Source organism: Amycolatopsis decaplanina DSM 44594 (assembly GCF_000342005.1).
GTDB classification, from domain to species: Bacteria; Actinomycetota; Actinomycetes; order Mycobacteriales; family Pseudonocardiaceae; genus Amycolatopsis; species Amycolatopsis decaplanina.
The window spans coordinates 1-42,700 of record NZ_AOHO01000062.1 but is presented as its reverse complement, the minus strand read 5'-3'; the positions used below and the strand labels follow the sequence as shown (position 1 = coordinate 42,700).

General features: G+C 67.7%; 31 protein-coding genes and 1 pseudogene. 13 read left to right on the top strand and 19 right to left on the bottom strand.

Translation table 11 applies throughout. The features are described from left to right. Positions 1 to 81: 81 nt before the first annotated feature. Together hpaB and H074_RS21730 are read right to left on the bottom strand one after the other, a co-directional pair. Positions 82 to 1,536 carry a 4-hydroxyphenylacetate 3-monooxygenase, oxygenase component gene (gene hpaB, locus H074_RS21735; RefSeq protein WP_007032214.1) on the bottom strand — a complete coding sequence of 485 codons (1,455 nt, stop codon included), beginning with the start codon at positions 1,534 to 1,536 and terminating at the stop codon, positions 82 to 84. Positions 1,537 to 1,567: 31 nt separating this feature from the next. Further along, the gene (locus H074_RS21730; protein WP_039923108.1) at positions 1,568 to 2,113 is read right to left on the bottom strand and encodes a flavin reductase family protein; all 546 of its coding nucleotides are present in this window, start codon (positions 2,111 to 2,113) and stop codon (positions 1,568 to 1,570) included. Positions 2,114 to 2,183: 70 nt separating this feature from the next. Here H074_RS21730 and H074_RS21725 point away from each other — a divergent pair, with 70 nt between their 5' ends. Then, a complete protein-coding gene (locus H074_RS21725; protein ID WP_007032212.1) occupies positions 2,184 to 2,873 on the top strand; it encodes an IclR family transcriptional regulator in 690 nt (229 codons plus the stop codon). Positions 2,874 to 2,891: 18 nt separating this feature from the next. Here the strand turns inward: H074_RS21725 and H074_RS21720 are convergent. After that, a pseudogene (locus tag H074_RS21720) lies at positions 2,892 to 4,234 on the bottom strand (MFS transporter). A gap of 149 nt (positions 4,235 to 4,383) precedes the next feature. Between H074_RS21720 and H074_RS21715 the strand changes: the two are divergent. The 6 genes from H074_RS21715 to H074_RS21690 are packed head-to-tail and all read left to right on the top strand — an operon-like array spanning position 4,384 to position 10,734. Next, positions 4,384 to 5,877, top strand: a complete 1,494-nt coding sequence (locus H074_RS21715) for a fumarylacetoacetate hydrolase family protein (protein ID WP_007032211.1) — start codon at positions 4,384 to 4,386, stop codon at positions 5,875 to 5,877. Next, a complete protein-coding gene (locus tag H074_RS21710; protein WP_039923104.1) occupies positions 5,859 to 6,530 on the top strand; it encodes a GntR family transcriptional regulator in 672 nt (223 codons plus the stop codon). The genes H074_RS21715 and H074_RS21710 overlap by 19 nt, the downstream gene beginning before the upstream one ends. A gap of 13 nt (positions 6,531 to 6,543) precedes the next feature. Further along, positions 6,544 to 8,049, top strand: a complete 1,506-nt coding sequence (gene hpaE / locus H074_RS21705) for a 5-carboxymethyl-2-hydroxymuconate semialdehyde dehydrogenase (protein WP_007032209.1) — start codon at positions 6,544 to 6,546, stop codon at positions 8,047 to 8,049. Between the two features lie 31 nt (positions 8,050 to 8,080). After that, positions 8,081 to 9,175, top strand: coding sequence for a 3,4-dihydroxyphenylacetate 2,3-dioxygenase (gene hpaD / locus H074_RS21700; RefSeq protein WP_007032208.1), 1,095 nt, complete (start codon positions 8,081 to 8,083; stop codon positions 9,173 to 9,175). Between the two features lie 9 nt (positions 9,176 to 9,184). Continuing rightward, entirely contained in the window at positions 9,185 to 9,970 is a 786-nt protein-coding gene (hpaH, locus tag H074_RS21695) for a 2-oxo-hept-4-ene-1,7-dioate hydratase (protein ID WP_007032207.1), read from the top strand. Further along, positions 9,955 to 10,734, top strand: coding sequence for an aldolase/citrate lyase family protein (locus H074_RS21690; protein ID WP_007032206.1), 780 nt, complete (start codon positions 9,955 to 9,957; stop codon positions 10,732 to 10,734). Before hpaH ends, H074_RS21690 begins: the two co-directional genes overlap by 16 nt. A 388-nt stretch (positions 10,735 to 11,122) precedes the next feature. Here the strand turns inward: H074_RS21690 and H074_RS21680 are convergent, their stop codons facing one another. The 15 genes from H074_RS21680 to H074_RS21610 form a co-directional block, all read right to left on the bottom strand. Next, a complete protein-coding gene (locus H074_RS21680) occupies positions 11,123 to 13,411 on the bottom strand; it encodes an ATP-binding protein (RefSeq protein WP_063705434.1) in 2,289 nt (762 codons plus the stop codon). Between the two features lie 436 nt (positions 13,412 to 13,847). Further along, positions 13,848 to 14,252 (bottom strand): hypothetical protein, encoded by a 405-nt coding sequence (locus H074_RS21675; RefSeq protein WP_007032203.1) that lies wholly within the window; start codon positions 14,250 to 14,252, stop codon positions 13,848 to 13,850. Between the two features lie 104 nt (positions 14,253 to 14,356). Beyond that, entirely contained in the window at positions 14,357 to 18,106 is a 3,750-nt protein-coding gene (locus tag H074_RS21670) for a glycoside hydrolase family 2 TIM barrel-domain containing protein (RefSeq protein ID WP_007032202.1), read from the bottom strand. 189 nt (positions 18,107 to 18,295) lie between these two features. Then, positions 18,296 to 19,549, bottom strand: a complete 1,254-nt coding sequence (gene mmsB / locus H074_RS21665; RefSeq protein WP_007032201.1) for a multiple monosaccharide ABC transporter permease — start codon at positions 19,547 to 19,549, stop codon at positions 18,296 to 18,298. A 3-nt stretch (positions 19,550 to 19,552) separates the two neighbouring features. Next, positions 19,553 to 21,076, bottom strand: coding sequence for a multiple monosaccharide ABC transporter ATP-binding protein (gene mmsA / locus H074_RS21660; protein WP_007032200.1), 1,524 nt, complete (start codon positions 21,074 to 21,076; stop codon positions 19,553 to 19,555). A 4-nt stretch (positions 21,077 to 21,080) separates the two neighbouring features. Beyond that, positions 21,081 to 22,208, bottom strand: coding sequence for a multiple monosaccharide ABC transporter substrate-binding protein (chvE, locus tag H074_RS21655; protein WP_007032199.1), 1,128 nt, complete (start codon positions 22,206 to 22,208; stop codon positions 21,081 to 21,083). 26 nt (positions 22,209 to 22,234) lie between these two features. Continuing rightward, positions 22,235 to 23,740 carry an L-arabinose isomerase gene (gene araA / locus H074_RS21650; protein ID WP_007032198.1) on the bottom strand — a complete coding sequence of 502 codons (1,506 nt, stop codon included), beginning with the start codon at positions 23,738 to 23,740 and terminating at the stop codon, positions 22,235 to 22,237. Then, positions 23,737 to 24,423 (bottom strand): L-ribulose-5-phosphate 4-epimerase, encoded by a 687-nt coding sequence (locus tag H074_RS21645; RefSeq protein ID WP_007032197.1) that lies wholly within the window; start codon positions 24,421 to 24,423, stop codon positions 23,737 to 23,739. Before H074_RS21645 ends, araA begins: the two co-directional genes overlap by 4 nt. After that, positions 24,420 to 26,093 carry a ribulokinase gene (gene araB, locus H074_RS21640; protein ID WP_007032196.1) on the bottom strand — a complete coding sequence of 558 codons (1,674 nt, stop codon included), beginning with the start codon at positions 26,091 to 26,093 and terminating at the stop codon, positions 24,420 to 24,422. The genes H074_RS21645 and araB overlap by 4 nt, the downstream gene beginning before the upstream one ends. A 158-nt stretch (positions 26,094 to 26,251) precedes the next feature. After that, on the bottom strand, positions 26,252 to 27,235 hold the full coding sequence (gene yjfF / locus H074_RS21635; RefSeq protein WP_007032195.1) for a galactofuranose ABC transporter, permease protein YjfF: 984 nt from the start codon (positions 27,233 to 27,235) through the stop codon (positions 26,252 to 26,254). Next, positions 27,232 to 28,269, bottom strand: coding sequence for an ABC transporter permease (locus tag H074_RS21630; protein WP_007032194.1), 1,038 nt, complete (start codon positions 28,267 to 28,269; stop codon positions 27,232 to 27,234). Before H074_RS21630 ends, yjfF begins: the two co-directional genes overlap by 4 nt. Further along, complete coding sequence (locus tag H074_RS21625) at positions 28,266 to 29,786, bottom strand: sugar ABC transporter ATP-binding protein (protein WP_039923101.1); 1,521 nt, start codon at positions 29,784 to 29,786, stop codon at positions 28,266 to 28,268. The genes H074_RS21630 and H074_RS21625 overlap by 4 nt, the downstream gene beginning before the upstream one ends. A 4-nt stretch (positions 29,787 to 29,790) precedes the next feature. Then, complete coding sequence (locus H074_RS21620; protein WP_051071975.1) at positions 29,791 to 30,807, bottom strand: ABC transporter substrate-binding protein; 1,017 nt, start codon at positions 30,805 to 30,807, stop codon at positions 29,791 to 29,793. 32 nt (positions 30,808 to 30,839) lie between these two features. Beyond that, on the bottom strand, positions 30,840 to 31,853 hold the full coding sequence (locus H074_RS21615; RefSeq protein ID WP_007032191.1) for a LacI family DNA-binding transcriptional regulator: 1,014 nt from the start codon (positions 31,851 to 31,853) through the stop codon (positions 30,840 to 30,842). Between the two features lie 108 nt (positions 31,854 to 31,961). Then, complete coding sequence (locus H074_RS21610; protein ID WP_007032190.1) at positions 31,962 to 33,008, bottom strand: LacI family DNA-binding transcriptional regulator; 1,047 nt, start codon at positions 33,006 to 33,008, stop codon at positions 31,962 to 31,964. Positions 33,009 to 33,191: 183 nt separating this feature from the next. Between H074_RS21610 and H074_RS21605 the strand changes: the two genes are divergently transcribed. Genes H074_RS21605 through H074_RS21590 form a run of 4 tightly spaced genes read left to right on the top strand, consistent with a single transcriptional unit; the run spans position 33,192 to position 37,734 of the window. Next, on the top strand, positions 33,192 to 34,490 hold the full coding sequence (locus H074_RS21605) for an ABC transporter substrate-binding protein (RefSeq protein WP_007032189.1): 1,299 nt from the start codon (positions 33,192 to 33,194) through the stop codon (positions 34,488 to 34,490). Positions 34,491 to 34,493: 3 nt separating this feature from the next. After that, the gene (locus H074_RS21600) at positions 34,494 to 35,474 is read left to right on the top strand and encodes a carbohydrate ABC transporter permease (RefSeq protein WP_007032188.1); all 981 of its coding nucleotides are present in this window, start codon (positions 34,494 to 34,496) and stop codon (positions 35,472 to 35,474) included. Then, positions 35,471 to 36,328, top strand: coding sequence for a carbohydrate ABC transporter permease (locus H074_RS21595; protein WP_007032187.1), 858 nt, complete (start codon positions 35,471 to 35,473; stop codon positions 36,326 to 36,328). The genes H074_RS21600 and H074_RS21595 overlap by 4 nt, the downstream gene beginning before the upstream one ends. After that, complete coding sequence (locus tag H074_RS21590) at positions 36,325 to 37,734, top strand: GH1 family beta-glucosidase (RefSeq protein WP_039923098.1); 1,410 nt, start codon at positions 36,325 to 36,327, stop codon at positions 37,732 to 37,734. The genes H074_RS21595 and H074_RS21590 overlap by 4 nt, the downstream gene beginning before the upstream one ends. A gap of 51 nt (positions 37,735 to 37,785) precedes the next feature. On the opposite strand, the gene H074_RS21585 is transcribed toward H074_RS21590, so the two are convergent. Beyond that, positions 37,786 to 39,087, bottom strand: a complete 1,302-nt coding sequence (locus tag H074_RS21585; protein ID WP_051071974.1) for a hypothetical protein — start codon at positions 39,085 to 39,087, stop codon at positions 37,786 to 37,788. Between the two features lie 393 nt (positions 39,088 to 39,480). On the opposite strand from H074_RS21585, the gene abc-f reads away from it, so the two are divergent. Beyond that, positions 39,481 to 41,100 (top strand): ribosomal protection-like ABC-F family protein, encoded by a 1,620-nt coding sequence (abc-f, locus tag H074_RS21580; protein WP_007032184.1) that lies wholly within the window; start codon positions 39,481 to 39,483, stop codon positions 41,098 to 41,100. 377 nt (positions 41,101 to 41,477) lie between these two features. Beyond that, positions 41,478 to 42,700 (top strand): HNH endonuclease signature motif containing protein (locus tag H074_RS21575; RefSeq protein ID WP_007032183.1); only part of this gene is annotated, 1,223 nt, incomplete at its 3' end.

Below are 42,700 nucleotides of genomic sequence, written 5' to 3'. Positions count from 1 at the left end.
AAACCAGACTCGAACACAACCCATTAGGCCTCCTTGAGGGACCCAGAGTCCCTCAAGGAGGCCTTCACGGACAGACCAGCGCTAGTCCCGTGACAGCAGTTCCCGGACCCGTTCCTGCAGCGCCTCCCGCGGGTACGCGTTCACCTGGGCGCCCGCCATCCGCACCGGGTCGCCGAAGAAGAAGTACTCGTACAGCGACTCCCGCCCGGCGAAGCTCGAGACCGACGCGTCGAACGCCAGCTTGAACAGCCGCGCGCGGTCCTTGGCGGGCAAGGTGGCCGACTGAAGGTACGTGTCGATGTCGGGGCGGCCGTCCGCCGCGAAGTCCGCTTCACCCGGCAGGGCCATGAGGCCGGAGGCGGAGAACTTGCGGATGATCTCGGTCAGCCGCGGCGAGACCTTCGTGGGATACCAGTTCCTGGCGGCGTTGAGGACTTCCCATTTGGGCAGGAAGACCCCGTCCTCGCTCAGCTTCCCGTCGGCCTCCGCCGCGCGCAGCACGGCCTTCTCGATCTCGACGTAGGAGATCAGCTCCGACAGGTCCTGCTGGATGTGCTGGAAGCCGCCGATGCCGATCGCGGCGGCGATCTCACTGGCGAGGCCGAGGTAGAACTCCGTCTTGGCCAGCGTGCGGGTGACGACCTGGTGGGTCATGAGCGCGCCGGCGCCGGTCTCGGAGTACCAGGCGTTGCACAGCTCCGGGTGCCCCAGCAGGAAAACCCGCTCGTTCGGGACGAAGACGTCGTCGAACACCACCACCGCGTCCATTTCCTCGAACCGGGACGCCAGCGGTTCGTCGAAGTGCGAGCGGCCGTGGTCGAGTCCGGCGCGACAGAAGTACTTGAGGCCTGGCGCGTCGTTCGGGACGGCGAAAGCATAGGAATACGGGGCGTCCTCGGGGGTACCGCGCAGGACGGTCGACGGGAAGACTAGGAGTTCGTCGGCGATCGGCGCGATCGTGGCGAGCATACGGGCGCCGCGGACGACGATGCCGTCCTCCCGTTCCTCGACCACCTTCGCCGAAAGGTTGCCGCCGCCCTGCTGGCTGCCCGACACCGAGCGGTTGACCTGCGGCGGGATCAGGGTGTGCGTCGCGAGCAGATCGTTCTCGCGCGCCATCTCGTAGTACTTCTGGATGCGCTCGCCGTAGACGGGATCGGCCTGGGAGAAGAACTTCTTCGCGGTCGAGAGCGCGGTGAGCGACGAGTTCATGTAGTCGCCGGTGCGGCCGAGGAAGCCGTTGGAGTATTCGGCCCACACGGAGAAGGCGGCGCGGCGGCGCTTGAGATCCTCTTCGGTGCGTGGCACCAGGAACGAGGTTCCGACGCGCTCCCCCGTGGTCGGCGATTCATAGGTGAGGACGTCACGGTGCGCCGGATCGTGCTGGAGGTCGAACAGCTTCGCGTAGGTCAGCGCGTTGTTGCGGAACGCCGGGTGCTCGGCGACCTTCGAGGTCACCTTCTCGCCGTCGACGTACAACTCCGGCGTCATCGCGTTGAGCTTGTCGAGGTACTGCTGTCCGGTACGGGCTCCCATGTCGTGCTCCTTCTCGGAATGGACGTCGTTGTCAGAACAGGGATTCGTGGCCTTGCGCGGATTCGTGGATCGTCGAGAACTGCCCGTTGACGAAGCCGAGCGCGTCACCGGAGCGGTAGTCGAACTCCCGCACCTCGCCGAGGAACAGGGTGTGGTCGCCGCCGTCGTAGGCGGCCCACGGCGTGCAGTCCAACCAGCTGAGCACACCACCGAGCCGTGGCGCGTGGCCGCCTTCGACCCACACCGGTGCGCCCTCCGGAGTCGGACGGCCGGCGAAGTTCATCGCGAGCGCCTCCTGTTCGGCGCCGAGGACGTTGACCGCGAACGGGCGGTCCGCGAGCAGGTCGTGGCTCTTCACGGAGCGCTGGATCGAGATGAGCACGAGCGGCGGATCCATCGAGACCGCGGTGAAGGAGTTCACCGTCAAGCCGTGCCGCTTCACCGTCCCGTCGGCCGTGGTGGCATCGAAGGTCACGACGGCCACACCCGTCGCGAACCGGCCGAGACAGCCCCGGAAGAACTGCGAGGGAGGCCGATAGAGGCTCGAACCCGGCGGAAAACTGGTTTCGCGTGACATCGTGACCACCCAGTCGGTTCCTGTTCTATAATCGAACAGCCAGTTCAACTATCGAAATGGATCGTATACGATGGTTTCGGACTCCCGCAAGACCGCGAGCACGTCACAGACACTCAGCCGCGGCATCCGCGTACTCGAAGTCCTTGCCGACGCACAGGAAGCGATCAGCGTCGACCGGATCGCCGAACGGCTCGGCGTGCATCGGTCGATCGCGTATCGGCTCATCCGCACACTCGAAGAGCACGGGCTCCTTACCCGGGAATCTGCCGGGAAATACGAACTCGGCGCGCGACTGGCCGCGCTCGCGGCGGGCATCAAACACGATCTGCAGGCAGCGGCGCTGCCCGAACTGACCGCGGTCGCGAACGAACTCGGCATGACGTGTTTCGTGGCGGTGATGGACCGCGAGGAGTGCGTGACCCTGGTCAGCGTGGAACCCCGGCACGCCGTCGCGTCCGTCGCGCAGCGCCCGGGTTCCAGGCATCCGTTCACCGCGGGCGCGCCCGGCCGCGCGATCCTTTCCCAGCTGCCGTCGGAAGACCGGCCGGAGGAAGTGGCCGAAGTGGCCGCCCGCGGATACGCGGACAGCCATGGTGAGGTGATCGAGAACCTGAGCTCGGTGGCGGTGCCGCTCCCCTTGCGCGGCCACAACCCCGCGGCGCTCGCGGTCGTCTACCTGTCCAGCACGCGAACCCCCGCCGAGCTCGCGGAGCGGCTCAAGGCGGCGGCGAAGGCCGTCCGTGACGCTCTCGGCGGGTGAGCGTCACGGACGGCGGGACTATTTACCGAACCGAAGCGGGCTGATCGCCTGCTCGGCTTCGTGGTCGGGTCCGAGCGGGATTCCCGACCGGTCACGCAGCAGCAAGGTGGCGACGAGACCGATGACGGTCATCCCGGCCAAATAGACGGCCACGGACATCGACGTGCCGGTCGCGTCGACCAGCGCGGTGGCGATGGTCGGCGCGAACGCGCCACCGAGGATCGCGCCCAGCGCGTAGGAGATCGAAACGCCGGAAAACCGGATCGACGCGGGGAACAGTTCCGCGTAGAACGCCGCCTGCTGGCCGTAGGTGAACCCGAGCCCGACGCTGAGAATGATCAGGCCCAGCGCCAGCAACACGATGTTCCCGGTGTCCACCAAGGGAAAGAGCACCGCGACGCCGGCGAGTTGCGCGATCCAGCCGACCACGTACGTGCGCCGCCTGCCGATCCGGTCGGACACCGCGCCCGCCGCCCACGTCGAGATCAGCCAGGTCGCCGCCGACGCGGTCACCGCCCACAGGACTGGACCGCGGTCGAGCCCGATCGGGCCCTTCGGGTTGGTCGCGTAGTTCTGGATGTAGCCACCGGTGGTCATGTAGCCGACGGCGTTGTTGCCCGCGAACACCAGCGCGGCCACCACGACGAGCACGGCGTGCTTGCGGAACAGCTGGATGATCGGGGTCCGGGTCCGCTCACGGCGTTCGGCGATCTCCCGGAAGACCGGGCTCTCCTCGACGCGGCGCCGCACGTAGTGGCCGACCAGGATCAGTCCGACGCTGAGCAGGAAGGGAATCCGCCAGCCCCAGTCGAGGAACGCCTGGCCGGGGACGAGAAGGCTGGTCAGCGCCAGGACGCCGGAAGCGAGCAGCAAGCCGAGCGGAACGCCGATCTGCGGCGAGGCGCCGAAGAGTCCGCGGCGCTGGGACGGCGCGTGCTCGACGGCCATCAGGACGGCGCCGCCCCATTCGCCGCCCGCCGAAACACCCTGCAGGATCCGCAGCAGGATCAGCAGTACCGGAGCGAGGACGCCGATCTGGTCGAACGTCGGGAGCACGCCGATCAGCGTGGTCGCGGCGCCCATCAGGATCAGGGTGAGCACGAGGACCACGCGACGGCCGTACTTGTCGCCGAAGTGCCCTGCGAGAAACGCGCCGAGCGGAAGGAAACGAGGGTGCTGTTGGCACCGAGGCCGGAGAAGAAGAGCTTGCCGAAGACGAGGCCGGCGGCGGACGCGTAAACGAAGAAGTCGTACCACTCGACGGTGGTACCGACGACGGTCGCGAACGCGACCCGGCGCCGGTCGGAGGACGGTGGGGCGGTCCGGCCGGGCGTGCGCTCATCCTGCGTTGGATTCGACACCTTGACTCCTTTGACGTAGGCCTGACGCGAGTGGCGGCCCGCAGGGATTCCCGGGCGAGGCGAAGGCCACTCGGTGACCGCCTTGCCACTGTGGCACGGAATCATATACGTTATTAGATACGAAGCAAGGGTCGAGGATGCAGGGGAACATGGGCACTTACGAGGCAACGTCGCCGTCTGGCCGCGGGTCCGGTCCGCTGGGCACCCGGCCGGGCAAGATCATCGCCGTCCATCTCAGCTACGTGTCACGGGCCGAGCAGCGTGGACGGCGTCCGGCGAACCCGTCGTACTTCTTCAAGCCGTCGAGCTCGATCGGCACGTCCGGCGGCACGGTCGAACGCCCGGCGGGGACCGAGCTGCTGGCCTTCGAAGGCGAGATCGCGCTGGTCATCGGCACCACGGCCCGGTGGGTCGAACCGGACCAGGCGTGGGACCACGTCGCCGCGGTGACCGCCGCGAACGACTTCGGTCTCTACGACCTGCGCTCCGCGGACAAGGGCTCCAACGTCCGGTCCAAGGGCGGTGACGGCTACACCCCGCTCGGCCCCGGCCTCATCGACGCGCGCGGCGTCGATCCCTCGTCGCTGCGCGTCCGCACCTGGGTGAACGGCGACCTGGTACAGGAGGACACCACGGCCGGGCTGCTGTTCCCCCTGCGGCAGTTCGTCGCCGACCTCTCCCAGCACTTCACGCTCGAACCGGGCGACGTCATCCTCACCGGGACCCCGGCCGGGTCGACGGTGGTCTCCCCCGGCGACGTCGTCGTGGTCGAAGTCGACGTTCCCGGCACCTCCGTCAGCAGCGGACGGCTCCACACCACCGTTTCCCAGGGCATCCGGTCCTTTTCGGACGTCGGCAGCCTGCCCGAGGTCGACGACAAGCAGCGCGCCGAGGCTTGGGGCACTCCCGTGGAAGACCCAGTCGAGCCGGCGGAGAAGGATGCTCCCGCGCTCAGCGAAGATCTGCGCGCGAAGCTGTCGCGCGCGCCCGTCGCGGGTTTGTCCGCCCAGCTGCGCAAACGCGGGCTGAACAACGTCGCGATCGACGGTGTGCGTCCCAATCTGCCCGGCTCGAAGATCGTGGGCACGGCCCGGACTTTGCGTTTCGTGCCGAACCGTGAGGATCTGTTCAAATCCCACGGCGGCGGCTACAACGCGCAGAAACGCCTCTTCGACTCGGTCGGCCCTGGCGAGGTGATCGTCATCGAGGCTCGCGGTGACAAGGGTTCCGGAACACTCGGGGACATCCTGGCGCTGCGTGCGCGCCACCTCGGCGCGGCCGGGGTGATCACCGACGGCGGGGTCCGCGACTTCGACGCCGTCGCCGCGACCGGGCTCCCGGTGTTCTCGCAGGGCCCGCATCCGGCGGTCCTCGGCCGCAAGCACGTGCCGTGGGACACCGACGTCGCGGTCGCCTGCGGCGGAGCCACCGTGCTGCCCGGCGACATCATCGTCGGCGATGACGACGGCGTGATCGTCATCCCGCCGGCGCTGGCCGAAGAGGTCGCCGACGCGGCGCTCGTCCAGGAGGACGAGGACGCCTGGATCGCCGAGCAGGTCGGACAGGGCCGCCCGATCGAGGGGCTCTTCCCGCTGAACCCGTTGTGGCGGGAAAGGTATGAGGCATGGCAGAAGAAGCAGTGAAGACGACCAGCAAGTCCGAACTCGCCTACGGATGGCTGCGTGAGCGGATCGCCCGGCACGAGTACGGTCCCGGCTACCGGCTCGTCCTCGCCGAGATCGCCGGCGCGCTCGACATGAGCGTCGTCCCGGTGCGCGAGGCGATCCGGCGGCTGGAGGCCGAACGGCTGGTGACCTTCGAACGCAACGTCGGCGCGCGCGTGGCGATGGTGGACCAGAACGAATACGTCCACGCGATGCAGACCCTCGGCGTGGTCGAAGGTGTCGCCACCGCGTTGTCCGCGCCGGGACTGACCGAAGAGGACATCGCGAAGGCGCGCAGGGTGAACGAACGGATGATCACCCTGCTGGACCACTTCGACGCGCACGAGTTCACCGCGCTGAACCAGCAGTTCCACGCGCTGCTCTTCGAATGTTGCCCCAACCCGCAGATCCTCGACCTCGTGCACCAGGGCTGGACCCGGCTGTCCGGACTGCGCGACTCCACGTTCGCGTTCGTCCCCGACCGCGCGCACCGGTCGGTCGAGGAACACGAAGAGATCCTCCGGCTGATCTCCGAGAAGGCCGACCCGCTCGACATCGAATTCGCCGCGCGCAATCACCGCTGGGCCACCATGCAGGCCTTTCTGGACGCTCGAGAGCGCGCTAAGCGCTGACTGAGGAGGAATCTTGACCAGCACGACTCCCCGGCCGATCCCGGACGGTGTCCCGGAGCGGATCCGGCACTACATCGGCGGCGAACTCACCGATTCGGCCGACGGCGCCGTCTTCGACGTGCTCGACCCGGTGACCAACGAGGTCTACGTCCAGGCGGCCGCGGGCAAGAAGGCCGACATCGACCGCGCCGTCGCCGCCGCGCGGAAGGCGTTCACCGAGGGACCTTGGCCGAAGCTCCTGCCGCGCGAGCGGTCGCGCGTGCTGAACCGCATCGCCGATCTCGTCGAATCACGGGACAAGCGGCTGGCCGCGCTGGAGAGCTTCGACTCGGGCCTGCCGATCTCGCAGGCGCTGGGCCAGGCGCGGCGGGCCGCGGAGAACTTCCGGTTCTTCGCCGACCTGATCGTCGCGCAGGCCGACGACACCTACAAGGTGCCCGGCCGCCAGGTCAACTACGTCAATCGCAAGCCGATCGGCGTGGCCGGGCTGATCACACCGTGGAACACGCCGTTCATGCTGGAGTCGTGGAAGCTCGCGCCCGCGCTGGCGACCGGCAACACCGTCGTGCTCAAGCCCGCGGAGTTCACGCCGCTTTCCGCGTCGCTGTGGGCGGAGATCTTCGAGGAGGCCGGGCTGCCGCCGGGCGCGTTCAACCTCGTCAACGGATTCGGTGAGGACGCGGGCGACGCGCTGGTGAAGCACCCGGACGTCCCGCTGATCTCCTTCACCGGCGAGAGCGGCACCGGCAGCCTCATCTTCGGGAACGCGGCGCCGTTCCTCAAAGGACTGTCGATGGAGCTGGGCGGCAAGTCGCCCGCCATCGTCTTCGCCGACGCCGACCTGGAGACCGCGATCGACGCGACGATCTTCGGCGTGTTCTCGCTCAACGGCGAACGCTGCACCGCGGGCAGCCGGATCCTGGTCGAGCGCGCGATCTACGACGAGTTCGTCGAGCGCTACGCCGCGCAGGCCAAACGTGTCGTGGTGGGCGACCCGAGCGACCCCGCGACCGAGGTCGGCGCGCTGGTGCACCCCGAGCACTACGACAAGGTCATGAAGTACATCGAGATCGGGAAGACCGAGGGCAGGCTGGTCGCCGGCGGCGGCCGCCCGGACGGCTTCCCCACCGGGAACTACGTCGCGCCGACGGTGTTCGCCGACGTCAAACCGGACGCGCGGATCTTCCAAGAGGAGATCTTCGGCCCGGTCGTCGCGATCACGCCGTTCGACAGCGAGGAAGAGGCACTCGAACTCGCGAACAACACGAAGTACGGGCTCGCGGCCTACGTCTGGACCAACGACCTCAAGCGGGCGCACAACTTCGCGCAGTCCGTCGAGGCGGGCATGGTGTGGCTCAACTCGAACAACGTCCGCGATCTGCGCACCCCCTTCGGCGGGGTCAAGGCGTCCGGGCTGGGACACGAGGGCGGCTACCGCTCGATCGACTTCTACACCGACCAGCAGGCGGTGCACATCAATCTCGGCGAGGTGCACAACCCCGCCTTCGGCAAGGGCTGACCCCCGTTCCCCCTCCACGAAGGATGACGCAATGAAGCCGATCCCCACCCCGAAATCACCGCCGCCGGACGTCCTGCGCTGCGCGTACATGGAACTCGTCGTCACCGATCTGGCGCGTTCGCGCGCGTTCTACGCCGACGTCCTCGGCCTGACGGTGACCGACGAGGACGAGACCACGGTCAGCCTCCGCACGATCGACGAGTTCATCCACCACAACCTCGTGCTGCGCCAGGGACCGGTCGCCGCGGTCGCGGCGTTCTCCTACCGTGTCCGGTCGCCGGAGGACCTGGACAAGGCCGTCGCGTTCTACACGGAACTGGGCTGCCGGGTCGAACGCCGCGAGGACGGCTACACCAAGGGCATCGGGGATTCGGTGCGCGTGCAGGACCCGCTCGGCTTCCCGATCGAGTTCTTCCACGATGTCCAGCACGTCGAGCGCCTCGGCTGGCGTTACGACCTGCACCTGCCGGGCGCGCTGGTGCGCCTCGACCACTTCAACCAGGTGACCCCGGACGTCCCGCTCGCGGTCAAGCACATGGAAGACCTCGACTTCCGTGTCACCGAGGACATCCAGGACGACCAGGGCATCACATACGCGGCGTGGATGCGCCGCAAGCCGACCGTGCACGACACCGCCATGACCGGCGGCGACGGACCGCGTATGCATCACGTCGCCTTCGCCACGCACGAGAAGCACAACATCCTGTCCATTTGCGACAAGCTCGGCGCGCTGCGGATGTCGGACCACATCGAACGCGGCCCCGGCAGGCACGGCGTCTCGAACGCGTTCTACCTGTACCTGCGCGACCCCGACGGGCACCGCGTCGAGATCTACACGCAGGACTACTACACCGGCGACCCGGACAACCCGGTCGTCACCTGGGACGTGCACGACAACCAGCGCCGCGACTGGTGGGGCACGCCCGTGGTCCCGTCGTGGTACACCGACGCCTCCCTGGTGCTCGACCTCGACGGCAAGCCCCAGCCTGTGGTCGCACGGACCGACGACAGCGAACTGGAGGTCACCATCGGCGCCGACGGCTTCTCCTACACCCGCAAGGGTGAGGACGAAGGCGAACTGCCGGCCTGGAAACAGGGCGAGTACAAACTCGGCAACCAGCTCTGAGGCGGGGACATGCTCGAACAGGAAACGATCACCGCGATCGCCGACGAACTGGCGGCCGCGGAGGAGGCCCGGAAGACGATCCCGCTGCTGACGGCGCGCTATCCGGACATGACCGTCGAGGACTCGTACGCCGTGCAGAACGAATGGCGGCGGCGGGGTATCGCGGCGGGACGCCGTCCGGTCGGCCGGAAGATCGGGCTCACCTCGAAGGTCATGCAGGCCGCCACCGGGATCACCGAACCCGACTACGGCGCCATCTTCGCGGACATGGTGTTCGAGAACGGTGCCGTGATCGAGCACAGCCGGTTCTCGAACGTGCGCATCGAGGTCGAGCTGGCTTTCGTGCTTCGTGATTCCCTCGCCGGGCCGGACACCACGGTGTTCGACGTGCTGCGTGCGACCGAGTACGTCGTACCCGCGCTGGAGATCCTGTCCTCTCGGATCGAGATGGCGGGGCGGACCATCGTGGACACGATCAGCGACAACGCGGCCATGGGTGGCATGGTCTACGGCGGCAACCCGGTCGCCGTGGACGCCGTAGACCTGCGATGGGTTTCGGCGCTGTTGTACCGCAACGAGACCATCGAGGAGTCCGGCGTCGCCGCCGCGGTGCTGAATCATCCCGCGAACGGTGTCGCCTGGCTGGCGAACAAACTCGCGCAGCACGGCGACACGCTCGACCCGGGCGACATCGTGCTGGCCGGGTCGTTCACGCGGCCGATGTGGGTGCACCCCGGCGACACCGTGACCGCCGATTACCGGGATCTGGGGGCGATCACATGCCGCTTCGTCTAGACCCGGCCTTCCGGGAGCGGCTGGCCGAGGCCGCGCGGCCGCTGATCGGCATGTGGGTCACGTCGGGCAGCCCGGTCGTCGCGGAGATCTGCGCGGGCTCCGGGCTCGACTGGCTGCTCGTCGACACCGAGCACTCCCCCGCCGGTCTCGAGACGGTGCAGTCGTTGCTGCAGACGATCGCCGCGTATCCGATCACCCCGGTGGTGCGCGCTCCCTCCGGCGACGCGGTCGCTCTCAAGCAACTGCTCGACCTGGGCGCGCAGAACCTGCTGGTGCCCATGGTCGACAGCGCGGCCGAAGCGGAAGCCGTCGTACGGGCCGTCCGCTATCCGCCGCGAGGCGTACGCGGCGTCGGCAGCGCCCTCTCCCGGTCGGCGCGCTGGAACCGGGTCGAGGACTACCTCGCGAAGGCCGGGGAATTCACATCGCTGTTCGTCCAGATCGAGTCGACGGCGGGGGTCGCCGCCGCCGCCGAGATCGCCGCTGTCGACGGCGTCGACGGGGTGTTCGTCGGACCGTCCGATCTTGCCGCCTCGATGGGCCTGCTCGGAAAACAGACGCACACCGATGTCACGGCGGCCGTCCTGAGCACTTTCGAGGCCGTCCGCGCACAAGGGAAACCGGTCGGCGTCAACGCCTTCGACCCCGCGCAGGCCCAGCGCTATCTCGATGCCGGCGCTTCGTTCATCCTGGTCGGGGCCGACGTCACCCTGCTCGCCCAAGGTTCGGAGGCGCTCGCACGGCGGCATCCGCCGGACTCATGACCGGGCGGTCGGTCCAGGTGGTCGTGAGTGATTAGGGTCGTTCTAACGACCCTAATCACTCACGACCACCGTGAAGCCAGCACTTCCGCGCCCGTGGATTCAAGCCGGATTCATCGACCGCGCCTCACGATCGGCGACCGAATCCACCGGCAATCGTCCTGCCGCGACAGCACCGGCCGCGGCGACAACACCGAAGACCAACGCAGGGCTCGATTCGAGACCCGCCAGAACCGCGCCCGTCACCGCCACCGCACCCACCTGTCGCACGGTATTGAACAAACCCGCGGCGCTCGGATCCACCGGCGTCGCGAATTCGACCGCCGCCCGATTTCCGGAAGCGGACCCGGCCCGCCCGTACTGTGCTGGGCCTGCACTCGGGACGAGGAGGTCAGCGGTGGTTTCGGTGGTCAGCCGATCCCGCGGCACGAGCGGCGGCACCGTGCTCGGCGGCCCAGGTGGCGATGCGGGTGCGGTTGGGGAGGCCGAGTTTGTTGAGAATGCGTTCGACGTGGCCTTCGGCGGTGCGTTTCGCGATGACCAATCGGGTGGCGATCTGCTGGTTGGTCAGTCCTTCGGCCACGAGTTCGGCGACCTCCCGTTCACGCCGGGTCAACAGCTCCCGGCCGTCGAACGACGGGGCGGGCTCCGGCGGCGGCGGTTGTTCGTCGAGGGCGTAGGCGATGGCGTCGTCGAATTCGAAAGCCGCGCCGACGTCGAACGCCGCCTGGTAGGCGGCGTCACCGAGACCGCGGCGGACGATCTCTTCGCAGTGCTCACTGGCGGCGAGCAGGGCCGAGGAGCCGAGCTGGGGCAGGCCGAAGGTATGCCAGAGCCGGTGCGCGATGCCGAGCAGACAGGCGGCCCTGTCCGCCTGTCCCAATGCCGCGGTCGCCTGTGCGAGCACGTCCAGGGTGACCGCGATCCCGGCCTGGTCGGTCAGCAGGCGTTTGAACCGCAGTGCGTCGCGGGCGAAGTCCACCGCTGTGCCGGGGTCACCCCGGCCCATCTCCGCCAGGGCACGGACATAGCTGAGATACGAGCGCATCCAGCGTTCGCCGTACCGATCGCAGGCTGCCCGGCCTTCCTCGGTCACGGCGACCGCGCGGTCGTATCTCCCGGCCACGGCAAGGGAGATGGACTGCACAGACAACGCGGCGAACAGCCCGCTCCCGGGGTCACCACCGCACCGGTGCAGGTTCGCGGCACGCTCGGCCAGTTCCGCTCCCCGAATCGGGTCACCGCGGAGCATCGCGGCCAGTCCTGCGACGTAAACGGTCCACCCGGTGATCGCGGTGTCGCCGTGCTGTTCGACGTAGGCCATGCCGGGAGCGAGACTGGCGTCCGCCGCATCCAGGTCGCCCTGGGCCAGGAGCAGCCAAGCACGGGCCCACACCGCGACGGCCCACGTGGGGCTCGGTACCGGGTTCAGTGCCAGCGCGCGGTCCAAGTGATGCCGCCCCTCGCGCACGTACCCGCAACCGAACCAGTAGCACCTCAGCGCGGTGGCCAGTTCCAGCCCCAGCAGGTGTTCCCGGCGATCGCCGAGGCAGAAATCCATCGCGGCCCGGACATTGGTGTGTTCACGGTTCAGCCGCTCGTACCAGTCGAGCTGGTCCGGGCCGCACCAGTGCGCTTCGAACTTCTTCGCCAGGCACAGGTAATGATCACGGTGGCGCCGCAGCAGCACCTCCTCATCGCCTGCCTGCCGCAACCGGTCGCGGCCGTAGTCCCGGAGCGTGTCCAGCTGCCGGTAGCGCATCCCGGAGCGGTGCTCCTCGCACTGCAGGACCGACTTGTCCACCAACTCCGCCACCAGCTCCACCATGTCCTCGGCGCGAAGCCGGTCATCGGCGCAGACTTCGCGGACGGCGGTCAGATCGAAGGATCCGGCGAATACGGACATCCGTGCCCACAGCAACCGCTCCGCCGGAGTACACAACTTGTGGCTCCAGTCGATGGCGGTCTCCAACGTCGCGTGTCGCACCGGCCCACCCCGGCAGCCACCGACCAGCAGGTCGAACCGGTCATCAAGGCGGTCCAGCACGTCTCGCACCGAATGGGCCCGAATTTGCGCCGCCGCCAGCTCGATCGCCAGCGGAATCCCGTCGAGACGCAGGCAAAGCCGCACGACAGTCTCGGTGTCGTGCTCGATCAAGCCGAAATTCGCGCGTACGGCGCGAGCGCGCTCGACGAACAGCTTCGCTCCGTCGGACAACGCGCCGTGTTCCTGGGGCCGGACCGTCAACGGCGGCACGGGATACAGGCACTCTCCGGTGACCCTCAGTGACTGCCGGCTGGTGGCCAGCACACACAGGCCCGGCGCGGCTCGCAGCAGCCGGTGGACCAGCACCGCACAGGGATCCACCAGATGCTCACAGGTATCCAGCACCAGCAACAGCGACCGTGTCGCCAGGAACTCGGCCAGCACGTCGGTCAAGGGGCGCGGCGTCACATCCTGCACGCCCAGCACCTCCGCCACCACCTGGGCGAGCAGACCGGCATCCCGCAACGCCGCGAGCTCCACCCACCACACCCCGTCGGCGAAGCCTTTCCGCAATTCCGCCGCGACACGCAGGGCCAGCCGGGACTTCCCCACTCCACCGGGCCCGGTCACCGTCACCAGCCGCGAATCCGCCACCAAGCGCTTGAGCTCGACCCGCTCGCGGCGCCGACCCACGAAACTCGACACCTCGGCCGGTAACACACCCGCTCGCCTGGTCACGATCCCTCACATCCGGGCATCGGCTCCGGACGGACAAGGACGCCCTGGGACACGGTACTCGTACGACCACCCCCAGCGAACCGGCTCACCTGTCCGGAGCAACCGGTCCCGGATCGTGGCGCGACGGTTCCGATTCGACCACGGCGCGTCCACCTTCGTCCTCAATGGACACTCGATCACCCGCCGGTGCTCGCCGAGTACGGCGTCACGGCGGGAGCCGCCGGGTCGAGCGTGGCAGCGAACCCGACCTCCGCGTCGCGTCCGCCGTCGCAGGCTGCCCGGCACTCCGCGGACGCAAGCCCTCAAGGCGGCGATCGACAAGCTCACCGGCGACGAACGCGAGCGCGCTCGCCGCCGGCCGGTAGGGCTCCGTCAGCTCATGACCGGATGATCAGTAGTCGTCGCGACCCGTGAATTGTTGTTCGAGCAGTTCCGCCGAACCGGCGACGAGTTCGAGCGGGTCGGTGAACTCGTTGATGTCGAGGTTCACCAACGGCAGGGAATGGCGCAGTACCAGGTGCTCTCCCATGATCACCAGTCCCCCGACGACGATCGTGTTGCCGATTTCGGTCAGCACGGTCGCCAGGTCGACCTCGTCGATCCGCGCGAACGGCGTCGCGATCTGTACCCAGTCCTCGCGGCGGTCGAAGATCTCCCGCGCGATGACCACGGTCTGGGCCCGCTCTTCGTAGTCGTCGTCGCCGTAGGACAACCGGATGCGAATTTCGTCCGGTTCGTCCTTCACCACTCGATATTCGTGCCGTACGAACGCGACCAGATCGGCCCATTCCGCCATGAATTCAGTCTCCCTCGCAGTCGGAGATCCAGACTAGCGACTGCCGCAACTCGTGAGTGGTAATGACGGTTCTAACCGTCATTACCACTCACGAGGCATGAAGGTCAGCCGCCGGTCGGCAGCCCCGCGCGCGCTTCCTGCGGAGTCAGCGGCCGCAGCGACAGCGTGTACTCGTAGGTGCTGTCCGGCCGGACCTGGCTGCGTTCCCGCACCGGGTTGGGAGTGTCCCCGACCCCGGTCACCGCGTGGCTCGCGTGCAGCGTGAACCAGCCCTTGTTGCGCTGCAACTGGAACGGGTACGCAGCCCGGTCGAGGTCGTCGAACGGCGTCACGCTGACGTCGTTCGCTCCCCCGACCAACAGGCCACCGGTCCGGCCGTCGGTGAGCAGCGCCCATCGGCTGTCGGTGTGGTTGCCGTGGTCCTGCGGCCGGTGGTACTCGACGTACTGCTGGTCCACCGTGCTCGACTGCACGCCGATCGGCGTCCCGTCCTTCCGGTCGACGTAGCTCTCGGCTTTCCGCCCATACCAGGTGAACCGGTCGTACCGGTCCGGCACCGCGAGCGAGACACCGATCCGCGGCAGATACGGCAGCGTGCGCACACTTCCTTGCGGCACCACCCGGTTGCCGAGGCTCAGTGTCCCGGCCCGGTCGACGGTGTAGGTCATCGTCTGGTCGAACCACGCCCCGGCGACGTCCGGCGCCGCGACCCGGCTGTCGACGATCACCCGCACACCGCGCGAGCCGTCCTTTTCGACCCGGACGCCCGTGACCGTGGTCTTGAGCCGGTCCAACCCGGCCTTACGCCAGTCCTCACCTTCCGCCCTGCCCCAGGCGAAGGTCTCGTTGCTGATGGGTGCCCGCCACGCGTCGAGCTCCGGGCCCCCGCTCAGCAGTTCCTTGCCCTGGTGCCGGATCGACGCCAGCGCTCCGGTGGACTTGTCCACCCGATACGTGACGCCTGCCGCCGAGGCAGACACCGAACCCGCGTCCTCGACGACGCCGACGGACTTCCCGTCGAGCGGCGTCCGGTCCAGGCCCGGAACCCGTTTCCCGCCAAGGGAGAACTGGTCGTGCGCCAGGACGTGTCCCCTCGCGAGCATCGGCTCGCTTTGGGTCATCACGGCCTCGACGGTGAGGAACCGTTCGCGGTCCGCGGGATTCGGCGGCACCGGAACGGCGATGTGGCCGGTCGCACCGGCACCCACCCGCAACGGCTGTTCGCCGCCGGCCACGATCCGGGAACCTTCCTGGACCCGCCACCGCAGGTTCAGCTCGTCGGTGCCCTTGAACTGCCGCTCATTGGTCACCGACAACGAACCACCCGACCAGGCGAACCGGAGCGGCTGGTGTGCCCACGCCATCTGCGCGGTCTCCGGCTGCGCCGACCGGTCCGAGCCGATCAGACCGTCCACACCGGACAGACTGGAGCCGTACGACAGGTGACTCCCCCGGTCCGTGACGCTGTCGAAGTCCAGCGCCAGGACGGCCCCGCCCACCGGGGCGGCACCGGACAATTCCGCGGCGGAAAGCGGCTTGTCGTAGATGCGGACGTCGTCGACGGCGCCGCGCCCCATCCAGCCGATGCTCGACGGGTCGTTCCACGACGTTTCGAAGTCGCGCCCGATGTTGACCTCCGCCGAAGACGAGTCGATCGCACCGCTGAACGGCTTGCTCCCGATCTCCTTGCCGTCGAGGTAGAGCCGCAGGGCCGTACCGTCGTAGGTCCCGCTCACCCGGTGCCAGTCGCCGTAGAAATCGGCGGGCACCTTGGCCTGGACCGCCTGCCACGTTCCACTGTGGATGAAGAACTCCAGGGTGTCCTGTGTCTTCATCTTGAGCGCGTACTGATGGTCGCCCTTGCCGAGGATGCGGAAGTCACCGGTCCACTTCCCCGGCTTCACCCAGGCGTCCAAGGTCAGCGCCTTCCCGGTGATGTCGAGTTTCCGGTCGCGGTAGACCTCGACGAAATCGTCCAGCCCGGACAGCGCCAGCGCCTTGCCGCGGTGTCCCTCGACCAGCTCCGGCTTGCCGCTGAGGTGCGCCGAGATGTCGTTGCCCGACGAATCGGGCGTGATCCGGATCCGCTGCCGGATGTTCTGTTCCGCCCAGTCCCAGATGAACCCGCCCTGGGTCGACGGATTCGCCCGGATCGTGTCCCAGAACTCCTGGAAGTTCCCCAGGCTGTTGCCCATCGCGTGGGCGTACTCGCCGAAGATCAGCGGTTTGGTGGTGTTCTTCGCCTGCTCGGCGAACTTCTCCGGAGACGGATACCGCGGCCCCCAGACGTCGGCGAAAGGCGCGTCACCGTCCGGGCTGTTCGACTGGTGGTAGATCGGCCGGGTCGGCTCGTTCGCGTCCAGCCATTCCGCCAGCGCGAAGTGATGCGCGCCGAGACCGGCCTCGTTGCCGGTGTCCCACAGGAAGACGCTCGGGTGGTTCTTGTCCCGTTCGACCATGCCGATCATGCGGTCGAAGAACGCGTCCCGCCAGGCCGGGTCGTTCGCCTGGCAATAGCGTGCGCAGTTCTCGTGGTTGTGGGTCTCGATGTCGATCTCGTCGTCGATCCAGAGGCCGTGCCGGTCGGCCAGTTCGTAGAAATAGGGGTCCGAAGGATAATGCGAGGTGCGGACCGCGTTGACGTTGAGCTGCTTCATCAACGCGACGTCGCGCTCCTGCGCGCCGCGCGGCACGTGCCTGCCGTGATCGGGATCTGTCTCCGCGCGGTTGACGCCCTTGAACAACACCCGTTTCCCGTTGACGAGCAACTGCTTGTCGCGGATCTCGATCTCGCGGAACCCGACCGTCTCGCTGGTGATGTGCGTGACGCGGCCGTCGGGCGCGGCCAGCGTGAGGACGGCCGTGTACAGGTTCGGTGTCTCGTCGGTCCACTTCGCCGGGTTGCGGACAGGCAGGCTCAACGCCGTCTTGCCGCCCGCGTCGACCTCACCGCTCGTGGTCCCGACCTCCTTGCCCGCCGCGTCGCGCAAGCTCAACCCGACCCGGTGCCTGCCCGTCGTCCCGCCGGGTTTGGTGGCGATCTCGACCGCGGCCTTGAGGGTGGCGTCGGTGTAGGTCGCGTCGAGGTCGGTGGTCAGCCCGACGTCCTGGATGAACGTCCCCGGTGCCGAATGCAGGGTCACGGAGCGGAAGATGCCCGAATACCGCCACTGGTCGACGTCCTCCAGGTAGGCACCGGCGCTCCAGCGGTGCACCTGCACGGCGATCCGGTTCGGGCCTGGCCGCAGCGCGGAGGAGATGTCGAACTCGGCCGGCGTGTAGCCACCCTGGTCGTAGCCGATGTACTGCCCGTTGACCCAGACGAAGTACGCCGACGTGACGCCGTCGAAGCGCAGGAAGGTCTCGCGTTCCGTCCAGTCCGCGGGCAGGGTGAAGTCGCGGACGTAGGCGCCGGTCGGATTCACGTCACGCGGGACGCGCGGCGGGTCGTCGGGCTGGATCTCCGTGGCGATGTTGCGGAAGATCGGGTGGTCCAGACCGTCCGTCTGCCAGGTGTGCGGCACGGACACCTCGCGCCAGCGCGACGCGTCGTAGCCGTCCTCGTGGAATCCGGCCGGGACCTGAGACGGGTTGTCGGCCATCGTGATCCGCCACTTGCCGTCGAGCGACATCGTGTACGGACTGCGTTCGTCGCGACGGGCCGCGGCGGAGACGTCGGCGTAAGGACGCAGGAAAGCGTGCGGTGGCTCCTGTCCTTCGGCGACTTTTCGTGGATCGTCCAGGTAGGACTGGACGTCGGCGGGTGGACCGTCGGCCGCCGCCGAAGAGCCGGCCGCGACGAGGGTCCCGGCGAGCATCGCCAGGACCAGGACGATGGGTCGTGTTCGCAGCACTGCGTTCAACCTCCCAGAGAGTTCAGCTGAGCCGGAAGCTGACCCGTTGACGATCCCGCACCGCGGCACCGGGACGGAAGACCAAGATCCTTCCCTTGTCGTGGGCCAAATAGGTGGCAGGTTCACCCGGCAGGCGGAAGGACACCGCCAGCCGTGAGTGGTAAGGACGGTTAGAACCGTCCTTACCACTCACGAGCTTTTGCCTGTACGGGCCCGTCGTTTGGTCCAGATGTCGTACGCGACGGCGGCGAGCAGCACGAATCCCTTGACCAGGTTCACGCTCTCGGTCGGCGCGCCGATGAGGGACATGCCGTTGTTGATCACGCCCATGATGAGACCACCGGTGATCGCGCCGACCACCTTGCCGACCCCGCCCTGCACCGCGGCGCCGCCGATGAACGCCGCGGCGATCGCGTCGAGTTCGAACATGTTGCCCGCGGTCGGCCCGGCCTGGTTGAGCCGCCCGGCCACGATGATCCCCGCGAGCGCGGAGAGCACGCCCATGTTGACGAAGATCCAGAATGTCACCGACTTGACCTTCACCCCGGACAGCGTCGCTGCCTGGAGGTTCCCGCCGATGGCGTAGATGTGGCGGCCGAACACCGCCCGCGTCGTCACCAGCGAGTAGCCGATCACCAGCACCGACAGCAGGATCAGCACCCACGGCAGGTTCTTGTACCGCGCCAGCTGGACCACCACGAACAGCACGACGGCGGCCGCCGCGGCGATCTTCAGCAGGAACATCGGCAGCGGGTCCACCTCCTGCAGGTAGTTCAGCCGGGCCGTCCGCTTGCGCCACCTCGAGACGACGGCGCCCGCGATGGCCAGGGCGCCCACCAGCAGGCTGACCACGTCGGCGCCGCCGAGCGGGCCGAGCCCGATGTTGCCGAGGTAGCCGCCGGTGAACCCGTTCGCCAGCGTCCGCACCTCGTCCGGGAACGGGCCGATCCCCTGGTTCCCGAGCACGGTCAGGGTGAGGGCGCGGAAGATCAGCATCCCGGCCAGCGTCACGATGAACGCCGGGATGCCGAAGTAGGCGACCCAATACCCCTGCCACGCCCCGATCACCGCGCCGACGGCCAGTGTGATGAGCAGTGCGACCGGCCACGCCATACCGAGGTTCACCATCAGCACGGCCGAGATCGCGCCGGTCAGCGCCACCACGGAACCGACCGACAGGTCGATGTGCCCGGCGATGATGATCAGGATCATGCCGATCGCGAGGATCAGCACGTACGAGTTCTGCACGATCAGGTTCGAGATGTTCTGCGGTTCCAGCAGCGCGCCGCCGGTGAGGATCGAGAACAACACGACGATCAGCGCGAACGCGACGTAGATGCCGCTCTCGCGCGGGTTGAACGAGATCCGGCGCGGCGCCCTGGCCGGCGCGGTTCCCTGCTGTTCCGGGACACCGGTGACGGTGTCGGCGGAGGCGGTGCTCATGTCTTACTCCTGTTCCCTGGTCATCGCCCGCATGAGGACCTCTTGGGTGGCCTCGGCCCGGCCGACCTCGCCGGTGATCCGGCCCGCCGACAACGTGTAGATCCGGTCGCACAGTCCGAGCAGTTCCGGCAGCTCGGACGAGATGACCAGGACGGCCTTCCCCTCGTCGGCGAGCCGGTTGACGATCGTGTAGATCTCGTACTTCGCGCCGACGTCGATGCCTCGGGTCGGCTCGTCGAGGATCAGCACGTCCGGATCGGTGAGGATCCACTTGGACAGCACGACCTTCTGCTGGTTGCCGCCGGAGAGCGTGCCGGTCACGCTTCGCACGTCCGGTGCCTTGATGTTCATGCTCTTGCGGAATTCTTCGGCGACACGGTGTTCTTCGTTCTCGTCCACCCACCCGCGCCGGGCGAGCTTCCCCAGCGCCGCGCCGGAGATGTTGCGCTGGATGTCCTCAATGAGGTTGAGCCCGTAGCGTTTGCGGTCCTCGGTGGCGTAGGCGATCCCGTTCGCGACGGCGTCGCCGACCGTGCGCACCTCGATCTCCTTGCCGTCCTTGACCAGACGTCCGGAGATGTCCTTGCCGTACGAGCGGCCGAACACGCTCATCGCGAGTTCGGTCCGCCCGGCGCCCATCAGCCCCGCCAGCCCGACGATCTCGCCGCGCCGCAACGTCAGGCTCGCTCCGTCCACGACGACCCGGCCGTGTTGCGTCGGGCTGTGCACGGTCCAATCCTCGATCCGGAGGACCTCGTCGCCGATCCGCGGTTCCCTCGGCGGGAACCGGTTCTCCAGTTTCCGGCCCACCATCCCGGCGATGATCCGGTCTTCGGTCACCGTGCTCGCGTCCAGCGTCTCGATCGTCCTGCCGTCGCGCAGGATGGTGATCGAGTCGGCGATCGCGGCGATCTCGTTGAGCTTGTGCGAGATCAGGACGCAGGTGACGCCGTCGTCGCGGAGGCCGCGCAGCAGTTCGAGCAGATGCGCCGAATCGTCGTCGTTCAGCGCCGCCGTCGGCTCGTCCAGGATGAGGAGTTTGACCTCTTTGGACAGTGCCTTGGCGATCTCGACCAGCTGCTGTTTGCCGACGCCGATGTCGAGCACCGGCGTCACCGGGTTCTCCCGGAGGCCGACGCGCCGCAGCAGCTCGCCCGCCTCGGAGTTGGTCCGGTTCCAGTCGATCAGCCCGCCGCGCGCCTTTTCGTTCCCGAGGAAGATGTTCTCCGCGATGGACAGCTGCTGGCACAGCGCGAGTTCCTGATGGATGATCACGATGCCGCGGCGTTCGCTGTCGCGGATCGCGGAGAACGCGCACGGCTCGCCGTCGAAGACGATCTCGCCGTCGTACGAGCCGTGCGCGTAGACGCCCGAGAGCACCTTCATCAGCGTGGACTTGCCCGCGCCGTTCTCGCCGCAGATCGCGTGGATCTCACCCCTGCGCACCGACAGATTGACGTCCTGCAGCGCCTTGACGCCGGGGAAGGTCTTGGTGATCCCCCGCATCCGAAGGATTTCGTCGGTCACGTCGCTACCTCAGCTGTTCCGCGGTGTAGTAGCCGGACTCGATGAGCTCCTTCTGGTAGTTCCCCTTGTTCAGGATCACCGACTCCAGCAGGAACGCCGGGACGACCTTCTGACCGTTGTCGTAATCGGTGGTGTTGTTGGTCTCGGCCTTGCCGCCCTTGAGCACCGCGTCGGCCATCTTGACCGTGGTCTCGGCGAGTTTGCGGGTGTCCTTGAAGATCGTCGAGTACTGCTCACCGGCGATGATCGACTTCACCGACGCGACCTCGGCGTCCTGGCCGGTGACCACGGGGTACGGCTGGCCCGGGGTTCCGTAGCCGTTGCTCTTCAGGGCCGAGAGGATGCCGATGGAGAGCCCGTCGTACGGCGAGAGCACGCCCTGCACCTTGTCGCCGGAGCTGTAGGTCTTGGTCAGCAGGTCTTCCATCCGCCGTTGCGCGGTCGCCGCCTGCCAGCGCAGGATCGCCGCGACGTTGAACGCGGTCTGGCCGCTCTTGACCACCAGCGTCCCGTTGTCGAGGTACGGCTTCAGCACCGACATGGCGCCGTTGAAGAAGAACGTCGCGTTGTTGTCGTCCGGCGAACCCGCGAAGAGTTCGACGTTGAACGGTCCCTTGCCCTCCCCCGGCGAACCGTCCTCCTTGAGCACCTTGAACCCGGTGAGCAGCGACGTCGCCTGCTGCACGCCGACCTTGAAGTTGTCGAAGGTCGCGTAGTAGTCGACGTTCGGGGTGTTGCGGATCAGCCGGTCGTAGGCGATGACCGGGATCTTCTTGTCCGCGGCCTCCTGCAGCTGGGTGGTGATCGCGGTGCCGTCGATCGAGGCGATCACGAGCAGCTTCGCGCCCTTGGTGATCTGGTTCTCGATCTGGTTCACCTGGGTGGGGATGTCGTCCTCGGCGTACTGCAGGTCGACCTGGTAGCCCAGCTTCTCCAGCGCCGCCTTGATGTTGTCGCCGTCGTGGATCCAGCGCTCCGACGACTTGGTCGGCATGGTGACACCGACGAGACCGCCCGCGGCACCGCCGGCGGCCGCCTGCTGATCGACGGTCTTCTCACTCGAACCGCAGGCCGTCAGTGCGGCACCGAGGCCGACCGCCACGGCCAGTGTGGCCAGTTTCGTGAACTTCATTGTTCCTTCTCTCCGGTGGGGACCGATCAGAATCCTTGTGCGAGCCGGTAATAGGCCTGGTTCCAGCGCATCCGGTCGGCGATCGAGGCAGGGGTCGTGGTCCGGTCGATCACCAGCAGTTCGACGTCGAGCATGGTGGCGAAATCCCGGATCGTTTCGGCGCCGACGGCCTGGGTGAGCACCGTGTGGTGCGGTCCGCCCGCGGTGATCCACGCCTCGGCGGACGTCGCCAGCGACGGCGCCGGCTTCCACACCGCGCGCGCCACCGGCAGATTCGGCAACGGCTCGTCCGGCGCGACGACCTCGACCTCGTTGGCCACCAGACGGAACCGGTCACCGAGGTCGGCGAGACCGATGACGACGGCGTCACCGGCGGCGGCGTCGAAGACCAGCCGGACGGGATCCTCGCGGCCACCGATGCCGAGCGGGTGGATCTCGCACGAAGGCCGGGCGGCGGCGATGCTCGGGCAGACTTCGAGCATGTGCGCGCCGAGGATCTTCGGCTCGCCGGGACCGAAGTGGTAGGTGTAGTCCTCCATGAAGGACGTCCCGCGCTCCGAATCGCGGCCCATCGCCTTCACCGCGGTCAGCAGCGCGGACGTCTTCCAGTCGCCCTCGCCGCCGAACCCGTAGCCGTCGGCCATCAAGCGCTGCACCGCGAGACCGGGGAGCTGCCGCAGGCCGCCGAGATCCTCGAAGTTCGTGGTGAAGGCGCCGAAACCACCGCGCGTCAGGAACGTGCGAAGTCCTTGCTCGATCCGGGCCGCGTAACGCAGCGATTCATGCCGCTCCCCCGCCTTGACCAGCTCCGGCGCGAGCGAGTACCTGTCGGCGTACTCCTCGACGAGAGTGTCGATCTCGGCGTCGGGCACCGCGTCGACCAGTTCGACGAGTTCGTTGACGCCGTAGGTGTTCACCGAGACGCCGAACTTCAGTTCCGCCTCGACCTTGTCCCCGTCGGTGACCGCGACATCGCGCATGTTGTCACCGAAACGCGCGAGCTTGAGCGAGCCGATCGTCTGACGTCCGACCGCCGCGCGGACCCAGGCGTCGATCCGGTCGGCGACCGAGGGATCCGCCGCGTGCCCGGCGATGGTCTTGCGCGGCACCCCGAGCCGGGTCTGGATGTAGCCGAACTCGCGGTCGCCGTGCGCGGCCTGGTTCAGGTTCATGAAGTCCATGTCGATGGACTGCCACGGCAGCGCCTCGTTGAGCTGGGTGTGCAGATGCAGCAAGGGTTTCCGCAGCGCGTCCAGGCCGGTGATCCACATCTTCGCCGGCGAGAACGTGTGCATCCACGCGATCACGCCGACACAGGCGTCGTCCGCGTTCGCGTCGAGCATCACGCGCCGGATAGCCGACGGCTCCGTCAGCACCGGCTTCGCGACGATCCCGGCCGAGATCCGGCCGGTGTCGGCCAGCATCCGCTGGATCTGCAAAGACTGGCCCGCGACCTGTTCGAGGGTCTCCTCCCCGTAGAGCGCCTGACTCCCGGTGAGGAACCAGACCTCGGTCTTGCGCTGTGTGCTCACTTCTCTCCCTGCTGGCCGTAGACGTTCTGGTAGCGCGCGTAGAGCCGGTCTATGTCCTGTCCGGACAGTGGTTCCGGTGTGCCCAGCGCGGAAGCGATGTGGACGGTCTTGGCGACGTCCTCGACCATCACCGCGGCCTTGACCGCGTCCCGTGCGGTGCGGCCGACGGTGAACGGACCGTGGTTGCGCATCAGCACCGCGGGTGACCGGCCGGCGCGCAGCGTCTCGACGATGCCCCGTCCGATCGAATCGTCACCGATCAGCGCGAACGGTCCGACCGGGATGTCTCCGCCGAACTCGTCCGCGATCATCGTGAGCACGCACGGGATCGGTTCCCCGCGCGCCGCCCAAGCGGTGGCGTAGGTCGAATGCGTGTGGACGACACCACCGACCTCCGGCATGTGCCGGTAGACGTAGGCGTGCGCGGCCGTGTCCGAAGACGGCGCCAGGTCACCGTGGACCACTTCGCCGTACAGGTCGGTGACGACCATCGTGTCGGCACTCAGTTCGTCGTAGGACACCCCGGACGGTTTGATCACCATCAGGTCGTGCCCGGGGACTCGCGCCGACACGTTTCCCGCGGTCCAGATGACCAGCTCGTAGCGGGTCAGCTCGCCGTGCAACCGGGCGACGGTGTCCCGCAGTTCTTCGAAGGTGTCCGTGATCTCCACGGCGAGACTCATCGGTGCTGTCCTTTCCTGGCGGCACGGCGTCGGGCGGCGAGCCGGTGCATGACGTCGTTGGCCCCGCGGCCGAAGTAGTCGTGCAGCGCGGCGTACTCGGTGTAGAGGTCGTCGTAGGCCTTCACGTTCTCGGCGATCGGCCGGTGGACCGCGCGGCGGACCGAGCCCATCGCGAGGGCCGCCGCCGGGACGTCCGGGTGCGCTCCGGCCGCGACGGCGGCGTGGATCGCCGAGCCCAGCGCGGGACTCTGCGCCGAGCCCGCCACCGAGAGCGGCAGGTTCGTGACGTCGGCGTAGATCTGCATCAGGAGCGGGTTCTTGACCAGGCCACCGGCGACGATCAGTTCGGTGACCGGCACCCCGGCGCGTTCGAAGGTCTCGACGATCGTCCTGGTACCGAACGCGGTCGCTTCCAGCAGCGCGCGATAGGTGTCCTCGGCACGGGTCGCGAGGGTCTGCCCGACGACGACGCCGGACAGTTCGTGGTCGACCAGCACCGACCGGTTCCCGCTGTGCCAGTCGAGCGCGACCAGCCCGTGCTCGCCGATCTCCTGGACCGAGGCGAGCCGCGTGAGCAGTTCGTGGACGGAGATCCCCGCCTCCCTGGCGTCCTCCACATAGGACGCCGGGACACCGTGTTCGACGAACCACGCGAAGATGTCGCCGACACCGCTCTGCCCGGCCTCGTAGCCCCACTTCCCCGACACGATGCCGCCGTCGACGACGCCGCACATCCCCGGCACTTCGCGCAGTTCGGCGCCGTTCATCACGTGACAGGTGGACGTGCCCATGATCGCGACCATCTGTCCCGGCTCCACCGCCTGGACGGCGGGCGCGGTGACATGCGCGTCGACGTTGCCGACGGCGACCGCGATGCCCTCCGGCAGCCCGGTCCATTCCGCCGCCTGAGCGCTCAGGTTTCCCGCCTTGGCACCGAGTGCGCCCAGCGGCTGCACGAGTTTGTCGTCCACGAAGGACCCGAAGCCGGGCGCCAGCTCTTCCAGGAACTCCGCGCCCGGGTAGCGGCCGTCCTGCAGGATGCCCTTGTACCCGGCGGTGCAGGCGTTGCGGACATAGGTCCCGCTGAGCTGCCAGACGATCCAGTCTGCGAGCTCGACCCAATGCCGCATCCGGTCGTAGACCTCGGGCGCCTCTTCGAAGACCTCCAACGCCTTGGCGAACTCCCACTCCGAGGAGATCAACCCGCCGTAGCGCGGAAGCCACGACTCGCCGCGCTTCCGGGCCAGCGCGTTGATCCGGTCCGCCTGCGGCTGCGCGGAATGGTGCCGCCACAGCTTCACGTAGGCGTGCGGCTCTCCGGCGAACTCGGGCAGTTCGCACAGCGGGGTGCCCTCGGCCGTCGTCGGCACCATGGTGCACGCGGTGAAGTCGGTGCCGATGCCGATCACGTCGGCGGGATCCGCGCCGGCGGCGCGGACGGCTTCCGGCACGGCGGTGCGGAGCACGTCGACGTAGTCCGACGGCACCTGCAGTGCCCAATCCGGCGGCAGACCGTGCCCGGTCTCCGGCAGGATCCGGTCGATCACGCCGTGCCGGTACTCCGAAACCGCGCTGCCCAGTTCCGCGCCGTCACGGACGCGGACCACGACGGCCCGGCCGGACAGCGTCCCGAAGTCGACGCCGACGACCAGCGGTTCCCCTGTACTCACTTCGTCTCCCGCACTGTTAGCGTTCACATTCCTGGTCGAAAACCACGATCATGCGTGCTTGGAGCCGGAACACGCGTGTCTCCAGGCGGATCACGCGTCTTCACGCGTGTTCCGGCTCCAATCACGCGTGTTCCGCCTTCCATCACGCGTGTTCCGTCTTACGTGACTCGCCTGCCGACGAGGCGTTGCAGGACGATGAAGGCGAACAGCAGCGCGCCGGTGATGATCGAAGTCCACCAGGAGTTCAGCGTGCCGTCGAAGGTGATCAGGGTCTGGATGATGCCCAGCACCATGATCCCGAGCACCGTCCCGAGGACGTAGCCGGAGCCGCCGGTGAGCAACGTGCCGCCGATGACGACGGCCGCGATCGCGGTCAGTTCCAGCCCGACACCGTTGAGCGGATCGCCGGAGGACTTGTACAGCACCAGGAGCAGACCGCCGAGTGCCGAGCAGAACCCGCTGAGCGTGTAGACCGAGATCCTCGTACGGCCGACGTTCAGGCCCATCAGCAGCGCCGACTTCGGGTTCCCGCCGATCGCGTAGACCGTCCGGCCGAACCGGGTCCCGTACAGGACGTACGCCGCGACGGCGACCACCACCAGCGCGACGACCACGCCGATCGAGATGTGCAGTTCCCCGCCGAGCGGGATCTGTGTCTGCGCGAGGCTCGCGACCGTGGGGTCGTCGATCGAATACGCCTGGGTGCTGATCGTGTAACAGAGCCCCCTGGCGAAGAACATCCCGATCAGGGTGGCGATGAACGGCTGGATCTCGAAGACCTGGATCAGCACACCCATGCCGAAGCCGAGTGCCGCGCCGATCGCCAGTACCGCGGGAATCACCGCGAGCACCGGCCAGCCCTGGTTCTGCAGCAGGTCGGCGGAGACCACTGTGGACAGCGCGACCACCGAGCCCACCGACAGGTCGATCCCGCCGGTGAGGATCACGAACGTCATCCCGACGGCGACGACCAGCAGGAACGCGTTGTTGATGAACAGGTCGAGTACGACCTGGCCGGAACCGAACGCCGTGTAGCTCGAAGCGCCGTAGAGGTAGGCGCCGATGAGCATCACCATCGTCGCCAGGATCGGCAGATGCCGCTGCCGTGGGCGATAGCCCTTGATGCGGTCGAGCGTCGTCATACCCCGGCCTCCACCTTCTCCGGCTGGACGGCGGGTGACGGCGGGGCCGCTTTCCGCCGCCGGGCGAGCTTCCTGCGGAACACCGGCGACTGCAGCAGGCAGACCGCCAGCACGACCACGGCCTTGAACAGCATGATCGCCTGCGGGGCGATGCCGAGTGCGTAGACGGTCGTCGTCAGCGTCTGGATGAGCAGCGCGCCGATCACCGAGCCGGTCAGCGAAAACCGGCCACCGGTCAGCTGCGTCCCGCCGATGACGACGGCGAGGATCGCGTCCAGTTCGATGAACTGCCCGGCGTTGTTGCCGTCGGCGCTGTGCACGTTCGCGCTGATCATCAGTCCGGCGATGCCGGCGCAGAGCGCGCAGAAGACGTAGGTGAGCCAGATCAGCCGGGTCGACCGGAGCCCGGCGAGCCTGCCCGCTTCCGGGTTGCCGCCCACGGATTCGACCAGCAGGCCCAGCGCCGACCGGCGGACCAGCACCGCGGCGATGGCGAACACGGCCAGCGCGATGAGGATCGCGCTGGGCAGGCCGAAGGTGAACCCGCTGCCGATCCATTCGTACGGCCCCGAGTTGACGGTGATGATCTGGCCGCCGGTGATCAGCTGGGCGATGCCGCGGCCCGCGACCATCAGGATCAGCGTCGCGATGATCGGCTGGATCCCCAGCACCGCCACGAGCCAGCCGTTCCAGAGGCCGAGGACGAGGGCGAGACCCAACGCCATCCCGACCGCGGCGAGGGCCCCGCCGACGCTGTTCTGATCGCCGAGTCCGCTGATGTGCAGGCAGGCGAGCGCGCCGCTGATCGCGACGACCGCGCCGACGGAGAGATCGATCCCCCGCGTCGCCACCACCAGGGTCATGCCGATCGCGATGAGGATCAGCGGGGCGCCGTTCTTGAGGATGTCGATCAGGTTGCCGTAGAGATGTCCGTCGCGGAATTCGATCGCGAAGAACGCCGGATGGACGATGAGGTCGCCGAGCAGCAGCGCCAGCAGCGCGACGACCGGCCAGAACAACCGGTGTTCGGTCATCGTGCGACTCCTTCGGCCATCGTCGCCATGACGCGGTCCGCGGTCAGCGATTCGTTGTCCAATACGGCGACCACCGCGCGGTCGCGCAGCACGACCACCCGATGGCTCAGCCGCAGCACTTCTTCGAGTTCGGCGGAGACGAACACCACCGCCATCCCCTCGCCCGAGAGCCGCGTGACGAGCCGCTGGATCTCCGTCTTGGCGCCGATGTCGATGCCGCGCGTCGGCTCGTCGAGGATCAGCAGCCGCGGTTCGGTGATGAGCCACCTCGCGAGCAGCACCTTCTGCTGGTTGCCGCCACTCAGGTCGCCGACCTTCGCCTCGGCGTTGGCGGGCCGGATGTCGAGCGCCTTGATGTAGCGCTCCGCGATCTCGTCCTGCCGCCGTCGCGGGACAGGGCGGGCCCAGCCCCGTGAGGCCTGCAGTGCGAGCACGATGTTCTCGCGTACGGTGAGTTCCTCGACGAGGCCTTCGGTCTTGCGGTTCTCCGAGCAGAACGCGATGCGGTGGTCGAGACCGGTCCTCGGGGTCTTCAGCGACACCGGCTCGCCGTCGATCCGCACCGATCCGCTGTCCGCGTGATCGGCGCCGAACAGCAACCGGGCCAGTTCGGTGCGACCCGAACCGAGCAGCCCGGCGAGGCCCACGACCTCGCCCGCCCGGATGTCGAGCGAGAACGGCGCGACCCCGCCCTTGCGGCCGACGTCGCCCGCTTCGAGGAAGACGGTCGCCCCTGCGACGTCCGACCTGCTGTGGCCCGCGTCCTCGATGTCTTCCAGCGCCGCGAGTTCCTTGCCGATCATCCTGGTGACCAGGTCGACCGGGGTGATCTCCTCGGTGCGGTACTCGCCGATCAGCTTTCCGTTGCGCAGCACCGTCATCCGGTCCGCGACGGCGAAGACCTGCTCGATGAAATGGGAGACGAACAGGATCGCCATCCCCTGATCCCTCAATGAGCGAAACACGTTGAGCAACTGTTCGACCTCGCCGGCGTCCAAACTGGACGTCGGTTCGTCGAGTACGAGGACCCGCGCGTCGACGTCGAGCGCCCTGGCGATCGCGACCAGTTGCTGCACCGCGATCGAGCAGCTGCTCAGCTCGGCCGAAACGTCCACCTCGACGTCCAGCCTGGCCAGCAGCGCGGCCGCCCGGCGGCGCGTCTCGCGCCAGTCGATGCGGCCACGCCGTCGCGGCTCCTTGCCGAGGCAGATGTTCTCCGCCACCGACAGGTTCGGGCAGAGGTTCACTTCCTGATACACGGTGCTCACGCCGGAGCGCTGCGCCTCTCCCGGCCCGTTGAACGCGACCGGGGAGCCGTCGAGCTCGATCGTGCCCGCGTCCACCCCGTACACGCCGGTGAGCACCTTGATCAGGGTGGACTTGCCGGCACCGTTCTCACCCATCAGGGCGTGCACTTCGCCGGGGAACATCCGGAAGGAGACGTCGTCGAGGGCGACCACGCCGGGGAATTCCTTCCGGATGTGGCTCATCCGCAGGATCGCAGGGGGTTCTGTCATCGGCTCAGTACTGACGTTGCGGCAGCGCGGCCTTCGCGGCCGCCTGGTCGAATTCGGTCTCGGTGGTCTCGATGCGCGGGGGCACCTGCTCACCGGCGGCGACCTTCTTCACCAGATCCATCAGCTGCGGGCCGAGCAGCGGGTTGCATTCGACGACGTGGTTGATCTTGCCGTCGGCCAGTGCCTGCAGGGCGTCGCGGACACCGTCGACCGAGACGATCTTGATGTCCTTGCCGGGCACCTTCCCTGCCGCCTCGATCGCCTCGATGGCGCCAAGGGCCATGTCGTCGTTGTGCGCGTACAGCACGTCGATCTTGGGCTGCGACTTGAGGAAGGCCTCCATGACCTCCTTGCCCTTGGCACGGGTGAACTCACCGGTCTGCGACGCGACGACCTTGAACTTCGGGTTCGACGCGATGACGTCGGCGAAGCCCTTCTTGCGGTCGTTCGCCGGTGCGGAACCGGTGGTGCCCTGCAGTTCGACGATGCTGACGTCACCCGTGGCCGAGCCGAATTCCTTGGCCAGCCACTCGCCCGCCTTCTTGCCCTCGGCGACGAAGTCCGAACCGAGGAAGGTCTTGTACAGCGTCTTGTCCGCCGAGTCGACGGCCCGGTCGGTCAGGATCACCGGGATGTTCGCCGTCTTCGCCTCCTTGAGCACGGTGTCCCAGCCGGACTCCACGACCGGCGAGAAGGCGATCACCTTGACCTTCTGCTGGATGTAGGACCGGATCGCGGCGATCTGGTTCTCCTGCTTCTGCTGCGCGTCGGAGAACTTCAGCTCGATCCCGGCGGCCTTCGCGGACTCCTGGATCGACTTGGTGTTCGCCGTCCGCCAGCCGCTTTCCGCGCCCACCTGGGCGAAGCCGAGGGTGAGGGCGCCGCCGCCACTCGTTCCGCCGCCACCGCCGCACGCGGTGAGCAGGAGCAGCCCGGCCACTCCGGCCACGATCGCCGTCCACGGTTTTCTTGCCACATCGACTCCTAGATCCGCGCTGATCAGTTGAGTTAGCGTTAACATTCCCGCCTTGAGCCCTGGAAACGGCTCCGGCGCTACGAAAGTCCGGTGCTCTCCCGCACGATCAGTTCGGGGATCACCAGGTCGCGGTCTCGATCCTCACCGCCGTTCATCCGGCGGCGGAGCAGGTCGAACGTGCGCCTGCCGACTTCGACGAAGTCCTGGCGCACCGTCGTCAGCGGCGGTGTGTAGTAAGCCGCCTCGGGAACGTCGTCGAAACCGACGATCCGCATCTCCCCCGGCACGTTCACTCCGGCCTCGGTGCAGGCACGGAGGAAACCGAGGGCCATCTGGTCGTTGGCCACGAACACCGCGTCCAGCCCCTTTTCGCCGACGAGGGATCGCCCCGCCGCGTACCCGGAACGCGCACTCCAATCACCACGCACGACGGGCGGGATCCGCGCGCCGTGCCGCCGCAGGGTCTCGCGCCAGCCACGTTCGCGGTCGAGCGCCTCGAGCCAGTCTTCGGGTCCGGCCACGTGCCAGACGGTCTCGTGCCCGAGGCCGAGGAGGTGTTCGGTCGCCCGGCGCGCGCCGTCGTACTGGTCGACCGAGATCACCGGGACCGGCGCCTTTTCACCACCGCCGACCGCGACGAGCGGCACGTCGCTGGGTGCCGCCTCCAGCGCTCGTGCGGCGGTGACATGCGGCGCGATCACGACGATGCCCTCGACCGCCTGACGCCGCAGGCGCTCCACCGCGTCGGCGATGGACGACCGGCCCGGACGGCTGATGCTGGTTATGGTCGTCGCGTAGCCGGCTTCACGGGCGGCGTGCTCGATTCCGCTCAAAGTGCTCGCCGGGCCGTAGAGGTTGGCCTCCAGCGCGACCACGCCGAGCGTGCCCGAGCGACCGGTGACCAGCGCGCGGGCGACCGAGTTCGGCCGGTAGTCCAGCTGCTCGATGGCGGCGTTGACGCGGACCCGCGTCTCTGCGCGGACCGGCCCGGTGCCGTTGATGACCCGGGAGACCGTCATATGCGAAACCCCCGCGAGCGCGGCCACGTCGGTGAGACTGGCCTGCTTGCTCTCGGTGGTTTCGCGTGCCATCGCCTGTCTCCCAATGCCGGTACCGTGTGACGAGTGCCGCAAGTGTTAGCGATAACACGAGCCGGGTCAAGCGCTCCCCGAGTCACAGTCGGGTCACGGAGCCCGGGCTCAGCTGGAGGCGCGATGCGTGAGCGAGACCGGCAAGATCCGCTGGCGGGGCTTGAGATCCCGGTCGTCCATTACCGCGAGCAGGGTCTCGACCATCGCGTGGACCTGTTCCCGCGGATCCTGGTGGACCGATGTCAGCGGCGGGTCCATCTCCGGCGCGAGTGTCGCGTTGTCGTCGAAGCTGACGACGGCGACGTCCGACGGGATCCGCCGTCCGGCGGCATGCAGGGTGCGAAGCGCGCCGAGAGCCATCATGTCGCTGGCCACGAAGACGGCGTCGAGGTCCGGGCGCCGCGCGAGCAGGTTCGACATCGCCTTCGCCCCGCCGGTCAGGGTGAAGTCGCCTTCCTCCATCAGGTCCGCCGGGTCGAGTCCGGCGTCGAGGAGGGTTTTGCGCCAGCCCGAGAGCCGGTCGATCGCCGCGCTCTGGTCCTGCGGGCCCGCGATCGTGGCGATCCGCCGGTGGCCGGCCTCGACGAGATGCGCGACAGCGAGCTTCGCGCCGCCTTCGTTGTCGAAGTCGACGACGTGCACACCGCGTTTGAGCCCGGCCGCCTGCCCGCCGTACACCACCGGGATCCTCAGCTGCCGCAACGCCTTGGGCAACGGATCGGTCCGGTGCGGCGCGAAGACGAGCACGCCGTCGACGTGCCCGCCGTCCAGGAACCGGACCGTGCGTTCGAGGTCCTCGCGGGTGTCACTGAAGATCAAGACCATCTGGCAGCCGATGTCGGCGAGTTCGCGATAACCCGCCCGCATGACCGCGGTGCGGTACGGATCGTCGAGCAGCCGCGCCTCGGGTTCCGACAGCACGACCGCGACCGCGCCGGTCCGCTTGGTCACCAGCGATCTCGCCGCCTGGTTCGGGGAATAGCCGAGTTCGCGGGCCGCGGCCTGGACCTTCTCGCGGGAGCGCGCGCTGACGTAGCCGTCGTCGTTCAGCGCCCGGGACGCCGTCGACCGGCTGACCCCGGCGGACGCGGCGACGTCTTCCAGCGTCGGCCTGCCGTCTTCCCCTGGTCGAGGCCCCACCCGCGCCACCTTCACTCTTCAGCTCCATCCGGACATCGACAGCTTAGTGTCCGGCGGGCGACGACACTGAGAGCGCTCCCCTGTCGGAAACACGTTCATTACGAGCCCTTGACATGATCTCGCCCCGGGGGACAAACTCTGCGCATTCCTGGGAGCGCTCCCAGTTTCTCCTTCACCCCATCAGCAAGGGACAAAGACGTGAGAAGGATCCGGAACGGCCTGGTGCTGGCACTGGGTATCACGATGACGTTCGGCCTGGCGGCGTGCGGCGGTGACGACGGCGGCACACCCGCCGCGTCGGACCCGAACGCGAAGGTCGAGCTGTCGCTGGCCACGTTCACCGAGTTCGGCTACGAGGAGCTCATCCCCGAGTACGAACGACTGCACCCGAACGTGAAGATCACCCATCGCAAGACCGGCCAGGGCGGGCCGTACCACCAGGACCTGATCACGAAACTGGCCGCGGGTTCCGGCCTCGCCGATGTCACCGCCGTCGAGGAAGGCCATCTGTCGAACGTCCTCGACAAGGGCTCGAAGTTCAACGACCTGCCCAAGATCGGTCCGGCCGAGGCCTCCCCCGACCGCTGGCTCGGCTGGAAGTACGACGCGGCGAAGACCAAGGACGGCAAGGTCATCGGCTACGGGACGGACATCGGCCCGCTGGCCATGTGCTACCGCAAGGACATGCTCGAAGCGGCGGGAATGCCGTCCGATCCCGAAGCGGTCAAACCGTTGTTCGCGACCTGGGACAGCTACTTCGCGGCGGGCGACCAGTACGTCGCCAAGACCGGTGGGAAGGCGTGGTTCGACTCGGCCGCGCAGAACTTCAACGCCATGGTCAACCAGCTCCCCACCGGCTACATCGGCAACGACGACAAGCTCGCGGTGGAGTCGAACCAGGGCATCAAGGACGCCTGGACCAAGGTGACCGGCGCTGTCGCGAAAGGACAGTCGGCCAAGCTGACCGCGTTCAGCAACGAGTGGAACAGCGGGTTCAAGCAGGGCGCCTTCGCCACGAAGGTGTGCCCCGCCTGGATGCTCGGCGTGATCGAGGAGCACTCCGGCCCGGAGAACGCCGGCAAATGGGCGGTCACCGCGGCCTTCCCCGGTGGAGGCGGGAACTGGGGCGGCTCGTACCTGACCGTGCCCACGCAGTCGAAGCACCCGAAGGAGGCGGCCGAACTCGCCGCCTGGCTGACCGCGCCCGAGCAGCAGATCAAGGCGTTCAAGGCGAAGGGCACCTTCCCCAGCCAGGTCAAGGCACTCGAAGATCAGGCGCTGCTGAGCGAGACCGACGCCTACTTCGGCGGCGCCAAGATCGGCCAGTTGTTCGCCGAGCAGGCCAAGAAGGTCGCCAAACCGCAGTACAAGGGCCCCGGTGACGGCCAGATCCAAGAGAACGCGTCGAGTCCGGCGCTGCAGGCCGTCGAACAGGGCAAGTCGGCGGACGAAGGCTGGACACAGCTGCTCGACGCCGCGAAGAAGATCACGCGCTGACCGATGACCGTCGTCGACAAGATCGCGCCGGACGAGGAGAAGGCCGGGGTGCGCACGTCGCCCCGGCCCACCCTCCGCCACCGGCTGAGCCGGTGGGACGTCAAGGTCTCGCCCTACCTCTACATCGCCCCGTTCTTCATCGTGTTCGGGATCGTCGGGTTGTTCCCGCTGCTCTACACGGCGTACGTGTCCCTGTTCAGCTGGGAGGCGGGCGATGACGATCCGGCCTTCATCGGGCTGGACAACTTCAAGGAACTGTTCGCCGACACGCAGTTCTGGAACGCGCTCGAGAACACCGTCAGCATCTTCCTGCTCTCCAGCGTCCCGCAGCTGATCATCGCGGTGCTCCTGGCGGCGTTGCTCAGCGCCAGGCTGCGCGGGGCGACCGGCTGGCGCGTCGGCGTCCTGCTCCCCTACGCCGCCAGCCTGGTGGCGCTCGGGATCATCTTCGCGAACCTGTTCGGGCCGAAGTACGGCCTGGTCAACGGCCTGTTGCAGACCATCGGACTCGACCCGGTCGATTGGCAGGCGGGCCGGTTCAGCAGCCACGTCGCGATCGCGATCATGGTGAACTGGCGCTGGACCGGGTACAACGCGCTGATCGTGCTGGCGGCGATGCAGGCCATTCCGAAGGAGCTGCACGAGGCCGCCCTCATCGACGGCGCCGGTACCGCACGCCGGTTCTTCAGCATCACGCTTCCCTTGCTGAAGCCGACGCTGATCTTCGTCACGATCACTTCGACGATCGGCGGGCTGCAGATCTTCACCGAGCCCAAGCTGTTCGACGCCATGCCGGGCTCGAACAACGGCGGCTCGTCCAACCAGTTCCAGACCGTGACGCTGTACCTGTACCAAACGGCTTTCGAGAACTACGAACTCGGCTACGCCTCGGCGATCGCGTGGGTGCTGTTCGTGATCATCGTGCTGATCGCGCTGGTGAACTTCTTCCTCACCGGCAGGCTCACGGCGGTGAAAAAGAAATGACCACACTCCAAAATGGACTCAAGCGAGGCGTTTCGGCGCTGGGCAAACCGCGCCGGGCGACCTACGTCGTGCTCACGATCTTCGTGCTGGGCTCGCTCTTCCCGTTCTACTGGTCGTTCCTGGTGGCGAGCCGGGACAGCGGGATGCTCACCGAGCGGGTCCCGCCCTTCCTTCCTGGAGGGAACTTCTTCGCCAACGCGGCCAGGGTGTTCGACACTGTGCCGTTCTGGAAGGCGCTCGCGAACAGCCTGATCGTGTCCGGCACGGTCACGCTCACCACGGTGCTGTTCTCGGCGCTGGCCGGGTTCGCGTTCGCCAAACTGCGGTTCCGCGGCCGGAACGGGTTGTTCGTGTTCATCGTCATCACCCTCGCGGTCCCGACCCAGCTCGGCATCATCCCGCTGTTCATGGCCATGTCGGAGTTCGGCTGGGCGGGCGGGTTGCAGTCGGTGATCGTGCCCAACCTGGTGACCGCGTTCGGCGTCTTCTGGATGCGGCAGTACACGGTGGACGCCGTACCGTACGAACTGATCGAGGCGGCACGTGTCGACGGCTGCAGCATGATCCGGGTCTTCTGGAACGTCTGCCTGCCCGCGGTCCGCCCGGCGGCGGCGATCCTGGCGATGTTCACGTTCATGACGTCGTGGAACGACTTCCTCTGGCCACTCGTCGTGCTGGACGCCGGCAACCCCACCGTGCAGCTGGCGCTGGAGAAGCTGCAGAGCGGCTACTACGTCGACTACTCGCTGGTGCTGGCCGGGACCACTCTGGCCACCATCCCGATCCTCATCGTCTTCCTCCTTCTCGGCCGCCAGATCGTGGCCGGGATCATGCAAGGTGCCGTGAAAGGGTGACCATGTCCGCTCATCCCGACAGTGTCCGGGCGAAGACCGCGCTGCTGTTCCCGCCCGGATTCGTGTGGGGCGCCGCCACCGCGGCCTTCCAGGTCGAAGGGGCGACGGCCGCCGACGGCCGGACCGACTCGATCTGGGACGTCTTCGCCCGACGTCCCGGCGCCATCGTCGGCGGCGACACCGGGGAGCCGGGCGCCGATCATTACCGGCGCTACGCCGAAGACGTCGACCTGATGCGACGGCTCGGGCTCGGCGCGTACCGGTTCTCCTTGTCGTGGCCGAGGATCCGGCCCGACGGCGGTACCCCGAATCCTCGGGGGCTGGCGTTCTACGACAGACTCGTCGACAAGATTCTCGATGCCGGAATCGAGCCCTGGGCGACGCTGTATCACTGGGATCTCCCCCAGACACTCGAAGACGAGGGCGGCTGGGCCACGCGCGAAACCGCCTTCCGGTTCGCCGAGTACGCCGAAACGGTCGTGGCGCGCTTGGGCGACCGGGTCCCACGCTGGTCCACACTGAACGAGCCGTGGTGCGCCGCGATGCTGGGCTACGCGCGCGGGATCCACGCTCCCGGCAGACAGGAACCCCGCGCCGCCGTCGCGGCCGCGCACCATCTGCTGCTGGGGCACGGGCTCGCGATGGACGTCCTGCGGCGGCACGCGCCTGCCGCGTCGTCAGGGATCACGCTGAACCTGTATCCGGTGTCGGCGGTCGACCCCTCGTCCACCGTGGACGCCGAGGCGGCGCGCCGGATCGACGGCCTGCAGAACCGGCTGTTCCTGGACCCGGTGCTCCGCGGCTCCTACCCCGAGGACCTGCTGACCGACCTGGCTCCGCTCGGCATCGAAGAGCTCTTGCTCGACGGCGATCTCGCGACCATCGCCGCTCCGATCGATTGGCTGGGCATCAACTACTACCGCGGCTACCAGGTCGCGGGCACCCCGCTGCCCGGCAGTGAACCGGCGGGCGCCGACTGGCTCGGCTCCCCCGACGTCCATTTCGTCCCCGACGAGGCGGCCCCGCGCACCGACTCGGGCTGGGAGGTCCAGCCCTCCCGGCTCACCGAATGCCTCCTGCGAGTGCATCGTGAGTACCGGCCGATCCCGTTGTACATCACCGAAAACGGCGCATCCTATCCGGACGCCCTGATCGGCGGGGACGTCGCGGACACCGACCGGATCGCCTTTCTCGACTCGCATCTGCGCGCAGCGTACGAAGCGATCAAGGCGGGCGTCGACCTACGCGGTTACTTCTATTGGTCACTGCTCGACAACTTCGAGTGGGCCGAGGGGTACGCCAAGCGCTTCGGACTCGTGCACGTCGACTACGCGACCCAACGGCGGACGCCGAAGCGAAGCGCGCTCTGGTATGCCCGGGCGATCAGCCTGAACGGGCTGAGCTGACGGCAAGGGTCGTTCAGGACATCTTCGTCCCGAACGACCCTTGCCTCACGGCTACCGGCGGATGACCGCGGCCCGTTCGGCGATGGCCCTCTGGTCAGGGCCATGGACCTCGGCGGTCCGGAAATCGTTGACGCAGCCGGGTACGTCCGCCGGGGAAACACAGTTGTCAGGCAGGTTGCCGCTCACCGCGGCCCCGTTCACCAGGGTGACGCGTGCGTTGAGCGTGTGGATGCCGCCACCGGATGCCGGACTCGGATAGGAGCCTGCCCCGGGCTCGCCCGCGGCGTTGTCACCGACCTTCACCTGGTCGAGCGTGAGGCTGTCGTCGAACACGCCGAGTCCGCCGCCACGGCCTCCATAGCCGGAGTACCCGGAGTAGCCGCCCGGCCCTGCGACACCGGCGTCACCGCCTCGGCCCGCCTGGTTGCCCGTGACGGTGGTGCCGGTGAACGCGGGATTCAGCAGCACCCCCTGACTCGACGACATGAACACGCCGCCTGCCACACCACCGCTGCCGCCGTCCCCGGCTCCGCCGCCCTCGGCGCCGCCCGTACCGCCCTTGCCGCCGCTCCCGGCGCTGTTGCCGGTGACGCTGCCACCGGTGATCCGCAGGACGGTGCCGCTGACAACGTCCACACCCGCGCCGAAACCGGCGGAACCGCCTCGGCCGCCCGGTTTGGCAGCCACACCGTTTCCGCCCGGGCCACCGGCGCCGGTGGCGTTACCGATGATCGAGGTGCGGGTGATCGTCAGTGTGATCTGCGAGGACGAGTACGAGGAGATGCCACCGCCGAAACCTCCGCCGCCCCCGCGACCGGCAGTGGTGGTGGCGGTCGCGTCGGCGCCAGGAGCACCCGAGCCCGAGGTGTTGCCGCTGATGACACTGTCGGTGATGGTCAACGGGCCCCAGTTCTCGATACCGCCACCGGACCCGCCCGGGTTCGCGTCTCCATAGGAGTTGGTGCCGACACCGTCAGGAGCGTGGCCGCCGGCGATCGTGACTTCGTTGAGCGTCAGGTCGCCCCAATTGGAAATGATCCGGAACCGGGGCGCGTCCTTGGCGCGTTCGATGGTGGCGTGGTTGCCGTCGACGGTGAGCTTTCCCTGAATGGACGGCAGTCCGGCTTTCCAAGTGGCATCGGCGACCGCCGTGAGCGTGTAGACGCAGTTCGCCGCCAGGGACAGTGTGTCCGGCTCGGAGGTGGCGTTTGCCGCGCTGACGGCCTGCACCAGCGCGGCGGGGTCACAGGGAACGGTGATTTCGGTGGCTTGCGCCGGTGGAGCGACCAGGGCGAACGTCCCCAACGCGGTGACCGTGGTCGCGACTCGTCTTCGGACTTCAGTGTTCGACACCGTCGAAAACCTCTCAGTTCAAGGAATCGGGGAGGACAATCAAGAACATTAGAAGTGCCACCTTCACCCCTCAATGAATATGATCCCGAACACAGGATTACCGGTCACCGGGAATCGTTGTGAACGAACGAATATGAACCGGAATTCGCGGCTTGCCGACCTCACGCCGAGGGATTGCGGTGGCCGTGCTCCGGCAGGTTTTGTTATCGTGGGTGCGGACCTGATCAACGAACAGGAAGACCAGACGTGGCAGGTGAAGACGACATCTCCGGGTGAGCCGGAGTTGGCAGGCCACCGGCGCTGACGCCGACGTGGCCAGTTTGTCGTCCCCTCAAGCCACGTCCACCGCGGCGCAGCCTTGATGCGCCCACTGTCTTTCACGAGGTCATTTCCATGTCAGACGCCTTCGTCGTCGTGTCCGCCCTGTCCTTCGCCTGGCCGGATGACACCCCGGTCTTCGACGACCTGTCCTTCACCGTGCCCGGCGGCCGCACCGGCCTGGTCGCGCCGAACGGGGCGGGCAAGAGCACGCTCCTCAAACTGATCGCCGGCGAGCTGCGGCCGGCGTCCGGCTCTGTCTCCTCCCAGGGAGTCCTCGGTTATCTGCCACAGTCGCTGCCGCTCACCGCCGACCTGAACGTGGCCGAGGTGCTGGGCATCGCGCCGCAGCTCGCGGCGCTGAGCGCCATCGAGTCCGGCGACGCGAGCGACGAGCACTTCACCACCATCGGAAACGACTGGGACATCGAGGAACGCACCCGCGCGCAGCTCGACCGGCTGGGCCTCGACGGCATTTCGCTGGACCGGAACCTGCGCACGCTGAGCGGCGGACAGATCATCTCCCTCGGCCTGGCCGCGCAGTTACTGAAACGCCCCGACATCCTGCTGCTGGACGAACCGACCAACAACCTCGACCTCGACGCCCGCCGCAAGCTCTACGGGGTGCTCGAAGACTGGTCCGGTTGCCTGCTGCTGGTGAGCCACGATCGGGAACTGCTCGACCGGATGGACCGGATCGCCGAACTCGACCGCGGCGATCTTCGGTACCACGGCGGGAACTTCACCCAATACGAAGCGGCGGTCAAGGCCGAGCAAGAGGTCGCCGAACGCAACGTCCGGAGCGCCGAACAAGAGGTCAAACGCGAGAAACGGGAGATGCAGCAGGCCCGGGAGCGGGCGGCGCGGCGCGCGGGCAACGCGGCCCGCAACCTCGGCAACGCCTGCCTGCCGAAGATCTTCGCCGGCACCATGAAACGCAACGCCCAGGAGTCCGCGGGCAAGGCGAACGAGACGCACGCCGCCCGGGTCAGCGACGCGAAAAACCGCCTCGACGAGGCCGAACGCTCCCTTCGCGACGACCAGAAGATCGCGCTGATCCTGCCGGGCACCAACGTCCCCGCCGGGCGCACGATGTTCCACGGCGAGCACATCCAGGTCCGCTACGGCGAACGGAACGTCTTCGCGGGCGAAGGGATCGACCTGACGATCCGCGGCCCTGAGCGGATCGCGCTGACCGGCGGAAACGGTACCGGGAAGTCGACGCTCCTGCGGGTGCTCAACGGAGACCTTTCGCCTGACGGCGGCGTGGTGAAGCGGGCCGAGGGCCGGATCGCCTATCTCTCCCAACGGCTGGATCTCCTGGACCTCGACCGGACCATCGCCGAGAACTTCGCCGCGTTCGCCCCGAGCCTCCCCGAGTCGCAACGAATGACCCTGCTCGCCCGCTTCCTGTTCCGAGGCGCGCGAAGCCGGCTCCCCGTCGGCGTACTGTCCGGGGGTGAACGCCTGCGGGCCACCCTGGCCTGCGTCCTGTTCGCCGAACCCGCGCCGCAACTGCTCCTGCTGGACGAGCCGACCAACAATCTCGACCTGGTCAGCGTCGGGCAACTGGAAAGCGCGTTGGGGGCGTATCAGGGCGCTTTCATGGTCGTGAGCCACGATGAGCGGTTCTTGAGGGAGGTCAAGGTGGATCGGCGAGTGCGGTTGACCGACGGGGTGCTTGTGGAGTCCTGAGGTTTCGGTTCGGCCGCCGGGTGTCGTGAGTGGCATGGACGGTTCCAGCGGACCCGTATTCGCAGACCCACTGACACTCCTCACTCGGCTGCTCACCCGTTGATCAAGCTCCGAGGCCAGAACCATCTCAACGACGATGTGGGAATCGGGACACCGGACGCCCCCGTTCCCACATCGTCAACCTAGGCACCCGATGAACCGTCGCCTTCGTGCCGGCCAGACACAGGTAGGGAAATACGAGTCCGCTCTGACCGTCCATACCGCTCACGAGAGTCACGATGCCCGCCACCCTAATCACCCTTCAGTGGTAAATGCGCTGTTTCATTGTTGCTTAAAATTACGAACACGCGTTCGATTTGTTCGGGTATTCTGGAGCGGTGTCCGAGACCTTTCTTCCCGAGTTGCCGCAGGAGTTGTGGCGTGCCGGCAAGCTGGAGCTTGCCCGTGGCGTGCAGCAGTCCTTGCAGGTGATCCGGACGGCCACCGCCGGGTTGGGGCAGTATCTGGCGGAGATCGAGTCTCGGGGCGTCAAAGACTTGTACGGCTATGGCAGCACGGCCAACTGGTTCGCGGATGTGGCGGGGTTGTCGCTTGGTGAGGCACGTCCGGTGGTGAAGCGGGCGATCGCGCTGAACCCCACCCGCGCGTTGGACGGCACCGAAGTTCCGGCGGTTGCTCCCGCGACCGCCGCGGTGGCCGCCGAGGGCATGGTCGGGAATGAGCGGATCGACCAGATCCTGGAGATCCTGACGAAGCTCCCAGCCGACACCTCCGCCGAGGATCGGGCGAGTGCGGAGAAGATTCTGGCTGATCTGGCTCGTGATGCGGGTCCCCGACAGCTCGCCGAAGCCGAAGCAAACCTCCTCGCCTGGCTGGATCCCGACGGCAACGAACCCAAGGAACCTGAGCCCAAGGAACCGCGCCGGGAAATCACCCTGGAACGCCGCAAAGACGGCTTCTGGAAACTCAACGGCCTGCTCGACGACGAGACTGGTGCCCGCACGGCGGCCGCTCTCGAGGCGTACGCCCAGCCGCGGCCGGTGGATGAGTTCGGCCAAGCCGATCTGCGGATGAAGTGCGAACGCCTGGGCGACGCCTGGGTCGATCTCCTCGATCTGGCGATCGCCTGCCCCGACCAGCCCGGCACCAGCGGCTACCGCACCCTGATCCAGGTCACCATCGGGCTTGAGGAGTTGAAGTCCGGCCTCGGTACGGCGTGCCTCGATTTCGTCGGGACGATGACCGCCCGGGAAGCCCGCCTCGCCGCCTGCGACTGCCTCATGCTCCCCGTCGTGATGAGCGCCGCGGGTGAGCCTCTCGACGTGGGACGACTCAGACGGTTCGTCACCCCCGGCCAGAGACGGGCCCTGAACATCCGAGACGGCGGCTGCGCCTTCCCCGGCTGCCACCGCAAACCCAAGCACTGCCACGCCCACCACATTCACCACTGGGCAGACGGCGGACCCACCGACCTCCGCAACCTCGTCCTGCTCTGCGGCTTCCACCACCGCCTGATCCACCACGGCGACTGGGAAGTCCGCATGGCCACCGACGGGCTACCCGAGTTCATCCCACCCCAATACCGGGATCCGCTCCGAAA

What these genes read in the sequence shown, in the direction of transcription:
- hpaB (WP_007032214.1), bottom strand. Translation starts at nt 1,536, where the DNA reads ATGGGAGCCCGTACCGGACAGCAGTACCTCGACAAGCTCAACGCGATG.
- H074_RS21730 (WP_039923108.1), bottom strand. Translation starts at nt 2,113, where the DNA reads ATGTCACGCGAAACCAGTTTTCCGCCGGGTTCGAGCCTCTATCGGCCT.
- H074_RS21725 (WP_007032212.1), top strand. Translation starts at nt 2,184, where the DNA reads ATGGTTTCGGACTCCCGCAAGACCGCGAGCACGTCACAGACACTCAGC.
- H074_RS21715 (WP_007032211.1), top strand. Translation starts at nt 4,384, where the DNA reads ATGGGCACTTACGAGGCAACGTCGCCGTCTGGCCGCGGGTCCGGTCCG.
- H074_RS21710 (WP_039923104.1), top strand. Translation starts at nt 5,859, where the DNA reads ATGGCAGAAGAAGCAGTGAAGACGACCAGCAAGTCCGAACTCGCCTAC.
- hpaD (WP_007032208.1), top strand. Translation starts at nt 8,081, where the DNA reads ATGAAGCCGATCCCCACCCCGAAATCACCGCCGCCGGACGTCCTGCGC.
- hpaH (WP_007032207.1), top strand. Translation starts at nt 9,185, where the DNA reads ATGCTCGAACAGGAAACGATCACCGCGATCGCCGACGAACTGGCGGCC.
- H074_RS21690 (WP_007032206.1), top strand. Translation starts at nt 9,955, where the DNA reads ATGCCGCTTCGTCTAGACCCGGCCTTCCGGGAGCGGCTGGCCGAGGCC.
- H074_RS21675 (WP_007032203.1), bottom strand. Translation starts at nt 14,252, where the DNA reads ATGGCGGAATGGGCCGATCTGGTCGCGTTCGTACGGCACGAATATCGA.
- mmsB (WP_007032201.1), bottom strand. Translation starts at nt 19,549, where the DNA reads ATGAGCACCGCCTCCGCCGACACCGTCACCGGTGTCCCGGAACAGCAG.
- chvE (WP_007032199.1), bottom strand. Translation starts at nt 22,208, where the DNA reads ATGAAGTTCACGAAACTGGCCACACTGGCCGTGGCGGTCGGCCTCGGT.
- H074_RS21645 (WP_007032197.1), bottom strand. Translation starts at nt 24,423, where the DNA reads ATGAGTCTCGCCGTGGAGATCACGGACACCTTCGAAGAACTGCGGGAC.
- yjfF (WP_007032195.1), bottom strand. Translation starts at nt 27,235, where the DNA reads ATGACGACGCTCGACCGCATCAAGGGCTATCGCCCACGGCAGCGGCAT.
- H074_RS21630 (WP_007032194.1), bottom strand. Translation starts at nt 28,269, where the DNA reads ATGACCGAACACCGGTTGTTCTGGCCGGTCGTCGCGCTGCTGGCGCTG.
- H074_RS21625 (WP_039923101.1), bottom strand. Translation starts at nt 29,786, where the DNA reads ATGACAGAACCCCCTGCGATCCTGCGGATGAGCCACATCCGGAAGGAA.
- H074_RS21620 (WP_051071975.1), bottom strand. Translation starts at nt 30,807, where the DNA reads ATGTTAACGCTAACTCAACTGATCAGCGCGGATCTAGGAGTCGATGTG.
- H074_RS21615 (WP_007032191.1), bottom strand. Translation starts at nt 31,853, where the DNA reads ATGGCACGCGAAACCACCGAGAGCAAGCAGGCCAGTCTCACCGACGTG.
- H074_RS21600 (WP_007032188.1), top strand. Translation starts at nt 34,494, where the DNA reads ATGACCGTCGTCGACAAGATCGCGCCGGACGAGGAGAAGGCCGGGGTG.
- H074_RS21595 (WP_007032187.1), top strand. Translation starts at nt 35,471, where the DNA reads ATGACCACACTCCAAAATGGACTCAAGCGAGGCGTTTCGGCGCTGGGC.
- abc-f (WP_007032184.1), top strand. Translation starts at nt 39,481, where the DNA reads ATGTCAGACGCCTTCGTCGTCGTGTCCGCCCTGTCCTTCGCCTGGCCG.